The sequence below is a fragment of the Dokdonia sp. Asnod2-E02 genome (genome assembly GCF_045063915.1).
Taxonomy (GTDB): Bacteria; Bacteroidota; Bacteroidia; order Flavobacteriales; family Flavobacteriaceae; genus Dokdonia.
The window spans coordinates 921,746-979,416 of record NZ_JBEFNX010000005.1 but is presented as its reverse complement, the minus strand read 5'-3'; the positions used below and the strand labels follow the sequence as shown (position 1 = coordinate 979,416).

Annotated in this window: 59 protein-coding genes and 1 tRNA gene (2 of these 60 running past the window's edge); 31 read left to right on the top strand and 29 right to left on the bottom strand. The window is 37.9% G+C overall.

The annotated features are described in order from the left end of the window. The 5 genes from rsmG to dnaG form a co-directional block, all read left to right on the top strand. Positions 1 to 480, top strand: the 3' portion of a protein-coding gene (gene rsmG, locus ACJJVM_RS04370) for a 16S rRNA (guanine(527)-N(7))-methyltransferase RsmG (RefSeq protein WP_038599649.1). 150 nt of this gene lie to the left of the window's left edge; only the last 480 of its 630 coding nucleotides appear in the window; its start codon lies beyond the left edge, outside the window; its stop codon occupies positions 478 to 480. 140 nt (positions 481 to 620) lie between these two features. Beyond that, positions 621 to 1,190, top strand: a complete 570-nt coding sequence (locus tag ACJJVM_RS04365) for an RNA polymerase sigma factor (protein WP_405210923.1) — start codon at positions 621 to 623, stop codon at positions 1,188 to 1,190. Next, a complete protein-coding gene (locus tag ACJJVM_RS04360) occupies positions 1,174 to 1,935 on the top strand; it encodes a hypothetical protein (RefSeq protein ID WP_405210922.1) in 762 nt (253 codons plus the stop codon). Before ACJJVM_RS04365 ends, ACJJVM_RS04360 begins: the two co-directional genes overlap by 17 nt. Positions 1,936 to 1,986: 51 nt before the next feature. Beyond that, positions 1,987 to 3,075: a hypothetical protein gene (locus ACJJVM_RS04355; RefSeq protein ID WP_405210921.1), complete on the top strand. Its 1,089-nt coding sequence runs from the start codon at positions 1,987 to 1,989 to the stop codon at positions 3,073 to 3,075. 233 nt (positions 3,076 to 3,308) lie between these two features. Continuing rightward, a complete protein-coding gene (gene dnaG / locus ACJJVM_RS04350) occupies positions 3,309 to 5,291 on the top strand; it encodes a DNA primase (RefSeq protein ID WP_405210920.1) in 1,983 nt (660 codons plus the stop codon). On the opposite strand, the gene ACJJVM_RS04345 is transcribed toward dnaG, so the two are convergent. Further along, on the bottom strand, positions 5,288 to 5,926 hold the full coding sequence (locus ACJJVM_RS04345; RefSeq protein WP_298351862.1) for a response regulator transcription factor: 639 nt from the start codon (positions 5,924 to 5,926) through the stop codon (positions 5,288 to 5,290). The genes dnaG and ACJJVM_RS04345 overlap by 4 nt on opposite strands. Before the next feature lie 125 nt (positions 5,927 to 6,051). Further along, complete coding sequence (gene nadE / locus ACJJVM_RS04340; protein ID WP_405210919.1) at positions 6,052 to 6,840, bottom strand: NAD(+) synthase; 789 nt, start codon at positions 6,838 to 6,840, stop codon at positions 6,052 to 6,054. An 83-nt stretch (positions 6,841 to 6,923) separates the two neighbouring features. Here nadE and gldB point away from each other — a divergent pair, with 83 nt between their 5' ends. From gldB to ACJJVM_RS04325, 3 genes are read left to right on the top strand one after another with little or no spacing between them, the layout of a single operon-like run. Further along, complete coding sequence (gene gldB, locus ACJJVM_RS04335; protein ID WP_405210918.1) at positions 6,924 to 7,901, top strand: gliding motility lipoprotein GldB; 978 nt, start codon at positions 6,924 to 6,926, stop codon at positions 7,899 to 7,901. A 3-nt stretch (positions 7,902 to 7,904) separates the two neighbouring features. Continuing rightward, positions 7,905 to 8,243: a gliding motility protein GldC gene (gldC, locus tag ACJJVM_RS04330; protein ID WP_035327624.1), complete on the top strand. Its 339-nt coding sequence runs from the start codon at positions 7,905 to 7,907 to the stop codon at positions 8,241 to 8,243. Between the two features lie 5 nt (positions 8,244 to 8,248). Further along, positions 8,249 to 8,620 carry a GTPase gene (locus ACJJVM_RS04325; RefSeq protein WP_405210917.1) on the top strand — a complete coding sequence of 124 codons (372 nt, stop codon included), beginning with the start codon at positions 8,249 to 8,251 and terminating at the stop codon, positions 8,618 to 8,620. Here the strand turns inward: ACJJVM_RS04325 and yihA are convergent. Continuing rightward, positions 8,610 to 9,215 carry a ribosome biogenesis GTP-binding protein YihA/YsxC gene (gene yihA, locus ACJJVM_RS04320; protein ID WP_298351878.1) on the bottom strand — a complete coding sequence of 202 codons (606 nt, stop codon included), beginning with the start codon at positions 9,213 to 9,215 and terminating at the stop codon, positions 8,610 to 8,612. The genes ACJJVM_RS04325 and yihA overlap by 11 nt on opposite strands. A gap of 132 nt (positions 9,216 to 9,347) precedes the next feature. Next, positions 9,348 to 10,112, bottom strand: coding sequence for an alpha/beta fold hydrolase (locus ACJJVM_RS04315; protein WP_298351881.1), 765 nt, complete (start codon positions 10,110 to 10,112; stop codon positions 9,348 to 9,350). Between the two features lie 315 nt (positions 10,113 to 10,427). Here ACJJVM_RS04315 and mraZ point away from each other — a divergent pair, with 315 nt between their 5' ends. The 16 genes from mraZ to ACJJVM_RS04235 all read left to right on the top strand — a co-directional run bounded on the left by mraZ (position 10,428) and on the right by ACJJVM_RS04235 (position 29,189). Continuing rightward, positions 10,428 to 10,898: a division/cell wall cluster transcriptional repressor MraZ gene (mraZ, locus tag ACJJVM_RS04310; protein WP_298351884.1), complete on the top strand. Its 471-nt coding sequence runs from the start codon at positions 10,428 to 10,430 to the stop codon at positions 10,896 to 10,898. Next, a complete protein-coding gene (gene rsmH, locus ACJJVM_RS04305) occupies positions 10,885 to 11,781 on the top strand; it encodes a 16S rRNA (cytosine(1402)-N(4))-methyltransferase RsmH (RefSeq protein ID WP_298351886.1) in 897 nt (298 codons plus the stop codon). Before mraZ ends, rsmH begins: the two co-directional genes overlap by 14 nt. A gap of 7 nt (positions 11,782 to 11,788) precedes the next feature. After that, positions 11,789 to 12,109: an FtsL-like putative cell division protein gene (locus ACJJVM_RS04300; RefSeq protein WP_035327633.1), complete on the top strand. Its 321-nt coding sequence runs from the start codon at positions 11,789 to 11,791 to the stop codon at positions 12,107 to 12,109. Between the two features lie 2 nt (positions 12,110 to 12,111). After that, on the top strand, positions 12,112 to 14,103 hold the full coding sequence (locus ACJJVM_RS04295; RefSeq protein WP_298351893.1) for a penicillin-binding protein: 1,992 nt from the start codon (positions 12,112 to 12,114) through the stop codon (positions 14,101 to 14,103). Next, a complete protein-coding gene (locus ACJJVM_RS04290; protein ID WP_405210916.1) occupies positions 14,100 to 15,563 on the top strand; it encodes a UDP-N-acetylmuramoyl-L-alanyl-D-glutamate--2,6-diaminopimelate ligase in 1,464 nt (487 codons plus the stop codon). The genes ACJJVM_RS04295 and ACJJVM_RS04290 overlap by 4 nt, the downstream gene beginning before the upstream one ends. Then, positions 15,563 to 16,801 (top strand): phospho-N-acetylmuramoyl-pentapeptide-transferase, encoded by a 1,239-nt coding sequence (gene mraY, locus ACJJVM_RS04285; protein ID WP_298351899.1) that lies wholly within the window; start codon positions 15,563 to 15,565, stop codon positions 16,799 to 16,801. The genes ACJJVM_RS04290 and mraY overlap by 1 nt, the downstream gene beginning before the upstream one ends. Positions 16,802 to 16,861: 60 nt before the next feature. Continuing rightward, positions 16,862 to 18,199 carry a UDP-N-acetylmuramoyl-L-alanine--D-glutamate ligase gene (gene murD, locus ACJJVM_RS04280; RefSeq protein ID WP_405210915.1) on the top strand — a complete coding sequence of 446 codons (1,338 nt, stop codon included), beginning with the start codon at positions 16,862 to 16,864 and terminating at the stop codon, positions 18,197 to 18,199. Positions 18,200 to 18,318: 119 nt separating this feature from the next. Then, entirely contained in the window at positions 18,319 to 19,527 is a 1,209-nt protein-coding gene (locus tag ACJJVM_RS04275; protein ID WP_035327639.1) for an FtsW/RodA/SpoVE family cell cycle protein, read from the top strand. Beyond that, positions 19,514 to 20,611, top strand: a complete 1,098-nt coding sequence (gene murG / locus ACJJVM_RS04270) for an undecaprenyldiphospho-muramoylpentapeptide beta-N-acetylglucosaminyltransferase (protein WP_405210914.1) — start codon at positions 19,514 to 19,516, stop codon at positions 20,609 to 20,611. The genes ACJJVM_RS04275 and murG overlap by 14 nt, the downstream gene beginning before the upstream one ends. Before the next feature lie 31 nt (positions 20,612 to 20,642). Further along, positions 20,643 to 21,995 (top strand): UDP-N-acetylmuramate--L-alanine ligase, encoded by a 1,353-nt coding sequence (murC, locus tag ACJJVM_RS04265; RefSeq protein WP_405210913.1) that lies wholly within the window; start codon positions 20,643 to 20,645, stop codon positions 21,993 to 21,995. A 61-nt stretch (positions 21,996 to 22,056) separates the two neighbouring features. After that, positions 22,057 to 22,701, top strand: a complete 645-nt coding sequence (locus ACJJVM_RS04260; protein ID WP_405210912.1) for a cell division protein FtsQ/DivIB — start codon at positions 22,057 to 22,059, stop codon at positions 22,699 to 22,701. Positions 22,702 to 22,762: 61 nt separating this feature from the next. After that, positions 22,763 to 24,112 (top strand): cell division protein FtsA, encoded by a 1,350-nt coding sequence (gene ftsA, locus ACJJVM_RS04255; RefSeq protein WP_298351919.1) that lies wholly within the window; start codon positions 22,763 to 22,765, stop codon positions 24,110 to 24,112. A gap of 98 nt (positions 24,113 to 24,210) precedes the next feature. Continuing rightward, positions 24,211 to 26,232: a cell division protein FtsZ gene (gene ftsZ / locus ACJJVM_RS04250; RefSeq protein ID WP_405210911.1), complete on the top strand. Its 2,022-nt coding sequence runs from the start codon at positions 24,211 to 24,213 to the stop codon at positions 26,230 to 26,232. Between the two features lie 136 nt (positions 26,233 to 26,368). Beyond that, positions 26,369 to 26,818, top strand: coding sequence for a GatB/YqeY domain-containing protein (locus ACJJVM_RS04245; protein ID WP_405210910.1), 450 nt, complete (start codon positions 26,369 to 26,371; stop codon positions 26,816 to 26,818). Positions 26,819 to 27,127: 309 nt separating this feature from the next. After that, positions 27,128 to 29,080 (top strand): OmpA family protein, encoded by a 1,953-nt coding sequence (locus ACJJVM_RS04240; RefSeq protein WP_405210909.1) that lies wholly within the window; start codon positions 27,128 to 27,130, stop codon positions 29,078 to 29,080. 35 nt (positions 29,081 to 29,115) lie between these two features. Continuing rightward, positions 29,116 to 29,189 (top strand) — tRNA-Arg (locus ACJJVM_RS04235). Between the two features lie 199 nt (positions 29,190 to 29,388). Here ACJJVM_RS04235 and ACJJVM_RS04230 read toward each other — a convergent pair. The 4 genes from ACJJVM_RS04230 to ACJJVM_RS04215 form a co-directional block, all read right to left on the bottom strand. Next, the gene (locus ACJJVM_RS04230; protein ID WP_405210908.1) at positions 29,389 to 29,802 is read right to left on the bottom strand and encodes a DUF6691 family protein; all 414 of its coding nucleotides are present in this window, start codon (positions 29,800 to 29,802) and stop codon (positions 29,389 to 29,391) included. Beyond that, positions 29,802 to 30,362, bottom strand: a complete 561-nt coding sequence (locus ACJJVM_RS04225; protein ID WP_405210907.1) for a YeeE/YedE family protein — start codon at positions 30,360 to 30,362, stop codon at positions 29,802 to 29,804. The genes ACJJVM_RS04230 and ACJJVM_RS04225 overlap by 1 nt, the downstream gene beginning before the upstream one ends. 135 nt (positions 30,363 to 30,497) lie before the next feature. Then, a complete protein-coding gene (gene cydB, locus ACJJVM_RS04220) occupies positions 30,498 to 31,535 on the bottom strand; it encodes a cytochrome d ubiquinol oxidase subunit II (RefSeq protein ID WP_299148029.1) in 1,038 nt (345 codons plus the stop codon). A gap of 2 nt (positions 31,536 to 31,537) precedes the next feature. Beyond that, entirely contained in the window at positions 31,538 to 32,932 is a 1,395-nt protein-coding gene (locus tag ACJJVM_RS04215; RefSeq protein WP_298351952.1) for a cytochrome ubiquinol oxidase subunit I, read from the bottom strand. 289 nt (positions 32,933 to 33,221) lie between these two features. Here ACJJVM_RS04215 and ACJJVM_RS04210 point away from each other — a divergent pair, with 289 nt between their 5' ends. Further along, positions 33,222 to 33,554 carry a hypothetical protein gene (locus ACJJVM_RS04210; RefSeq protein WP_405210906.1) on the top strand — a complete coding sequence of 111 codons (333 nt, stop codon included), beginning with the start codon at positions 33,222 to 33,224 and terminating at the stop codon, positions 33,552 to 33,554. 50 nt (positions 33,555 to 33,604) lie between these two features. Next, positions 33,605 to 35,710 carry a TonB-dependent receptor domain-containing protein gene (locus ACJJVM_RS04205; RefSeq protein WP_405210905.1) on the top strand — a complete coding sequence of 702 codons (2,106 nt, stop codon included), beginning with the start codon at positions 33,605 to 33,607 and terminating at the stop codon, positions 35,708 to 35,710. Between the two features lie 75 nt (positions 35,711 to 35,785). On the opposite strand, the gene ACJJVM_RS04200 is transcribed toward ACJJVM_RS04205, so the two are convergent. From ACJJVM_RS04200 to ACJJVM_RS04140, 13 genes are all read right to left on the bottom strand, one after another. Then, positions 35,786 to 36,259, bottom strand: coding sequence for a Dps family protein (locus tag ACJJVM_RS04200; protein WP_298351963.1), 474 nt, complete (start codon positions 36,257 to 36,259; stop codon positions 35,786 to 35,788). A gap of 126 nt (positions 36,260 to 36,385) precedes the next feature. Further along, complete coding sequence (locus ACJJVM_RS04195; protein ID WP_405210904.1) at positions 36,386 to 37,051, bottom strand: peroxiredoxin; 666 nt, start codon at positions 37,049 to 37,051, stop codon at positions 36,386 to 36,388. Between the two features lie 203 nt (positions 37,052 to 37,254). After that, positions 37,255 to 38,562, bottom strand: a complete 1,308-nt coding sequence (locus ACJJVM_RS04190; protein ID WP_405210903.1) for an FAD-dependent oxidoreductase — start codon at positions 38,560 to 38,562, stop codon at positions 37,255 to 37,257. Between the two features lie 113 nt (positions 38,563 to 38,675). Next, positions 38,676 to 39,428, bottom strand: a complete 753-nt coding sequence (locus ACJJVM_RS04185; RefSeq protein WP_405210902.1) for a carbonic anhydrase — start codon at positions 39,426 to 39,428, stop codon at positions 38,676 to 38,678. Between the two features lie 2 nt (positions 39,429 to 39,430). Then, positions 39,431 to 40,156 (bottom strand): DUF2490 domain-containing protein, encoded by a 726-nt coding sequence (locus ACJJVM_RS04180; protein WP_405210901.1) that lies wholly within the window; start codon positions 40,154 to 40,156, stop codon positions 39,431 to 39,433. Positions 40,157 to 40,350: 194 nt separating this feature from the next. After that, positions 40,351 to 40,611, bottom strand: a complete 261-nt coding sequence (locus ACJJVM_RS04175) for a YidH family protein (protein WP_038599726.1) — start codon at positions 40,609 to 40,611, stop codon at positions 40,351 to 40,353. A gap of 3 nt (positions 40,612 to 40,614) precedes the next feature. Continuing rightward, the gene (locus ACJJVM_RS04170) at positions 40,615 to 40,881 is read right to left on the bottom strand and encodes a heavy-metal-associated domain-containing protein (RefSeq protein ID WP_298351983.1); all 267 of its coding nucleotides are present in this window, start codon (positions 40,879 to 40,881) and stop codon (positions 40,615 to 40,617) included. A gap of 104 nt (positions 40,882 to 40,985) precedes the next feature. After that, entirely contained in the window at positions 40,986 to 41,351 is a 366-nt protein-coding gene (locus tag ACJJVM_RS04165; protein ID WP_237747115.1) for a rhodanese-like domain-containing protein, read from the bottom strand. Positions 41,352 to 41,512: 161 nt separating this feature from the next. After that, positions 41,513 to 41,827: a rhodanese-like domain-containing protein gene (locus tag ACJJVM_RS04160; protein WP_298351990.1), complete on the bottom strand. Its 315-nt coding sequence runs from the start codon at positions 41,825 to 41,827 to the stop codon at positions 41,513 to 41,515. A gap of 10 nt (positions 41,828 to 41,837) precedes the next feature. Next, positions 41,838 to 43,247, bottom strand: coding sequence for a rhodanese-like domain-containing protein (locus ACJJVM_RS04155; RefSeq protein WP_405210900.1), 1,410 nt, complete (start codon positions 43,245 to 43,247; stop codon positions 41,838 to 41,840). Positions 43,248 to 43,410: 163 nt separating this feature from the next. Continuing rightward, positions 43,411 to 44,823 (bottom strand): rhodanese-like domain-containing protein, encoded by a 1,413-nt coding sequence (locus ACJJVM_RS04150; RefSeq protein ID WP_405210899.1) that lies wholly within the window; start codon positions 44,821 to 44,823, stop codon positions 43,411 to 43,413. Between the two features lie 178 nt (positions 44,824 to 45,001). Continuing rightward, positions 45,002 to 45,811, bottom strand: a complete 810-nt coding sequence (locus ACJJVM_RS04145; protein ID WP_298351999.1) for a sulfite exporter TauE/SafE family protein — start codon at positions 45,809 to 45,811, stop codon at positions 45,002 to 45,004. A 70-nt stretch (positions 45,812 to 45,881) separates the two neighbouring features. Next, positions 45,882 to 46,517: a Crp/Fnr family transcriptional regulator gene (locus ACJJVM_RS04140; protein WP_298352002.1), complete on the bottom strand. Its 636-nt coding sequence runs from the start codon at positions 46,515 to 46,517 to the stop codon at positions 45,882 to 45,884. 273 nt (positions 46,518 to 46,790) lie between these two features. Between ACJJVM_RS04140 and ACJJVM_RS04135 the strand changes: the two genes are divergently transcribed. Next, entirely contained in the window at positions 46,791 to 47,666 is an 876-nt protein-coding gene (locus ACJJVM_RS04135; protein WP_405210898.1) for a sterol desaturase family protein, read from the top strand. Positions 47,667 to 47,727: 61 nt separating this feature from the next. On the opposite strand, the gene cysM is transcribed toward ACJJVM_RS04135, so the two are convergent. From cysM to ACJJVM_RS04120, 3 genes are all read right to left on the bottom strand, one after another. Further along, complete coding sequence (gene cysM / locus ACJJVM_RS04130) at positions 47,728 to 48,606, bottom strand: cysteine synthase CysM (protein WP_405210897.1); 879 nt, start codon at positions 48,604 to 48,606, stop codon at positions 47,728 to 47,730. Then, positions 48,603 to 49,400 (bottom strand): serine O-acetyltransferase EpsC, encoded by a 798-nt coding sequence (gene epsC / locus ACJJVM_RS04125; protein WP_405210896.1) that lies wholly within the window; start codon positions 49,398 to 49,400, stop codon positions 48,603 to 48,605. The genes cysM and epsC overlap by 4 nt, the downstream gene beginning before the upstream one ends. Before the next feature lie 105 nt (positions 49,401 to 49,505). Then, positions 49,506 to 49,904, bottom strand: coding sequence for a DUF983 domain-containing protein (locus ACJJVM_RS04120; RefSeq protein WP_298352014.1), 399 nt, complete (start codon positions 49,902 to 49,904; stop codon positions 49,506 to 49,508). Positions 49,905 to 50,055: 151 nt separating this feature from the next. On the opposite strand from ACJJVM_RS04120, the gene ACJJVM_RS04115 reads away from it, so the two are divergent. Together ACJJVM_RS04115 and ACJJVM_RS04110 are read left to right on the top strand one after the other, a co-directional pair. Beyond that, entirely contained in the window at positions 50,056 to 50,595 is a 540-nt protein-coding gene (locus ACJJVM_RS04115; protein ID WP_298352016.1) for an RNA polymerase sigma factor, read from the top strand. Then, a complete protein-coding gene (locus ACJJVM_RS04110; protein ID WP_298352019.1) occupies positions 50,592 to 51,383 on the top strand; it encodes an anti-sigma factor in 792 nt (263 codons plus the stop codon). Before ACJJVM_RS04115 ends, ACJJVM_RS04110 begins: the two co-directional genes overlap by 4 nt. Before the next feature lie 264 nt (positions 51,384 to 51,647). On the opposite strand, the gene ACJJVM_RS04105 is transcribed toward ACJJVM_RS04110, so the two are convergent. The 3 genes from ACJJVM_RS04105 to ACJJVM_RS04095 all read right to left on the bottom strand — a co-directional run bounded on the left by ACJJVM_RS04105 (position 51,648) and on the right by ACJJVM_RS04095 (position 54,364). Continuing rightward, positions 51,648 to 52,958: a lipopolysaccharide assembly protein LapB gene (locus ACJJVM_RS04105; RefSeq protein WP_298352022.1), complete on the bottom strand. Its 1,311-nt coding sequence runs from the start codon at positions 52,956 to 52,958 to the stop codon at positions 51,648 to 51,650. Positions 52,959 to 53,020: 62 nt separating this feature from the next. Further along, positions 53,021 to 53,644, bottom strand: coding sequence for a hypothetical protein (locus ACJJVM_RS04100; protein WP_298352025.1), 624 nt, complete (start codon positions 53,642 to 53,644; stop codon positions 53,021 to 53,023). Positions 53,645 to 53,662: 18 nt separating this feature from the next. After that, positions 53,663 to 54,364: a DUF4331 family protein gene (locus ACJJVM_RS04095; protein WP_298352026.1), complete on the bottom strand. Its 702-nt coding sequence runs from the start codon at positions 54,362 to 54,364 to the stop codon at positions 53,663 to 53,665. A 194-nt stretch (positions 54,365 to 54,558) separates the two neighbouring features. Here ACJJVM_RS04095 and ACJJVM_RS04090 point away from each other — a divergent pair, with 194 nt between their 5' ends. After that, the gene (locus tag ACJJVM_RS04090; RefSeq protein WP_298352032.1) at positions 54,559 to 55,092 is read left to right on the top strand and encodes a hypothetical protein; all 534 of its coding nucleotides are present in this window, start codon (positions 54,559 to 54,561) and stop codon (positions 55,090 to 55,092) included. 174 nt (positions 55,093 to 55,266) lie between these two features. Further along, on the top strand, positions 55,267 to 55,968 hold the full coding sequence (locus ACJJVM_RS04085; protein WP_298352037.1) for a Bax inhibitor-1 family protein: 702 nt from the start codon (positions 55,267 to 55,269) through the stop codon (positions 55,966 to 55,968). Between the two features lie 71 nt (positions 55,969 to 56,039). Here the strand turns inward: ACJJVM_RS04085 and rpe are convergent, their stop codons facing one another. After that, positions 56,040 to 56,699 (bottom strand): ribulose-phosphate 3-epimerase, encoded by a 660-nt coding sequence (gene rpe / locus ACJJVM_RS04080; protein ID WP_298352039.1) that lies wholly within the window; start codon positions 56,697 to 56,699, stop codon positions 56,040 to 56,042. A gap of 248 nt (positions 56,700 to 56,947) precedes the next feature. Beyond that, positions 56,948 to 57,671: the 3' portion of an RNA polymerase sigma factor RpoD/SigA gene (locus ACJJVM_RS04075; protein WP_298352042.1), read on the bottom strand. Its footprint extends 140 nt past the window's final position; 724 of the gene's 864 nt are visible here — the last part of the coding sequence; the start codon falls outside the window, past its right edge — the gene reads right to left on this strand; it ends in the stop codon at positions 56,948 to 56,950.

Sequence of the window (57,671 nt, the reverse complement as noted above, 5' to 3'; positions counted from 1 at the left end):
CATTCACTAGGTATAGCAAAAGTTCAAACCTTTAATCCTGGTGCCAGTATAATGGATGTAGGTACGGGAGGAGGCTTTCCTGGAGTACCACTTGCCATACTACACCCAGAAGTAAATTTTCACCTTGTAGATAGTATAGGTAAAAAGATAAAAGTAGTAAACGAGGTGGTAGAGGGCCTAGGTATCACAAATGTAAAAACTACAAACGACCGAGTAGAAAATGTACCTGGTCAGTATGATTTTATTGTGTCTAGAGCGGTAGCTCAAATGGAAACATTTGTAAGATGGGTACGCGGGCACATTGCAAAAAAATCTAACCACGAACTCAAAAACGGAATTTTATACCTCAAAGGAGGAGACCTCACAGAAGAACTTAAAAAGTATACCACGACTACTATTTATGATCTTCCCACATTCTTTGAAGAAGATTTCTTTGAAACAAAAAAGGTAGTTCACTTACCTATGAAGTATAAAGGATAAGCTAGAAAACAAAACTTTATGTACAAATCCAAATTTCTAATTACACTACGGTAAGAAGAAATTTGGATTTTTTTTTTTGCCTTGAGGCAACCTTTTTTGAAAACTATGCGTCTTTATAAATAGAAACCCAAACATCAGGTATGAAAGTCATACAATTTAATAACGAGCGACAACTCATAAAAAAAGCCATTAAAGGCAATAGAGATGCACAGCGCAAACTCTATGATGAGCACTCGCCTAAAATGCTGAGCATCTGTCGTTATTATATAAAAGATGTACATCAAGCCGAAGAGGCAATGTGCAACGGTTTCTTAAAAGTATTTACAAAGCTAGACACCTACGGAGGTAACGGGAGTTTTGAAGGGTGGATACGTAAGATTATGGTGCGAGAAAGCATCTCATACCTAAGAGCAATAAAGAAGTTATATTTTTCAGAAGATGGTGTGGTAGAAAATAATGATGCTATAAATAACATACAGACAGATCTTGAAGTGGCACATATACAATCACTCATAGATGATCTGCCAGAAGGATATCGAGTCGTATTTGTAATGTATGCAATAGAGGGTTATAAGCATAGAGAGATAGCAAAAGCACTAGGGGTAAGTGAGAGCACTTCAAAAAGCCAATTGTTCAAAGCGAGAAAGCAGTTACAAGCAGCGGTAAAAAAAGAATTAATAAATAACGGTAGAGATGAACTTAGAGGATAATTTTAAAGATAAGCTAGAGAGACGCCGTCTCGAGCCTACCGCATCTGCCTGGGATCGTATAGAGGGCAAGCTAGATGCTAGTCAGGGCAAGAAAAAAAGTAAAATAGTTTTATGGATGGGTATCGCGGCAAGCTTTATTGCAGGCGTGTTTATCACAGCACTTATTTACAACACGAGTGTGGTAGATGAACAAACACCTTATGTAGAAAATCAACCAGTAGAGGTGATAGATGAGATAGCACCAGAACAAATAAGTGATAAGCCTAGTGAAATCATACTAACAGATGCAACAACAAATAATGTAGAATCACAAAAATCTGTTACGTCACCCAAGAACAATACTGCTGCAAAGAAGAAAAGAACAAATCCTACTAAAAGTAAGTATCGCCCATATAGCAATGCTAATACTATAAACTCACAAGTAGAAGAAGCTGTAGCCACTTCTATTAAGAAAGAGGCAGCGGTTAAATCTACTGTAAATGCTGTTGTAGATGTAAATCCTGATGAAGTAAAAACGAGCGATGAGTTACTAGATGATGAGGTAGAAAACCTACTCAAAGCTGCCCAGCAAAATATCAATAAGCAACCAGTGTATGCACAGCCACAACGAGTGGTAGATGCAAACGAGTTATTACTAGACGCCGAAGCTGAGGTAGATCCAGACTCCTTTAAAGACAGAATGTTCCGCACGCTCAAAAAAGAGTTTAATAGAGCCGTAGAGGCAGTTGCAAATAAAGATAATTAAGAAAATTCATCAATAACGCGCTATCATCCAGCGCACAAAACACAAACTATTATGAACACAATTTATAAAATTGCCCTAGCGGCAACAGTGGTAATCTTTGCCCAAAACGTAAATGCGCAAGAAGCGCAACAAGAGGTCTCTCAAAAAATTGTAGACCAAGTATCAACCCTAGAAGCTCGAAAAGAGAACGTAAAAGAAAACTGGAAAAGCAATCTCAAACAGAGAATACAGTTTATAAATGCTCAAAGAGAAAAACAAAACATTAGTGCCACCCAGGCAGAACAACAAAAAAAGGATGCCGCAGAAGAAGTTGCTCTTAATATAGAAAACGAACTAGCCATTATAGATAATCAAATCGCACTGGTAAAAAGAACCGGACGCATAGATCCTTCAAAACCTACCTCTGTAGAAATAGGTTTTGGTAGTGCAGATGAGAACGGCAACAGAGTATTAGGTATTGCTGTAAATACCAATAAGCCAAAAAAAGTCACCTATGACAGACGTACGTATAGCGAGCTTGTATTTGCCTTTGGTCTCAATAACGGTATTGTAGAAAATGGAGCCGACTTTGGCGATGAGTTCTCCATAGGTAAATCGCGTTTTTTTGAACTAGGTTATGCCTGGAAAACGAGAGTATTTCAAAACTCTGGCGCACTTCACCTCAAGTATGGAGTGTCATTGCAAACTAACAAGCTGTTTACAAAACAAAATGAGCGACTCGTAGTCACAGATGGTGTAGCTGCTTATGAGGAGTTCCCACAAGAGTTAGACAAGTCTCAGTTACGTTTCTCAAACCTAGTGGTACCTGTGCACCTAGAATTTGGCGGGTGGAAAAAGGAGCAAGAAGAAGACTATGTGCGCTACAGGCTGTCAGGTAAATTTAGAATGGGTATAGGAGGTTATGTAGGTGTGCGACTTGGGACACAACAAAAATTGAAGTATAAAGAAAATGGAGACCGCATCAAGACAAAAGAGAAGCAAGACTTTGGTGGTGATAACTTTGTGTATGGGGTGAGTAGCTACATAAGACTATCGCAAGACCTTAGCCTGTACGGTAAGTATGACTTGAGCACCGCTTTCAGCACAAGTGACTTAGGTGATGTAAATAATGTCTCTCTAGGCTTACGTTGGGACTGGTAACATATAATGTATAGCTAGTATTCCGTTTTTGTAAAAGTGTTTTATTACGCTTTCGCGAAAGCGGAATTAAGAAAGAAGGTAGCTCAGATATGTAAAATGTCTGGGCTATTTCTATTTATATGTGATTCTATTTTATAAAAACGCTCTTGTGTATTATATTGAAAACTGTTGTAATTTGAAGTACTTTTGCAGGCTACCAAAAGTTATTGTAACATAATCACACCAAGCTAGATTTGATATCAAAAGAAACCATAGATAAAGTTTTTGAAACCGCCCGTGTAGAGGAGGTGATAGGTGATTTTGTAAATCTTAAAAAATCTGGATCTAATTTTAAAGGCCTCTCTCCATTTTCTGATGAGCGTACCCCTAGTTTTATGGTGAGTCCTGTAAAGCAAATTTGGAAGGATTTTTCTACTGGAAAAGGAGGTTCGGCGGTTTCATTTTTGATGGAACACGAACATTTTAGCTATCCAGAAGCGATAAAATACCTAGCTAAAAAGTACAACATTGAGGTAGAAGAAACAGAGCGCACAGACGAGCAAAAGGAAGCTGCAAATGAGCGTGAGAGTATGTATCTCGTGAGTGAGTATGCTCGTGATTACTTCCATAAAACGATGCTTAACTCTGAGCAGGGTAAGGCTATAGGTCTTTCATATTTTAAAGAACGCGGGTTTACTGCGGCGACTATTGAAAAATTTCAGCTAGGGTATAATCCAGATCAATGGGATGCTTTTACGAGTGAGGCAATACGTCAAGGTTACAAACTAGATTACTTAGAAAAAACCGGACTCTCTATAGTTAAGGAAGAGAAGCAATTTGACCGTTTTAAAGGGCGTGTGATGTTTCCTATACACTCTATGAGTGGTCGTGTACTAGGTTTTGGAGGTAGAATATTAGATAGTAGTAAGAAAGCAGCAAAGTATCTCAACTCGCCAGAGAGTGACATTTACCATAAGAGCAAAGTGCTGTATGGTATTTACTACGCAAAGCAAGCTATTGCAAAGGAGGATAACTGTTACCTAGTAGAAGGGTATACAGATGTGATACAGATGTTTCAGTCGGGTATTGAGAATGTAGTTTCGTCTTCTGGAACGGCACTTACTCCAGAGCAAATACGATTAATAAATAGACTTACTAAAAATATAACGGTTCTCTTTGATGGTGATGCTGCTGGACAGCGTGCTGCACTACGAGGGATTGATTTAATTCTCGAGCAGGGAATGAACGTGAGGGTTTGCTCTTTTCCTGAGGGGGAAGATCCAGACTCATTTTCGCGAAAGCATAGTAAAGAAGAAATCGTTGCTTTTTTTGATGAAAATGCAAAAGACTTTATACAGTACAAAGCAAATCTGCTTGTAGAAGAAGCGGCTGGTGATCCTGTAAAAAAAGCTGATACTGTGCGTGATATGGTAGAGAGTATTTCTAAAATACCTGACGCCATAAAGCAAGAAATTTATGTGCAAGAGTGTGCGCGCATAATGGAGGTCTCTGAGACTGTGTTGTATAATACACTTGCTCAAATACTCAAGAAAGATAAAAAGGAGGCTGTAAAACAAAATAGAGGTAATCAATCTCAATCACCACCACCAGAATATATGTCTGTGGTGCCAGACGAGATTCCTAATGCTGTCGAGAAAGTTAATGTGTTATATGAGCTTGAGCGCAAGCTTATAGAGTCATTGCTTTTATACGGGCAGGTGGAAGAAGATTTTGAAGATCTTGTTCTCAAAGAAAATGAAGATGGCTCACTAGGCCTAGTGCCAGAGGTTCATAAACTTAGGGTTTTTGAAAAAATCTATTTAGACCTTCAAGATGATGAGGTGGAGTTTACAAACGACCTTTTTAAGGTTTTGTATGTGAGAATAGTGGAGCAGATGAATCTAAATGATAATTTTCAAATTCAAAACTTTATCAATGAGCTCGCTCCAGAAGAAGCAAGCGAGATTTCTAACATCATTCTTAATGATGAGAAGTATGAGCTACACCGCTGGGATACAAGAGAGGTGTATGTGCGTAAAAAAGACACCTCAATAGCTCAGTTTGTATCAGAAACTGTGCTTAGTTTACGTAAATACCTTATCACCCAGAAGATAAAAGAGCTTATGGATAAGACACAAGGAAGTTCTAATAATCAGGAGATTATTAAAGACATTCTTGATTACCAATCGCTCAATACCTTGCTAGGTAATAAACTGGGCCGAGTGCTGTCGGTCTAGATATGACTACTCTGCAATAAACGTGCGTGCTTTATGAGCTCTGCCACATTTTGTGCTTCTAGTTTTTTGAGTAATCGCATCTTATAAGTACTTACAGTTTTCTCGTTAATATCTAAGTCTGCAGCAATTTCTTTGTTGCGCTTTCCATTAGATAAGAGGTTGAGAACTTCTATCTCTCTACTTGAGAGTTTTTTATACTTATATGCTAACCCTTGCGTAGCGTTACCGTCATTTACAAGTCGCTCACTGAGAGCCTCATTAAGGTATATGCCACCTTTTTGAACTTGGTTTACGGCGTTTAGTACGCGTTGTATATCTGCTGTTTTTGCAACATATCCAGAGGCTCCATATTTGATAGCGCTTAAAGCGTACATCTCCTCGGGATGACAGCTTAAAACGAGTATCTTAATATGGGGAAACTCTCTTTTTATAGCTTTTAGGGCAGTAATACTGTTTAGATTAGGGATATCGATTTCGAGAATCAGAATATCCACCTCGGTTGTAGTCAAGGTGTTCAGGAGGTTATTTCCATCTTTTACATAGCCTATGATGTCATAATGACCTTCGGCTTGCAGAATAGAGGAAATACCCTTTCGTGTGATCGGGTGATGATCTGCTATTAGTACTTTGTTCATTAGTTATTGTTTAACAAATAATGAAACAAGAAATTGAGGGGTTTACTTGTTTGTTTGCTGCACTAATGTAAGCTATATTGATAAAGTTATTAACGTTTTTGTTAAAAAATTCGCTAAAACACCCTTTATTTAAGACTAACGGGTATTTCACACACCGGTATCGGGTTCATTTTATGAAGATTTGCCGTATTTAAATTTTTGTATAAGGTGTACACTCTATGTTGCTCATCTGTCCAGTTGTCAGATTTGTCGCCATTTTCATCTTGTTCCATTGCCCATTCTAGTTGGTCATAAGATGCGCCTATCTGGTCTTCATCTGTACGGTCATCTCCCCATAGTCCATCTGTAGGAGCGGCTTTTTGTATACTCTCTGGTACACCTACTTGTGCAGCACACGCATACACTTCAGATTTCATTAAATCTGCAATAGGGCTCAAGTCTACACCTCCATCACCATACTTAGTATAAAAACCTACGCCAAAGTCTTCTACCTTGTTACCTGTGCCAGCTACAAGGTATTTGTGTAATCCTGCAAAGTAATACAAAGTACTCATACGCAATCTAGCTCTCGTATTTGCTAGGCTTAGATTAAGCTGCTCGCTCATCTCTACCTCAGGCACAGCCTTTTTCATTTGCTCAAAGGTGTCAGTAAGGTTAACCTCCACGTCTGTGACGTTTGCAAATCGTTCCTTAAGTTGTTTAATGTGTTCTTTTGCACGTGTTACTTGACGCTCATCTTGATGTATAGGCATCTCTACACAAAGTACTCTTAGTCCGGTTTTTGCACATAATGTTGAGGTAAGTGCACTATCTATACCACCACTTATACCTACCACAAAGCCGTTCATTCTCGCATTAGTTGCATATTCTTTTAACCAGTTTACGATGTGATCTACTACTTTTTCGGTTTGCATTTGTGATTATTTTAGAGTGTATAAAATTGGTACTTTTACCTTTGTAAACGCTATACAATACAACTTTTAGTATTACCTGCGTTATGAATTATAAAGATACAAACTCTATGAATAAAATGCTTGTGCTTTTAGTAATGCTGGGTCTAGTAACCGGCTGCACTGAAATTTCAAAAGAAGAGGCCGCTATAGATGCTATTGAGTTAGATATGGAGGTGCGACGCTTTGACCAGTTGTTTGCAAAGTCTACAATAAATGAGCTAGATAATTTAAAAGGGGAGTTTCCTTATTTGTTCTCAAAAAAGTATCCAGATGAGTACTGGGCGCAGCGCTTTAAAGATACCATCCAGATTGAAATTAATGAAGAGCTGGCAAAAGCATATCCAGATTTTAGTCAAGAAGAGGAGCAGTTAGAAAATCTATTTCGTCATATAGTTTATTACTTTCCAGAGACTACTGTTCCTAAGGTAGTAACGCTAGCTTCTGAGGTTGATTATAGAAATAAAGTTGTTCTAGCAGATAGTCTTTTACTTATAGGTCTAGACACTTACCTAGGGACAGACCACCATTTTTATATAGGGATACCTAAATTTCAAAGTAAAAACTTTAGGAAAGAGCAAATAGCGGTAGATGTTGCCGCAGCATTTGCAAATCAAAAAGTAAGTAAGCCCCGCACTCAAGATTTTCTTTCAGAAATGATTTATGAGGGTAAGAAATTGTATTTAATGAAAACCTTATTAGGAGAAACGCCACTTCAAGAGGTGTTTGGGTATACAGAAAGTGAGCTCACTTTTGCACAAGAAAACCAGATAAATATCTGGGAGTTCTTTATTAAAAACGAACTGCTGTATGACACAGATAAAAAATTGCTTAGTCGTTTTATAGATCCCGCTCCTTTCTCAAAGTTTTATCTATCCTTTGATAATGAAACGCCTGGGCGTATAGGGAGATTTATAGGTTATGAGATTGTTGCGTCATATATGTCTAAAAATGATATATCGCTTAAAGCGCTATTGAATCAAGATGCAACTACTATCTTTGCAAACGCAAAATATAAACCCTAAGTAATGGCAAAAAACATAAAATCTGATATAAAAATTTCTATTGAGCTTGATGAAAATCGTGTGCCAGAAAAAATGGCGTGGACAGCTCGTGATGGAGGAGTGGCAAATGAGGAGGCAAAAGCGATGCTACTCTCTCTGTGGGATCCTAACCAGAAAGAAACTGTACGTATAGATTTATGGACCAAGGATATGCCAGTAGATGAGATGCAGCAGTTTTTTCATCAAGTGCTTGTCGGGATGACAGACTCTTTTAAGCGTGCTACAAATGATGAGAAAATGGCAGATACGATGAAAGACTTTACAGATTACTTTGCAGAGCACCTTAACTTAAAGGAGAAGTAAAAATTATGGGTTTGCTATTTGTGTATAATGCAAACTCTGGCACCTTAAATGGTCTTTTAGATACGGCTCATAAGCTGGTGAGTCCAGAAACTTACCAGTGTGAGCTTTGTGATCTTACCCACGGGGCTTTTACAGAAAAAAAAGAGTGGTTACGCTTTCGCGAAAGCGTAAAAACCCCAATGCAGTTTTTGCATAAAGATGAGTTCTTAAAGCGCTACAAGTCTAAGTGGTTGCCGCAATATGATTTTCCTGTGGTACTAGCTGCTACAGATAGCGGTCTGGAGGTAGCTATCTCAAAAGAGCGACTTACTGCGTTGAAAACGCCCGAGGCTTTAATAGAAGAAGTGCAAGAAGTGTTGCGTCTTTTTAATTTTTAAGATTACTGTTAATCTCCTCTATATAGTTTAAGATATCGTCCTGACCTCTACCGTTAGTTGAGCTGCTTACAAAGTAGTTAGGAAACTCCCACCATACACCCTCAAGCATAATACGTTTATATTCTTCTATATTGCGCTCTAGTACTTGTGGTCGCAGCTTATCTGCCTTAGTAAATATGATTGAAAAAGGGATTTCCTTCTCACCCATATACTCCATAAACTCCATATCTATTTTTTGAGGCTCGTGGCGGCAATCTACCAGCACAAATGCAGATATCATTTGCTCGCGTTGCTCAAAATAGTCTGTAATAAATTTTTGAAAATACTTTTTATCCTTTTTTGATACGCGAGCATAACCATAACCAGGTAAATCTACTAGGTGCCAGTTTTCGTTTATTAAAAAGTGATTAATAAGCTGGGTTTTACCAGGTCTTCCAGAAGTTTTGGCAAGACTCTTACGGTTAGTAAGCATATTTATAAGTGAAGACTTACCTACATTAGAGCGGCCTATAAAGGCATATTCTGGTATGCGCGTGTTAGGGCATTTTGATACCTCAGAATTACTTACTACAAATGTGGCAGACTTTATTTTCATAATGCAAAAGTAACAATGTAATCCCTCATTAAAGAATTACAATACAATAAAGTGCAAAGCGATTACCGTGTGGAGGTAATTGCAAATAGCTGAGAGTATAAATTTAAACTGTTTAGACTGTAGAGTAGGTTATTAAAAGCCTCTTTCTTTGAGCCACTTAAGTAGTATGTCGTTAAACTCGTTAGGCTTTTCCATCATTGCTGCGTGACCACACTCATCTATCCAAAAAAGATCTGAGTCTGGAAGGAGTTTATTAAAATCCTCTGCAACTTCTGGTGGTGTTACACCATCTTGCTTACCCCAGATAATACACGTAGGAGTGTTCATTTCTGGTAAGTCTTGTGCCATATTGTGACGTATAGCACTTTTTGCAATCGCAAGTGTTTTAAGTAATTTGTTACGATCATTTACGGTGTCATAAACTTCATCTACAATCTCTTTTGTAGCACACTCTGGGTTATAAAAAACACCTTGAGCTTTCTGTTTAATGTACTCATAGTCGCCACGCTTAGGGTAGCTTTCTCCCATTGCGCTTTCATAAAGTCCAGAGCTTCCGGTAATTACTAGCGCTTTTACTGTGTCCGGAGCCATCTTTGTATGATAAAGACCCACGTGACCACCCATAGAGTTACCTAAGAGAATTACTTCTTTATACCCTTTCATCTTTATAAAATCATTAAGGTATGAAGCAAAAGACTTTACGCCCGTTTTAAGAAGCGGCATTGTATATACAGGTAATTCTGGTATTACCACTTTATACCCATTTTCTGAAAAATGAGAAGTCACCGCATCAAAGTTGCTCAAGCCGCCCATTAATCCGTGTAAGATAATAATCGGTGTGCCTTCGCCTTTCTCTAAATAGGTAAAATCTCCTTCAGTAATTAAGTCGTGTGTCATAAATGTGGTTAGTCTTCAATCAAAGCAAATATAGCTATTTCGGTTTTGATTAGTAACCATTTTTTGAGTTTGCTTTATTGCTTTTATATGAGGTTATATCATATTCATTATGAGGGTTTTTGGTGCGCTTTCGCGAAAGCGGACTCACATTATCTTAAGATTTTTTTATCTGTAAGAATTCATTTTAAAGTAATCAACCATTGTTAACAAGTGTAGGGCGGTGGTACAACTTATCAACAAAGTGGTAGAAAGTGGTAAAAAGTGGTAATATTTGCGCTATATTTGAGTTAATAGATAAAAACTAACCCATTTCGAGTGCTTAATCTCATAGGAACATACGAATGTAAAATAGACGCCAAGGGCCGCCTTATGCTGCCTCAAGCGTTTAAAAAGCAGCTGGCACCTATCCTTCAGGATGGTTTTGTGCTTAAGCGTGCTGTGTTTCAAAAGTGTCTTGAGTTGTACCCTATCGCAGAGTGGAATGTGCTGAGTGCAAAGGTGAATAAGCTTAATCGTTTTAATAAAAAGAACGATGAGTTTATACGTCGTTTTAATGCAGGTGTAAAGCCTGTAGAGGTAGATGGCACGGGGAGAATTCTTGTGTCTAAGGATTTGGGAAGTTTTGCAAAGCTTGAGAAGTCTATCGTGGTAAATGCCGCGTTTAATATTCTTGAGATTTGGGATAAAGATTTATATGAAAAAGCCATTGACGAGGCGGCAGTAGACTTTGCAGATCTAGCCGAGGAGGTAATGGGAGATAGCGATATACCAGATGGATTATCATAACCCAGTTTTATTAAATGAGACCGTAGATGGTCTTGACATAAAGCCAGATGGTGTTTATGTAGATGTCACATTTGGCGGTGGAGGTCACTCTAGGGAGATTTTGAGCAGGCTAGGTGAGAATGGTAAGTTGTATGGTTTTGATCAAGATCCAGATGCAGCGCAAAATGTGCCAGATGATAGCAGATTTGTGCTTATACCAGAGAACTTTAGGTTTATAAAGCGCTTCTTGCGTTTTCACGGTCATAAAAAGGTAGATGGTATTCTGGGAGATTTTGGTGTGAGTTCACATCAGTTTGATGTTGCAGAGCGAGGTTTTTCTACCCGTTTTGAAAGTGATCTTGATATGCGTATGAACCAGAAGGATGATCTATCTGCTTATAACGTAGTAAATGATTATGCAGAGGAGGACCTAAGGCAAGTGTTCTGGCAGTATGGAGAGTTGCGCAATGCGCCTAAGCTTGCTAGTGCAATTGTTGCGGCAAGAAGTAATGCGCCTATAAAAACAAGCGAGCAACTTAAAAAAGTGCTTGCGGCCTTTTTACCAAAACATAGAGAGCATAAAATACTCGCACAGATTTATCAAGCCATACGTATTGAGGTAAATCAAGAGATAGAGGTTCTTAAGGAGTTTTTGCTTCAGACAGAGCAGCTGCTTGAGCCGGGTGGGAGAATAAGTCTTATAAGTTATCACTCTCTTGAAGATAGACTGGTAAAGCGTTACATACGCAATGGTCTTTTTGAAGGGGAGCCAGAAAAAGATATGTACGGCAATTTTGACGTGCCGTTTAAAAAAGTAGGACGATTAATTGTGCCTAGCAAAGAAGAAATAAAGAGTAATAATAGAGCTCGTAGTGCAAAGCTTAGAATAGCTGCAAAAGTGTAGTGCGTTTATGGGTAAAGTAAATAACATACTCAAGGGTAAGTTTCTAGTAGATGAAGATGCTTTTAAAAACTGGAGAATGATCATTTTTCTCTCGGCACTGGCGCTCATTATGATTGCTAGTTCGCATAGGGCAGATGAGAAGGTTCACGAGATAGCAGATCTTAAAGATGAGGTTGCAGAGTTGCGCAGTGAGTCTGTAGACTCTAGAGTAAATCTCTGGAAATTAAAAACAAGTAGTAGTGTCGCAAAGGCGCTTGAGGCAAGAGGAGTCAAGCCTTCAAATATTCCTCCAAAAAAAATTAAAGTAAAAACAGCAGAAAGAGATTAAGAGTGGCTACATCAGAAAAAAACATATTAAACCGCCTTTATTTCGTCGCTGGATGTATGTTTCTTCTAGCGCTTATTATTGCATATAAACTTGTAGCGATACAGGTTTTTCAAGGTGCGGCATATCGAGAGCTTGCTGTTACTAGTACCGAGAAGATGGTTACCATACCAGCTACGCGTGGTAATCTTTATGCAGAGGATGGTAGTCTACTTGCTACGTCTCAAATTAAGTATGATATACGCTGGGATGCTATCGCACCGTCTAAGGATAACTTTAATGAAAATATAGTAGAACTTTCTAAGGGCCTTTCTGAAGTGCTCGGTAAGCCTCAATCATATTATGAGAATAGACTGCGCAAAGCACGTAGTACAAAAAACCGCTACTTATTTATAGCTCGTAAACTAGGTTATGCAGATTATGTAAAAATCAAGTCGTTGCCATTGTTTAATAAAGGCCAGTTTAGAGGAGGGATCATTGTAGAAGAGCATACAGAGCGTGAGCATCCATTAGAAAAAATGGCAGAGCGTACGGTAGGATATGAACGTCAAGATGATAGTGGGTATTATACCCGAGTAGGTCTAGAAGGAGCATATGGTTATTATCTAAGAGGTAAAGAAGGGCGCCGTCTTAAGCAAAAGATTGCAAAAGGCGAGTGGAAACCTTTAGGGATAGGTAATGTCGTAGAGCCTCGCGATGGGTATGATGTAATATCTACCATAGATGTAAACATTCAAGACGTTGCACACAACGCCTTACTTACGAGTCTCGAAAAATACCAGGCAGATCACGGTTGTGTGGTTGTTATGGAAACTAAGACTGGCGAGATTAAAGCCATCTCAAATTTAGGTCGTACTAAAGAAGGAAAATATTACGAACGTCTCAATTATGCGGTAGGAGAGGCACACGAGCCTGGGTCTACTTTTAAATTGATGTCTATGGTGGCTGCACTAGAAGACAAGGTGATTGACTCAAGTACAGTGTTTGATACAGAAAATGGACGAGTAAAATTTTATGACCGTACAGCTATAGATTCTAAGCGTGGTGGTTATGGTAAAATCACTGCGGCAAAAGCGTTTGAGTTGAGTAGTAATACCGCTTTCGCGAAAATGATAAACGATAACTATGCTTCAGATCCAGAAAAGTTTGTAAAACGACTTTTTAATATGGGTCTCAACGATCAGTTAGGTCTAGAGATAAAAGGAGAAGGAAAACCTAATTTTCCGTACCCAGGAGATAAAAACTGGTATGGAACTACGTTGCCTTGGATGGCCTTTGGTTATGGTGTAGAGCTCACTCCATTACAAACACTCACATTTTATAACGCCATTGCAAATGATGGTGAGATGGTAAAACCTCGTTTTATAAAAGAGGTAAAGGAGTGGGATCAAACTATAGAGACTTTTGATAAAGAGGTGATAAACTCACGCATCGCATCTCAAGAAACAATTAATGTTGTTAAGGAGATGATGAAGAAAACAGTAGAGCGTGGTACAGCAAGAAATATTTATAGCAAGGAATTCTCTATGGCTGGAAAGACGGGTACTTGTCAAACAGAATACTGGATAGAAGCGGGCAGGTACATATCCTCTTTTGCAGGATACTTTCCTGCAGATGAGCCTAAGTACTCGTGCATTGTAGTAGTTAATAAGCCTAAAAAATCTATAGGGTTTTATGGTAACGTCGTTGCAGCTCCAGTTTTTAAAGAAATTGCTCAAAAAATCTACTCAGACACTCCAGTGATAGATGAGATAGCATTACCGGCAGATAATGCTTCTAGCATTACAAATGATTTTCAGAAGTATTATGCAAACGTAAATAAGAGCCATAAGACTATCCCAAATGTAAAAGGTATGCCAGGTATGGATGCTGTGGCATTGCTAGAAAACTTAGGGTTGAAAGTAAATTTTCGCGGAAGCGGAAAAGTAAAAAGCCAGTCTATTAAGGCTGGTGATAAAATAGAAAAGAATAAAACCATTACGCTACAATTATCGTGATTTTACTTAAAGACATATTATATAGAGTAACCTTGGAGTCTGTCGTGGGTAATACTGCTATTGCTATCACAGATGTGCATTTTGACTCGCGTAAAGCGTCTCTTAATGATGTATTTGTGGCGATACGTGGTACCCAGAGTGACGGCCACGACTATATAGAAAAAGCGGTGGCGCAAGGAGCACTAGCTATTATTTGTGAGGAGATGCCGCAGCAAATTATAAATGGTATCACTTACGTGAAAGTAGCAGACACCTCTAGTGCGCTCGCTACAATAGCAAGTAATTACTACGGAAACCCATCTGCAAATCTAAAACTTATTGGGATTACTGGTACTAATGGTAAGACTACTATCGCCAGCCTGTTATATCAACTTTTTAAGAAGGCTGGGTATAAGACTGGGTTGTTATCTACTGTGAAGATTATGGTAGATGCAACAGAGCATAAGGCAACGCATACTACACCAGATAGTCTTACTATTAATAAGTATCTCGCAGAGATGAGTGCCGCTGGGGTTGAGTATTGTTTTATGGAGGTGAGCTCTCACGGTATTCATCAAAAGCGCACAGAAGGTTTACATTTTGAGGGGGGGATTTTTACAAATTTATCTCACGACCATCTGGACTACCACGAGACATTTGCAGAGTACAGAGATGTTAAGAAAAAGTTTTTTGACGAGTTGCCTAAAACGGCTTTTGCGCTTGTAAATAACGATGATAAAAATGGACCTGTTATGGTTCAAAATACAAAAGCAAAGAAAGTAACCTACGCTTTAAAATCATATGCAGATTATAGAGCGCAAATTCTAGAAAATCAATTATCTGGATTATTGCTCAAGGTGCAAGATCAAGAAGTTTGGGTAAAGCTTATTGGTTCTTTTAACGCATATAACCTCTTAGCCATTTTTGCAACAGCAGAACTTTTGGGACTGGATCAAATGGAAGCATTACAGCTTTTAAGTGAGCTAGAGAGTGTGTCTGGACGTTTTCAATATTTTATTTCTGAAGGTAATGTGACTGCAATAGTAGATTATGCACATACGCCAGATGCCCTTAAAAATGTGCTAGAAACCATAAATGATATTCGTACTAAAAATGAAGAGCTTATTACGGTTGTAGGAGCTGGAGGTGATCGTGATACTACAAAGCGACCTAAAATGGGCAACATCGCTAGCGCACTTAGTACAAAGGCCATTATCACAAGTGATAACCCAAGATCAGAAAATCCAGAGGCTATTATTGAGCAAATAGAAGCAGGGGTAGAGCCTATACATTATAAAAGAATTCTGTCTATTACAGATAGAAAACAAGCTATCAAAACTGCTTGCCAACTGGCAAATGCCGGAGACATAATATTAATAGCAGGTAAAGGTCACGAGACCTATCAAGAGATAAATGGAGAGCGTTTTGATTTTGATGATTATAAAATAGTACAAGAAACTCTTAAACAACTTAACAAGTAATGCTGTATCATCTTTTTCAATGGTTAGACGAAGCTTATAACTTGCCAGGTGCAGGCTTGTTTCAGTTCAGTACGTTTAGAGCTGCGCTTGCTGTGTTGCTTTCATTAATACTATCTACGGTATATGGAGAGCGCGTGATCAAGTTTTTGCAACGCAAGCAGATGGGTGAGCAAATAAGAGATCTAGGTCTAGAAGGACAAGCAGAAAAAGCAGGTACACCTACTATGGGAGGACTCATAATTATAGGTGCTACGCTAATACCTGTGCTGCTTCTAGGTGACTTGCAAAATATCTATATCATTCTTTTAATAGTAACCACTGTGTGGATGGGAATCATAGGTTTCTTAGATGACTATAAAAAGAAAATGCAAAAAAATAAAGACGGTCTAGCTGGTAAGTATAAAGTTATTGGCCAGGTAGGGCTGGGTATCATTGTAGGGGCAACAATGTTCTTTCATAGTGACATTACCATACGTGAAGAAATCAAGCAAACAGCAGGAACAGAGCAAGTAGAAATCACTACGCTTAGAGGTAATGATAAATTTGACGTAGCTCATAAGAGTCTTAAGACTACTATTCCTTTTGTAAAGTATAACGAGATAGATTATAGCACGATACTTACTAGTATAAATGAAGACTGGAAAGACTATGCGTGGATCATATTTATCCCTATCGTGATTTTTATAATCACTGCAGTGTCTAACGGAGCAAATCTTACAGATGGTATAGATGGCCTCGCGGCGGGTACGAGTGCAATTGTTGTGCTTACGCTAGGGATTTTTGCCTTTATATCTGGTAACATCATCTTTAGTGATTATCTCAATGTGATGTATATCCCAGGTACGGGAGAGATGCTCATTTTTATAGCAGCCTTTGTGGGTTCTCTCATTGGTTTCTTATGGTATAACGCTTACCCAGCACAAGTGTTTATGGGTGATACTGGTAGTCTTACTATAGGTGGTATTATAGCTGTACTTGCTATTGCTACTAGAAAAGAATGGCTTATTCCTATTTTATGCGGGATTTTCTTAATGGAGAATCTCTCTGTGGTAATGCAAGTAGGATATTTTAAATACACAAAAAAGAAATTTGGAGAAGGTAAGCGCATCTTCTTGATGTCACCGTTACACCATCATTATCAAAAGAAAGGCATACACGAGAGTAAGATAGTTTCTCGCTTTTGGATTGTGGGGATATTGCTTGCGGTACTTTCTATCATAACATTAAAAATTAGATAATCACGCTTTCGCGAAAGCGAAGTCAACACTAAACCTGCCAAAGTTAGGGGGTATAAAATAATGAAGAAACGATTAGTCATATTAGGAGCTGGAGAGTCTGGCGTAGGCACTGCTATTTTAGGCAAGGCCAAAGGCTATGACGTGTTCTTATCTGATTTTGGAAAGATAAAGAATCACTACAAAGAGATACTCATTGCTGAGGATTTTGCTTGGGAAGAAGAAGGGCATACAGAAGCACTTATTCTCAATGCAGATGTAGTGATGAAGAGTCCTGGAATACCAGATAAAGCACCTATTGTGCAAAAGCTAATAGAAAAAGGAGTCTCTGTAATATCCGAGATAGAATTTGCTTCTCAATATACAGATGCCACAATTGTGGGGATTACCGGAAGTAATGGGAAAACCACAACCACGATGCTTGCTGGGTTTATTCTAGAACAAGCAGGTATTAATCTAGGTGTTGCAGGAAACATAGGAGACAGCTATGCAAAGATGGTGGCACAAAAGGAGATTGATACCTATGTGCTTGAAATAAGCAGTTTCCAGTTAGACGGAATCGCAGATTTTGCACCTCATATCGCGGTGGTGCTCAATGTGACACCAGATCACTTAGATAGATACGATTATAAGTTTGAAAATTACATCGCATCAAAGTTTAGAATAGCGATGAACCAAAAAGAAACAGATTATCTCATCTATGATGCAGATGATCCCGTGAGTGTAGACTGGCTTAATAAACACCCAGTGCGCTCAAAACTATTGCCTTTTTCACTTACACAAGAATTTGAAAATGGCGCTTTTATAAAAGACAATAACCTAGTAGTACAAATAGATAATAACACCTTTACAATGACCACAAACAATCTCGCTCTTAAAGGGCAACACAACAAGAAAAACGCAATGGCTGCCTCTACGGTAGCAAATTTATTAAACATCCGTAAGGCAACGATACGTGAGAGTTTAGAAGGTTTTCAAGGGGTAGAGCATAGGTTAGAGCAGGTGCTTAAGATTAACAATGTGCAGTACATAAATGACAGTAAGGCGACTAATGTAAACGCTACATTTTATGCGCTAGATAGTATGAACGACCCTACGGTATGGATAGTAGGTGGAGTAGATAAGGGTAATGATTATCGTGACTTATATCCTCTTATTAATGAGAAGGTAAAAGCAATTATCTGTCTAGGTGTAGATAATCAAAAGCTTATGAGTCATTTTGAAAATATGGTGGATATTATTGTGGAAACACCATCTATGACAGAGGCTGTAAAGATTGCTTACAAGGTCGCAGAGCGTGGTGATAATGTATTGCTTTCTCCAGCGTGCGCAAGCTTTGATTTATTTGAAAACTATGAGGATAGAGGTCGCCAGTTTAAGGCTGCCGTACGTAACCTTTAATTCTGATTATACAACCGGTTGCAAGCTGCAATCCCCCGTGAGTAGCCGGTGTATCAGAGTTTAAAAAAAAAAGGAAAATTACGCTTTCGCGAAAGCGCAACAAAAACAATTAATAGTAAGTGAGTACTAGTTTTAAAGACATATTTGCAGGTTTACAAGGCGACAAAGCTATATGGGCAATTGTTGCTCTACTGGCATTGTTTTCATTTTTGCCAGTATATAGTGCTGCGAGTAACCTTGCTTATATAAAGGGTGACGGTAATACGGTGCGTTTTTTAATTAAGCACGGGATGCATTTAGTACTCGGTTTTGCGATGCTATATGGCGTGCATAAAATACCACATCATTATTTTAAAGGACTCTCATTTATAGCATTGCCCTTTGTGATTATACTACTTATAGTAACGCTAGCCCAAGGTACCACGATGGGAGGTGCAAATGCAAGTAGATGGATTAAGATACCTATACTGGGTGTTGGTTTTCAGACATCAACCTTTGCAGGAGTTGTGCTTATGGTATATGTAGCGCGTTATCTAGCAAAAATTAAGGATAAAGCAGTGACTTTTAAAGAAACGCTTGTTCCTCTATGGTTGCCTGTGGCGGTAGTGCTGGGACTCATATTGCCAGCCAATTTTTCGACCACGGCAATCATTGCCGCTATGGTGGTGGCATTAGTGTTTTTAGGTGGGTACCCGCTTAAGTATTTGGGTATTGTAATAGCAACAGGTATTGTGGCGCTGTTATTTTTTGTGCTTATGGCAAAAGCTTTTCCGGGGATGTTCCCAAACAGGGTAGACACCTGGATAAGTCGTGTAGAAAACTTTGCAAATGATGAGGTAGATGCAGATGCAGATTACCAAATTGAAAAAGCAAAAATCGCAATTGCCTCAGGTGGTTTATTGGGTCAAGGTCCTGGTAAAAGTGTTCAAAAAAACTTCTTGCCACAGTCATCTTCAGATTTTATATACGCCATCATTGTAGAAGAGTTTGGTCTTGCTGGAGCAGGTTTTCTATTGTTTTTATATATGTTATTGCTATTTAGAATAACAGTGATAGCCCATAAAGCCGAAACTATTTTTGCAAAGCTGGTGGTAGTGGGGGTAGGATTACCTATAGTTTTTCAGGCGCTTATTAATATGGCAGTTGCTGTAGAGTTGTTTCCTGTAACTGGGCAAACATTACCACTAGTGAGTAGTGGAGGTACATCTATATGGATGACCTGTCTCGCTGTAGGAATTGTGTTAAGTGTAAGTGCAAAGCGTAAACCTACACCGGTAAAAGAAGAGAGTGAGTTAAACCCATTAGATGTTTTAAGTGAAGCCTTATAAAGTCATAGTATCTGGAGGAGGAACAGGTGGTCACATCTATCCTGCTATAGCCATCGCAAACGAGATAAAGCGCCGTAATCCTGACGCACAATTTCTCTTTGTAGGTGCGAGCGACCGTATGGAGATGGATAAGGTACCACAAGCAGGTTTTGATATAGAGGGATTATGGATAGCAGGTATACAGCGAAAGCTCACAGTAGATAATCTTATGTTTCCATTTAAGCTCATAAGTAGTTTGTGGAAATCTCGTAAGATCATAAAAAAGTTTCAGCCAGACGTGGTAATAGGTACGGGTGGTTTTGCTAGTGGCCCTTTGCTTAAAATGGCAACTGTAGCTGGCATACCAGCGTTAATACAAGAGCAAAACAGCTATGCGGGCATCACAAATAAACTATTAGGAAAACACGTAAGTAAAGTATGTGTAGCATATGATGAGATGCATCGATTTTTTCCTAAAGAAAAAATTGTAAAAACAGGTAATCCAGTGCGCTCAGATTTACTTGATATATCAGGTAAAAGCGAGCAAGCAATGGCAAAATATGAGCTAGATGCGAGTAAAAAAGTGGTGCTTGTGATAGGAGGGAGTCTTGGTGCAAAAGCTGTTAATGAGCTTATGTATGAGAAGTTACCTTTCCTTAAAGAACAAGGGGCACAGGTTTTATGGCAAACAGGTAAATTATATTATGACACCTATAAGCATCTAGATAGTGAAGATGTTAAAGTGATGGCATACATAGAACAGATGGATATGGCTTATGCTGCTGCAGATATTATTGTATCACGCGCTGGAGCAAGCTCTGTATCTGAGTTATGTATCGTGGGGAAGGCAACCATTTTTATACCGTCGCCTAATGTAGCAGAAGATCACCAAACCAAAAATGCAAAAGCCATAGAGAAAGAAGGTGGTGCTATACTCATTGCTCAAAAAGACCTTGACAAGAAGTTTGAACTTATGTTTAAGGCATTAATAGATGATGAGCCATCTAGGCTTGCTCTGGGTAATAAAATTAATGCACTCGCTTTACCTAATGCGACTAGTGATATAGTAGATGAGGTAGAAAAATTATTAAAAGATAAAAAGTAGAAACTTTACAGCATATTGTGAAGAGTAATATATGAAAGCACTTAAGGACATACAGAACTTTTACTTTATCGGCATAGGCGGTATAGGGATGAGTGCGCTTGCTTTTTATTTTCAAAGTGAAGGTAAAAACGTAGCAGGTTATGATAAGACGCCTTCAGATGTAACCACAAAGTTGCAAGAGGCCGGCGTTGCTGTTCATTTTCAAGATAAGGGAGATGCGATAGATGAGACCTTTGCAGATAAGGAAAACACGCTCGTTATATATACACCTGCAGTGCCAAATACAATGGGAGAGTTAGTACGCTTTCGCGAAAGCGGGCATATCCTCAAAAAACGCGCAGAAGTGTTAGGGCTTATTGCAAACCAGTCGTTCTCGCTTGCCGTTGCTGGCACCCACGGAAAAACAACTACCTCCAGTATATTAGGTCACTTACTCGCTGCTACGGGAGCACCAGTAACGGCTTTTGTAGGAGGAATAACAAATAACTACAACGGTAACCTTATTCAGAACGGAAGTGATATTACTGTTGTAGAAGCAGATGAGTTTGATAGGTCATTCTTACAGCTCACTCCAGATATATTGTGCATCACCTCTATGGATGCAGATCATCTCGATATTTATGAAGACGAGGCAGATCTTGTGGCGACTTTTCAAGAGTTTGGATCTCTTGTAGCTCCAGAAAAGAGATTTGTAAAAAATGGTTTGCCACTTGCGGGTAATACCGTGGGTATAGAAGATGATGCAACATACTCGGCACAAAATGTGCGCATTGTGGATGGTGCTTATCATTTTGATTTTAAGTATCCAGAAGGTGTGCTTAAAGATTTGAAATTTACATTACCAGGGAGGCACAATCTATTTAATGCTACCACGGCACTTAGTATGGCGGTGGCTTATGGTACTCCAGTAGCAAAGTTGCCAGAAGCGTTAGCTAGTTATGCGGGTGTAAATCGCAGGTTTACCTATCGCTACCAGTCTCAGGAGAAGGTGCTCATAGATGATTATGCACATCACCCTACAGAGATTGCGGCGGTGTATCAAAGTATAAAAGAGATGTATCCGGGCGAGGAAGTGCTGGCTATTTTTCAGCCACATTTGTTTAGTAGAACAAAGGATTTTATGGCAGATTTTGCTACAGAGTTATCTCGTTTTGATGAGGTGGCACTGCTAGATATTTATCCAGCTAGAGAGTTGCCCATAGATGGTGTTACAAGTCAAGCATTGCTAGATAAAATGACGCTTTCAAATAAAGAAATTCTCACAAAAAATCGCTTGCCTGAGATTGTGACAGCTTCAAATAAGAAAATTATAGTAATGATGGGCGCCGGAGATATAGGTGTAGAAATATTAAAAGTTACAAAAATATTGCAGAGTGAAGGTTAATTGGTTTTACATAAAGATGCTGGTTTTACTGGGGTTCACAGTGTTCCTGTTTGGGTTTTCTGTGCAGAGAAACGATGCTCGTCTTGTAGAAGAAATTGCTATTTCTTTTGATGATGAGAGCGCTCCTTTTGTCACTCGTGAAGCCGTTAATAAATTGTTGATAGTAAGTGGAAAAAAGGTGACGGAAACGTCTAAAGAAAATTTAGCTTTGAGTATAATGGAAAAGCGTGTCAAGGCGCATCCAATTATCAAGAACGCAGATGTTTATGTATCGATGAGTGGTGAGATAGGTGTTGCAATAGAGCAACGGAAGCCTATTGCACGACTTAACGGTGCTACGTCTTTTTATATAGACCAGAGTGGTGAGGTAATGCCACTCTCAGAAAATCACGCTGCACACGTCCCTCTCGTAACTGGAGCGACAGATAAGAATATAGACGAAGTATTTGAACTGGTAGATTTTATCAATAAAGATACATTTCTCTCAAAGCACATCATAGGTATATCACGCACCCGCAGTGGTGAGTATATACTCAAAGCAAGAAAACTAGCGTACACAATCTCGCTAGGTAAAGTAGAACAGCTTAATAAACGTTTCAGCAATTATAAAGCGTTTTATCAAAAGGCACAAAAAGATAAAAGCTTAGGCAATTATAAAACGATAGTGCTTAAGTATGACGGGCAAGTAGTTTGTGAGAAAAAGTAATAGAAGGTAAGATGAGTACGCTTTCGCGAAAGCGTAAACATAAACTTTCAAAATTAGAAGTATGGAAAATCAAAATATCGCAGTAGGACTGGACATAGGGACCACGAAGATCGTGGCAATGATAGGGCGGTACAATGAGTACAACAAGGTAGAGATTCTTGGTATAGGGAAGTCTAAAAGTCTTGGTGTGCATCGTGGTGTAGTTAATAATATTACCCAGACCATACAGTCTGTACAACAAGCAGTACAAGAGGCCGAAGATGTCTCAGGGATTAAAATAAAAGATGTTGTAGTAGGGATAGCTGGACAGCACATACGCTCATTACAACACAGCGATTACATCACTAGAAATAACTCTGAAGAGGTTATAGACGCGCAAGATATAGAAGCGTTATGTGATCAAGTACATAAACTAGTAATGCTACCTGGTGAGGAGATTATACACGTCTTGCCACAAGAGTATAAGGTAGATGGGCAGAGTGAGATAAAAGAACCTATAGGGATGTATGGTGGTCGCGTTGAAGCAAATTTTCACGTGGTTGTAGGTCAAGTAGCATCTATAAGAAACATAGGTCGTTGTGTAAAAAGTGCTGGTCTTAAACTAGATCGCATCACACTAGAGCCACTAGCCTCTGCAAATGCAGTGCTAAGTCAAGAAGAAAAAGAAGCGGGTGTCGCTCTTATTGATATAGGTGGCGGTACAACAGATCTTGCCATTTTTAAAGATGGGATAATTAGGCATACGGCTGTAATACCCTTTGGCGGTAACATCATCACAGATGATATTAAAGAAGGTTGCTCAATTATTGAGAAACAAGCAGAGCTGCTTAAAATAAAATTTGGATCTGCGTGGCCAGGTGAAAATAAAGATAATGAGATTGTTTCCATTCCTGGATTGCGTGGTCGTGAGCCTAAGGAGATAACATTAAAAAACTTATCAAAAATCATTCACGCAAGAGTAGTCGAGATTGTAGAACAAGTGTATCTAGAAATTAAGAATTACGGACACGAGGAGCAGAAGAAAAAACTTATAGCAGGTATAGTGCTCACAGGTGGTGGTAGCCAACTTAAACACTTAAAACAGCTAGTAGAATATATCACTGGTATGGATACTCGTATAGGATATCCTAATGAGCATCTTGCCGGAGATAGCGATGCAGAGACCACAAGCCCGCTTTATGCAACGGCAGTGGGACTTGTGATGAACAGTCTTGAGCACGGGCTATACAACTCTCATCTAGAGGCAGAAGAAGAGGTGATTGCAAAGGAAGAAGAGGTGTTTACAGATACCATAAATGAAGTACAAGAAACAGACATAGAAGCTAGGCAAACTAAGCCTCAAGCGCCTAAGCGCAGCATCTTTGATAGATGGGCAGATAAGTTTAAAGACTTTCTTGATAATGCAGAGTAGTGCAATAGCATTGCAGTAATTAAAGAATTAGAATAAGAATCAAATCGGCGTATGGGCGTCGATCTAGTAGAATACAACGGGGCAAAAAAATAAATCATATGAGTACGACACAATTTAATAACATCACATTTGATCTACCTAAAAACCAAAGCAATGTCATAAAAGTGATAGGTGTAGGTGGAGGAGGTAGCAATGCTATTAACCATATGTTCCAGCAGGGCATAAAAGGTGTAGATTTTGTAATCTGTAATACAGATGCACAGGCACTTGAGAATAGTACAGTGCCTATTAAGATACAACTAGGTGTAGGTCTTACAGAAGGTCTTGGTGCAGGAGCAAATCCAGAAGTGGGTGAGCAAGCTGCCATAGAGAGTGAGATGGATATTAAACAAATGTTAGGTACTAACACAAAGATGATCTTTATTACTGCCGGGATGGGTGGTGGTACAGGTACTGGTGCCGCTCCTGTAATTGCAAAGATGGCTCGTGAGCTTGATATCCTAGTCGTAGGGATTGTCACGATTCCTTTCCAGTTTGAAGGAAAAATGCGTAACGAACAAGCCCAAAAAGGAGTAGATAGACTACGTGCTCAGGTAGACTCACTCATTGTAATAAATAATAATAAGCTACGTGAGGTTTATGGAAACTTAGGCTTCAAAGCTGGTTTTAGTAAAGCAGATGAGGTTCTTGCCACAGCCTCAAGAGGTATAGCAGAGGTAATAACACACCACTACACACAAAACATTGACTTGCGTGATGCAAAGACAGTGTTGAGTAAATCTGGTACAGCTATAATGGGTAGCGCTACTGCTAGTGGTACAAGTCGTGCAAACGAGGCAATATCAAAAGCGCTAGACTCGCCATTACTTAATGATAACAAGATTACAGGTGCAAAGAATGTGCTACTCCTTATTGTTTCTGGTGGTGATGAGATTACTATAGATGAGATAGGTGAGATAAATGATCACATACAAGCAGAGGCTGGTCACAGTGCAAACATCATTATGGGTGTAGGTGAAGATGACTCTCTAGGAGATGCGATTTCTGTGACAATAATAGCAACAGGTTTTAATGCAGAGCAGCAAAACGATATTGTAAACGTTGAGACAAAAAAAATCATACACACGCTAGAGGAGGAGCAAAAAGCACAACAAGACCTTATGCCAGAGGCTACAGTAGAGATACCACCTGCAGCACTGGTTGAGCCTCAAAAACCAGTAGCACCTACTAAGATTGTACACACTTTAGACCTAGATGAACTAGAAGATACTACAAACGCTTTCGCGAAAGCGCCTGTAAAAGAAGTTCCACAAGAAAAAGCTCCAGAAGCACCAAAGGCTCAGGCAAGCCCAGAAGCTCCAGCAAGCCAGCAATATAAAATGGACATTGTGCCTACAACAGATATTATAAAAAACATCAATGTAGTGTATGATGAAATTCTAGCCGAAAATGATGCAGACTTTGAAATCATAGACACAACTGTACGTCAAGAAAGTCCAGTAGTCGAAAATAAAGAGCCGGAAGGAAATGGAATGCTCTTTTTTGATATGCCGCTCAATGCAGAAACTGCAGTAGAAGAAGAGAAAGAATCTCCAGTACTTTTTGATCTAGATGAAAGCACAGCATCAATAGAAGTAAACGAGCCTATAGAAATTATTCCTGTAACAGAGCATACTAATGAGGGAGAGACTCGCTATAGCCTTGAAGACTATATGGAACTTGAAGAAACACTCTCAAGTGCATCTATAGTAAAGGAAGAAGCAGATCAGGAAGAGGAAGAAACTATAGTTTTTGAAACAAAAACTGTAGTTCCAGAAGAAAAGGAAGAAGAAGTTCCAGAGGCAGAAGTAGACCCTATGAATAGCCCTATTTCAAAATTACTTATAGATAGAGCATCAGAGCGTAAACGTAAGATGAAGGAGTTTAACTATAAGTTTAGAAATAACCAGTCACGCATAGAGGAGATAGAAAAGCAGCCTGCTTACAAGCGTATGGGAATAGATCTAGAAGAGACTCCTAAAAAAGATGGTAATCTATCTAGAACATCACTCTCTACAGATGATAATGACGAAGTACAACTACGTAAGAACAACTCATTTCTACACGATAATGTAGATTAGAACAATTATTATTAGTGCTTTGTAGCCCAATAATCTTACCCAAGATTGTTGGGCTACTTTTTTATGCAGTGTTATCTATAAGAAACGTTCATACGGCTCAAACTCCGTATCTTTGATACTCTAAAATTATAAAACTATGAGTTTATCTAAAGATGTGATGACGGCTATGAAAGAGGCAATGAAGGCCAAAGATCAAAATGCCCTTACATCACTACGAGCTATAAAATCTGCTATATTACTTGCACAAACAGAGAGTGGTGCAAAAGAAGAAATAACAGAAGAGCAAGAGCTAAAATTACTCCAGAAGCTAGTAAAACAACGTAAAGACAGCGCTGCTATTTTTAATGAGCAAGGTCGTGCAGATCTAGCAGATCCAGAGATTGCTCAAGCAGAGGTGATTGCTCAGTTTTTACCAGAACAACTAGGAAAAGATGATATAGCAAAGGTTGTAGATGAGGTTATCGCTGCAACAGGTGCTCAAGGAATGAAAGATATGGGTAAAGTTATGGGGCAGGTAAATGGTAAGCTAGCTGGTAAAGCAGATGGTAAGACTATAAGTACGATCGTAAAATCAAGACTGAGCTAGTATATATTCATATATAGTACAACTATGAGAGACACAGTAATGTGTCTCTTTTTTTATGAATAAAAGAAAGCAATAGCCGTAAAGTTATTTTTCTGCATATAATTAACTTAAAATGGCTTTCATTTCTTAATGATTAATAGTGGCGGTTAATTGGTTTTGCTATTTAAGAGCCTAGTTTTCAGTAGTTAGAGTTAGTGTCTTTCATAATTTTTAGTATGTTTGCGCTCTCCCCTTTTTTGTAGTAAAATTCTATCCTCAACTTATCTTTTTTTTGAATTAGATAATACAATACTTAATAGTAAAAGTTAAATGAAGAAGTTTTTACGTGTTATCACGTTATCAGTATGTGTCTTATGTTATGTCACGGGAGCGGCTCAAGATGCAAAACTTGCCAGGGCAAATAAAAAATTTAATCAACTTGCATATATAGATGCAATAGAAATCTACAAAGACCTCGTAGCAGAGGGTTTTAAGTCTTATGATGTTTTCAAAAAAATAGCAGAAGCTTATTACTATAACGGTAAGTACTCACAAGCTCAAGAATGGTATAAAAAGATTACAGAAAATTATGCAGACTCGGTAAGTGCAGAGCATTATTTTAGGTATGCACAAACTTTACGTGCAACAAAGGAGTATGACGAGTCTGATGATATGATGCAGATTTTCACCTCCTTGAGCGGTAATGATTTTAGAGCAAGGCTATTTAAAGAAAATCCAGATTATGTAGCTGTAGAGGGCTATAAGGAAAGTCTTTATGAAATCAATATGCTACGCACGCTTAACTCTAGGTACTCAGATTTTGGACCAGCATACTATAATGGTCAACTAGTTTTTGCTTCGGCGAGAGATACAGGTATTGTAAGCAGGCGTATACATAAATGGACTAATCAACCTTTTTTAGATTTGTATAAATCTACAATTAAAGAAGGTGGTACAATGTCACCACCTTCACGATTTAGTAATAAACTCAATACAAAATACCACGAGAGCTCTCCTACATTTTCCAAGGATGGTAAAACGATTTATTTTACCCGTAACAATTATACCAAAGACAAGTATAAAGCCTCAAAAGATGGGATTAATAAGCTAAAGATTTATAAATCTACTTATATCCCTTCTTCAAAAAACTGGACCATTGCAGAAGAAGTTCCCTTTAATAGTGATGATTTTTCAAATGCGCATCCGGCATTAAGTAGTGATGGTAAGTATCTCTACTTCTCTTCAGATAGGCCTGGAGGCGTGGGACGTTCAGACATCTGGAGGGTCGCTATAAATGAAGATGGAACGTATGGAGAACCGGAGAATATGGGGCAACCTATAAATACCGAAGGTAGAGAGGCGTTTCCTTTTATGAGTGATACAGGTAATTTATATTATGCTTCAGACGGTTACCCAGGCCTAGGTGGTCTAGATATTTATGTTACAAACCCCTCTTCAGAAGAGATTGCTGTTGTGGGTGTGGGGGCGCCTATTAATAGCTCTAGCGATGATTTTGGTTTTATAGTTAATGACGGTGAAAAGACAGGATTTTTCTCATCTAGCCGTAAACGAGGTATGGGTAGTGATGACATATATCGTTTTAAACAGACCGAAAAACCACCTCGCAAATGTGATATTCCTATAAGTGGTTATGTAACAGATAAAAACACAAAAACACCTATTACAGATGCAAAGGTGCAACTTCTAGATCCAGATAATAAGGTTTTACAAGAAGTACAAGTCTCGCCTAAGGGTAAGTATACATTTGATCTTGTTTGCTCTCAGAATTATATCATACGCGCTTCCTCAAAAACGTATTACTCAAACGAAGTTTTTGTGATGACACCAGCAACAGAGCAAAGCTTAGAAAGAGATATAGAGTTAGAACTTAGACTTACAGAAGTAGGCGTAGGAGACGATCTTGCAAAGCTTCTCAATTTGAACCCTATATATTTTGACTACAACAAGTCAGATATAAGACCAGATGCAGCCCTTGAACTTACTAAAGTCATCTCTGCTATGAAGCAAGTGCCCGAGATGGTAATTAACGTGCGCTCACATACAGATAGTAGAGGTAAAGATTCTTATAACTTGTCATTATCAGATAGACGAGCAAAGTCTACAGTGGCATATATCATTTCAAGAGGTATAAATGCAGAGCGTATAAGTGGTAATGGTTATGGAGAGACACAACTTGTAAATGGCTGTGGTAATAATAGTGATTGTACCGAGGAGCAGCACCAGTTAAACAGACGCTCAGAGTTTATTGTTGTTAATCAGTAATGGAGTAAATTTGCGCTTTCGCGAAAGCGTAAAAAGGCTGCGTAGTTCAACTGGATAGAATATCAGATTTCGGCTCTGAGGGTTGGAGGTTCGAATCCTCTCGCGGTCACGAATAAATAGAAAAGGAGGAAATAATTTGAGCTTGCTCAGAAATTATTTTTCTCCTTTTCTATTTTCAAAGCGGAGCTTTGTGGAATCACCGAAGCGCAGCGGAGGTAATCCTCTCGCGGTCACAGATAAATTTAAAAATCCCCCATTAAGGTATAAACTTACTGGGGGATTTTAATTATAAGCTCTTTGTCTTTCAATTAATGAGGCAACTTATCTTTAAGTATACCATATAAAAAAGTACCTAGTATTGCCGCAGCAATAACTACTAGTATAGGTACAAAACCTGCTCCTATAAGAGTAAACATAGGTCCCGGACACGCACCTGCAAGCGCCCACCCTAAGCCAAAAATAATACCACCTATAAGGTAGCGGCTTACACTCCTAGTTTTTGGATAAAAGTGTATGGTCTCCCCATAAAAAGATTTTATATTAAATTTCTTAATGAGCTGTATAGTGATAACACCTATCATTAGTGCAGAGCCTATAATCCCATACATATGAAATGCGTCAAATTTGAACATCTCATAAATACGAAACCAAGAGGCAGCCTCACTCTTAAACATTGTAATCCCAAAGAGGATTCCTATAAATAAATAAACTATTGTTCTCATTAGGCAAAAATTAAGGGGTATAATAAATGTATCATCACAAGACCTCCTATAAAGAACCCTACTACGGCTATGAGTGATGGGAGTTGTAAATTACTAAGACCAGAGATTGCGTGGCCAGATGTACAACCACCAGCATAACGGGCCCCAAAGCCCACGAGGAGCCCACCTATAATGAGTATAGCTAAGGTTTTAAAATCTAACAGCGCCGAGGTTTCAAAAAGCTCTGTGGGAAGGTATGCTTGACCAGCACTATTAAAGCCTAGATCTTGTAAATCACTTATAGTTTCTGGTGTGATGGCAACGGCGGCATCTGGAGTCAAAAAATTTGTAGCTATAAAGCCACCTATAATGGCACCTATAACCACGGTGAGATTCCATTTTTGTGCACGCCAGTCTAGTTTAAAAAAGTCTGCTTTTGTACCTGCTCCACAAATGGTGCACATCGTTCTAAGGTTAGAAGACATACCAAAGTTTTTACCCACCATAAGTAGTAAAAACATCACAAAAGCAATCATTGGGCCCGATACATACCAAGGCCAGGGGGAATATATCCAATTCATTACTTGATTTTTGACAAAGAAAGCGCAAAAGTAACCCCTCTTCAGTAACATTTGTTACCTAGGAGGGGTCTTTATTAATCAAGTGTTTTAATGTATTGTAAATGTGTTTGTTACGCTTTCGCGAAAGCGTAAAACTTAATAACTATGATCATCTAGTTGTACTTTTCCAGCGAAAGTCTTGTATACGAAAAATGTATACCCAAGCACCAGAGGCGTACCTATAGCCACCATTGTTAAACTTATTCCTAGTGATTTATCTGATGAAGCTGCATTGTAAATCGTAATACTATTTGCCGGATCTATCGTAGAATACAGTAAGGTAGGATACAGCTCTATAGCCACAAGCGCCATCATTAATGCAATAGTGAGAGCAGAGAAAAAGAAGGCAATTTTAAAGCGCTTTTTATGCGCTAGTCTAGGGATGTTTGCGATACTCAAAAATGTGAGAATTGGGAATATAAATAGTATAGGGTTAGACTTAAAATCATCAGATAGATGAGGGATATAAATAAGCGTGTATAATGTGGTAATCACAAAAAATACTATAAACAGTATGATGCCCTTTTTAAGTAAGCCCTCCAGTTTATCAAAGAGCCTTCCTTCTGTTTTAAGAAGTAGATAGATAGCCCCGTGAGACATAAAAAGGAATAAGGTAGTAAAGCCTGTTATGATAGCATAGGGATTTAAGAAACCTAAAAATGGACTTCCATCATACTCAAGATCTGGGCCTATAGGGATACCTTGCAAAACATTACCTAGCACTACACCTAGTAAAAATGCGAGCATAATACTGCTCACGCTATAGCATATGTCCCACATCTTGCGCCACCATAACCACTCTTCCTTACTTCTAAACTCTATGGCAATTGCCCTAAAAATGATAAACATTAAGAACAACATAAATGGAATGTATAAACCAGAAAAGAAGGTAGCATACATTACTGGGAAGCCAGCAAAAAGTGCACCACCACCTATTACAAGCCACACCTCATTACCATCCCATACAGGTCCCACGGCATTAAGTGCTATCCTGCGGCTCAACTCTTTTCTAAAAAACAGATGCCAGGCACCGGCCCCAAAATCAAATCCATCTAGTATTGCATAACCAGAAAAAACACCACCCACAACGAGAAACCAAAGTGTAGGGTAATCTATACCAAATAAAGTTTCCATATCTAAGCGTTTAAAGTGTTTGCAACTTGGTTTGTAATCTCTTTTGTAAATCTTCTTTCTTCCATATCGTTGTCGTCTTCATCATATGGCCCGTGTTTTATTTTTTTAGTCAAGAGGTATAAGAATAAAAATAGAAGCAAGGCATACACCACAAAAAATAGTATTAATGAGAATACAATTTGATTTGCCGTGACGGCTTGAGAAAATGCTTCTGAGGTTCTAAGATGTCCATATACAACCCACGGTTGTCTTCCCATCTCTGCCGCAAACCATCCTACTTGATTACCTATTTGGGCTAGAATTACAGAAAATACAAATGTTTTTAATACCCACTTGTTTGTAAATAAAGTGCCACGCCACCATAAGAAACAAGCATAAAGCGTGAGAGCTATAAAAAACATACCTATGGCAATCATTATATGATAAAACTGGAATACAGCATTTACCTGTCCTGGTCTATCTTCTTCTGGAAAAGCATTAAGACCTGTGACTGGTGCCTCAAAATCTTGATCAATTAAAAATGAGAGTCCTCCAGGTATTTTAATACCAGTAACCTCTTGCGATTCATTATCTACCCAGCCAAAAAGGTATAAATCTGCAGGACCACTTTTATCATAGTGACCTTCCATCGCAGCTAGTTTTGCAGGTTGATTTTCTGCCACACCATCTGCAGAGCTATGTCCCGTTACGAGTTGCATTAATGAGAATACTGTAGCGACTCCTAGTGCAATTTTAAAAGCCATTTTTGAGATTTCTACATATCTACCTTTAAGCAAGTAATAGGCGTGCACACTTAAGACTAAAAACGCACCTGCAAGAAATGCAGCAAACCACGTATGCGTTAATCTATCTACACTAGAAGGGTTAAAAACCATCGCCCAGAAGTCTGTAATCTCTGCACGAGCATTCATTCCTTCTCCTACAATGTGATACCCCGCCGGTGTTTGTTGCCAGCTATTTGCTACTACAATCCACACTGCAGAAAACATAGAGCCCAAAAACACCCCTATGGTTGCTACAAGGTGTACCCACGGCTTAACACGGTTCCACCCAAAAAGTAAGATGCCTAAAAAACCACTCTCAAGTGCAAAGGCAAATATTCCCTCTGCCGCTAGTGCACTCCCAAAAATGTCACCCACGTACCTAGAGTAAGTCGCCCAGTTAGTCCCAAACTCAAACTCCATCACGATACCGGTCACAACACCTATACCAAAGGTGAGTGCAAAAATCTTGGTCCAGAATTTTGCAAGAATGTGATATTTTTCATTTTTAGTGCGTATCCATAGGCTTTCCATTATGACCATAATAAGTCCCAGGCCTATGCTTAGGGGTGGGTATATGTAGTGAAAGGAAATAGTGAAGGCAAACTGGATTCTAGCGAGAATTTCTGTATCCATAGTGATAGTGTTTTAGCTATAACAAAGTTACTTCTAGAGAGAATTTCTCAAAGTAACTTTGGTTACATAATGTACGTTTTTTTTTGAGTTCTGTAACATAAGTAACGTATCAATCTGGTTGCGTACAGTAATTTTGAAAGTTGAATAGTTATGCTGGATTTGTGTTTTAATTACGCTTTCGCGAAAGCGTAAAAAGTCACTCATAAAAAGTAAAAAAATCTATTTTTATTTACACCTAGTGAAAGCAATTACCGTTATCATATTATCAATTGTACTATTAACTAATAGTTTGAAAACTTCATTCATATATGGGTGGTATACCCTTGAGATAGAAAGTTTTATTGAAACGTTATGTGAGAATACAGATAAACCAGAAATGCAATGTAACGGGAAATGCTTTCTCACTAAGGTGACCGCTAGTGATAGTTCTGAAAATCAACCAGAGGCTATCACAATAAATTGGGATCAACTTATATTTTGCGAGCTTGACGTAGTTGTAACCTCATATATACTTATAAAGTTAGATCGCGGTAATGATATTGTATACAAGCAATTTTTACAATCTTCTTTTACAAACCTGATTTTTCATCCTCCTCGTTGTACGGAGTATTATCTCATATAATAACGTATAACAATATTATCATCACTTAATGATGATTAACAATTTAAGAAATGAAAAAGATGTTTCTCGCGCTCTTATGCGCAATACCTACTATGGTCTGTTATGGACAAATAGTAGAAAAAAAGATAGATAGTTCTAAAGGAAAGGTAATAGAACTTAATACCGTAATGGTCACCGGAAAGGCCAGTACAGACCCCGTACTTTCTAAAGTTAAAACAGATCTTGTAAAGAAGGTAGTTCAACCTAAAAATGTTGCAGATCTCTTTAGTAATATTAATGCTTTTACTCTTATAAAGAGAGGAAATTATGCTATAGATCCTTCGTTTAGAGCGTCACAATATGAGCAATTAAATATTCAATTTGATGGAGGTACTAAGGCAATGCACGCCTGTCCTAATAGAATGGACCCTATTACAACACACGTAGTGCCAGAGGATATTGAAAAAATTGAAATTATAAAGGGGCCCTACACGATGAGATATGGTTCCACCTTTGCAGGGATTGTAAACCTTGTAACTCAAACACCTCAATCTATGCAAATGGGCTTGCACGGGAGTGTAAGCTCTGGTTATGAGTCTAATGGTGGTGCATCTGTGTCGTCTATAAAGTTACAACAGGTTACAGATGCATATGATATCACAGCAAATGCTGGTTATCGAGATTTTGGTAATTACAAAGATGGTGCTGGTACGGTTATCCCTTCATCATTTAGAAGCCTAGATTATGGTCTTAAGGTAGGGTATAATATAAGCGATACACAACGTGTTCAAGCTCACTGGAGACAGTCTTACGGTAGAGATGTGTTACACGCGGGATTGCCTATGGATACAGAAGAGGATAACAGTTCTATACTATCACTAGATTATAAAATAAACGGACTTAAGGGGCTTATAAAAGAGGTAAATGCAAAAGCCTATTACTCTTATGTAGACCATATAATGTCTAATAATAACAGACCTTCATTTGCAATGACCGAAGCGTTATCTACTATAGATGCTACAACTGCTGGAGGAAAAGTTGAGTTTAAACTTAAGCCAGCTGAAGAATGGACCGTTTACTCTGGACTTGATGCCTTACTAGTGGCACGTGATGGAGGAAGGTCACGACTTGTAAAACGTAATATGATGGGAGAGGAGCTCGCAGAGCCGTTGTATTTTCAAGATAAAGTATGGCAAGATTCTTATATAAATGATTTTGGGATTTTTACAGAACATAAATACAAGTTTTCAAATAGTACACTCCTTACTGCTGGGGTACGCTTAGATCTTGTAACATCAGACATACGAGATCCCGAAGAAGATTTTAGGGAATTATATCCAGACCTAAAAAATAGAACCGAGTCTAACTTTTCTGGAACAGTATCTGTGAAGCAAAAGCTCTCTGAGGTACATACGCTTGAGGTCGCCTTTGGTAGAGGAACGCGCAGTGCAAATATGATAGAGAGGTACATTAATCACTTTCAAGTGGGGCAAGATCCCTTTGAGTATGTAGGTAACCCTTATCTTGATGCAGAGGTTAATAATCAGTTTGAAATAGGACTTAGCGGGAAAAAGAGCTTTACAAGAGGAGTAGATGCATTACAATACAATGTGTCTGGATATTATTCTATTTATGAAAATTATATTGTTCCCGTAGTAGACCCTATGCTAGATAGAAAGTTTAACCCCACCGCACAACCTCAAGAGGTAAAGCGCTTTATTAATGTAGACAAGGCGTTCAAGACGGGTGTTGAAGCAGATGTCTCTATTGACTTTATGGAGTACTATAACTTTTATACCGCTCTCGCATACGTATATACCAGAAATGAAGATCTAGACGAATCTTTGCCATTAACTCCACCTCTTACAACTCGCTTTGGAATACGTTATGAAAGAGGAAACTTATGGTCGAGCCTAGATTATAATCTTACTTCTCAACAAGAAGAAATTTCTACTAGTTTTAGAGAGCAAGAGACAGAGGGATACCAAACATTAGATTTTAAAATAGGCGTAGAGCCTATAACAAATGTACATATAGGTCTTGCTGTTCTCAATCTATTTGATGAGACATATAACAATCACTTAAATTTTTCCTTTGTAAACCAGGAGGGGTTTGATAGAGTTCCTATCAATGATCCAGGGAGAAACTTTTCAGTATTTGCAAAGTATTTGTTTTAACTATCCTAATTAAAAAAGCCCTTTTGAGTTCATCAAAAGGGCTTTTTTTTACGCTTTCGCGAAAGCGTACCTATACTAGTTTTGATAAGCAGAAAGCATCCAGACTAGTTTTTCCTGCTGTACAATATAATCACTCATAAGTGCTACTGTACCTTCATCATTTGCATCTCCAGCGATAGAAAGGATTGCTCTTTCTTTTTTTAGGAGTACTGTTAAGGCTTCTAGAATACTTGATATTGCAGTTTCTCCATCTGTAATATCTTCAGTACCCTTTATTTCTGACACTTCAAGATATTTTGTAAACGTATGAAGTGGAGTCGCACTTAGCGTGAGTACACGTTCTGCAATCTCATCTACTTTTATAAGTGCGTCGTTGTATAATTCTTCAAACTTAAGGTGTAATTCAAAAAATCGTTTTCCTCTTATGTTCCAGTGAAAGCCTCTTAGGTTCATATAAAACACCTGGTAGTTAGATAGTAAATCGTTAAGCTCATCTGCCGTTTGTTGTGATGAGGTTACGTCTAGGCCTATGTTATTTAGTTTTTTCATAATTGTTATTTTTTAAGGTTGTTAATAGCTATACTAAGACTTACGCCTTAGTGTCTTAAGGTATTTTTTATAGGTTGACCAAAAGGTAAGGACTTTTACTTATCTAGAGTAAAAGCCCTTTGATTTTTAAATATCTTTTTTTGCTAGATACCAAGTGACTTTTTCTACACTGTCATCTTGTAATCGCTTATTAAGAGCATCAAGTGATTTTGGTGGAGGGCAGATAGCTTTATCACCTCTTTTCCAGTCTAGAGGCATTGCAACCTTATGCTTGTCAGACATTTGAAGTGCATCTAAAGCTCTTAAAATCTCGTCCATATTTCTCCCTACATTGAGCGGGTAGTACATTACGAGTCTTATCTTTTTTGAAGGGTCTATAAAGAATACGGCTCTTACGGCTGCAGTCTCACTCTCGTTAGGTTGTAACATTCCATAAAGCTTAGATACTTTCATATCTATATCTGCAATTATAGGGAAGTCAAAGTAAACACCCGTATTTTCTCTCACGTTTTGAACCCACCCTAAGTGTGCGTGTATGCTGTCTATACTTAAACCTAGTAGTTCTGTGTTAAGTGCATCAAACTCTGGTTTGCGTTGTGCAAAACCACTCATCTCTGTTGTACAGACTGGTGTAAAATCTGCAGGGTGAGAAAACATTACAACCCACTTGTCTTTTGCAAAATCAGACATCTGGATAGTTCCTTTTGTAGTTACTGCTGTAAAATCTGGAGCTGTATCTCCAATTCTAGGCATTGCTATAGGTTGCTCTGGTAATAGGTTTTCGTTATTCATAATATAGTTTTTTGTTATTGTTTTTAATTATAATATAAATATACGCTATAGCCAGAGTATCTATAGTAACCTTTGTTACACAGCCTTTCTTTTATAAAAGATTTAACAAGCTGAGTTTCTTGTTGAAAGATAGAGCTTGCTATAAATTACAAGAGGCAAGATCTTAGATCTTGCCTCTATACAATATGGGGGTACTGTATTCATTATACATTTTGCCCTTTTAGCATTTTATTCCAGTATAAGTAGGGTAGCATAAATTTTTTGAGCATCCACAATCTCCAGTGTTCTTTTGAGCTATCTTTTATGAGTAGTTGCTTGAGTTTTGGATCTGGGGTAAAATTGTTGTGATAATCAAACTCTGCAAGGACCATTTTACCATAATCTGTTACAAGTGGGCACGATGAGTACCCGTTATATGATTGAGTACCTATTTTATTATGTTGTATAAGAAGGCCTAAGTTATCTACCACAATAGGTACTTGCTTGCGTATCGCAGCCCCAGTTTTTGCTGTAGGTAAGGCAGCTACATCTCCAAGCCCAAAAATATTTGGGTACGTGTTATGTTGCATTGTATGGTGATCTACATCAAGCCAGCCTGCTTTATTTACTAGTGTAGATTCTCTTACAAACTTAGGTGCGACAGATGGGGGAGCTGTGTGCATCATATCATAGTGTATACCATACCTATCTCCCTTTACAGTTACCTTTACATTTTTGTAGTTGTATTGAAATTTTTCATCTAGATATTTATCCTCGTCCTCGCCAGACATAACCACACAGCCACCAGCCGAGATATCTTTTGTGAGTTCATACCAAGCAATTTTATTTGGCCCATCTACAGCTACGAGTTTATGATTAAAACGAAGGTTGATATCCTTTCGGTTTACAACTTCCATAAGTGTTTTTGCAATTTTTTTGACTCCAAAAATTATGGTACCTGCTGTCGCAAAGACAATATCTGTTTTTGTAGTAATATTATTTTTACGCCAGTGATTTTCGGCTAGATACATAATCTTTTGAGGAGCTCCACCGCATTTTATTGGAGTGGCTGGTTGTGTAAAGAGTGCGACACCTCCTTTAAAGTTTTTTATGACATTCCAAGTATGTTTTGGATCTGTATAGTTGCTACACACTACACCGTTATCTATTGCCTCGCCTAGACCGGGTACAAGACTAAAGTCATAAGCAAGACCTGGAGCAACAACTAGATAATCATAGGTGATACTACCATTAGATTCGGTGAGTACGCTATTTTTTTCTGGATTAAACCCCGTAGCTTTATCTTTTATCCATATTGCGCCATCTGGAATGACAGAAGCCATAGGTTTTGCAGTTTTGTCAAAATCATAAGTACCTGCACCCACTAGTGTCCAGGCTGGTTGATAATAATGTGTATCTGCCGGCTCTATGATTGCAACGCTGCTTGATTTTTTATTTTTAAGAAGTTGTGCAGCAGTCATTATACCTGCTGTTCCTCCGCCTATGATGAGTACTTGATAATGTGATGTCATTTTCTGTGTTTGTTTGTTAACTCGTTAAAAATAAAGCAACTATATTGCGATTACTGTAACTTGTGTTACACACAGTAGGTATTTTTAATAAATTAACAAGCAAGGTGTCTATTTTATTTAGACAGCTTAATCTCTCTATCATTAAGTGACTGTTCATCTCTATAGTTATTGAGTGGCATTAGGGCCTTTAGTTTTTCTACTTGACTTAGCGAGACGGTAATTGGGTTTTTAAAAATGAACCATTGTACGTTTTCTGTACAAGGAGGAGTGGTGAGAGAACCACTATATGTGAAGTAAGCTTTATTATCAGGCAGGTTGAGGTTCATATCAAAAGCGTTATCTACAATACGGTTTTCACCCACTGGGATGGGTAAGAAGCTTTCAAGAAAATCAAAAGGTTTGCTACTTTTCCCTTCCTTTGCCATAACAGCTAGTACGGCATACGTGCCATTTTTACTTTTGTGCACGAGATGAATCACCATAGGGTAACGTATACCATCTATTAGATGCTCTGCTGGTTCGTGAAAATGAAATTGCTTTAGCTCATAATTCATCCCCTCTATCGTAATATAATCTCCACTGTCAAAATTGTACTGTATCGTGTGTTCATTATTTATAATGTCGTGTATATGTGTGCTATCAGAATAGGTGATGTTAAGTGGAGTTAATAAGCTATCTACCTTATAGTTTACAATATTAATAGGTGATTGAAACAACCCTCCACAATCAGAATTTTTTTCAATTTCTCCCCAGTGTATTGGTCCAGTCTCACCTTCATAGCTCCAGTGTGCATCCTTATGCAAATCTGTTTTTTGTGCACAGCTTATTATCAGAATAGCGATTAATAATATTAAAGAGTGTTTCATTGTTAAAATGTATAAGTAAGCGTAGTTTCCCACACTCGGTTGTTTATAAATAGATCTTCTCTCTTTGCATATATGTCGTGATATCCAGAGCGCACTTTAACTTGTTTGCTTACGCGAAAAATTAAACCCACAAACATCCAGTTTTGATCGAGCTTTTTTGGCCTCAGACCAGTTTCTAGGTTCAAAAAGGCTTCATCATATAGTACAGCGCTTAAGGCGCGATTATCACTATATATTCTTAAAGGTATTCTTACTTGAAATTTATAACGAAAACGGTTTCTTATTCTCGAGCCGTCCACATCATAGACTCCATTAAAAAGTTCTGTAATGTTGTCTATATGTCTTACTTCAAAACGCAATCTGTGATCTAAAATAAAATTTGAAAACCTATGCGTAAGAGTAAGTTGTTGAAAAACATTATGCTCTATGATATCAAGAGGTAGGCTATTACCATCGTGTTTATAATTGCGTATGTAGCTATAACCAAATGCTATATCTAGATCATTCTCAAATTTATAATGGACAAAAGGACGTATTACAAGTTGTTCCCAATCTTTTAAGAACTGTGTGCGTCTCAGGTTAAATTCAGTATTTATAGACCAATTTTGATTGATTTTTTTTGAAACATCAAAAGTGTTCCAGCTACTATATCTTGTGCTAGTATTTTGACCAGCAGCATTAGTGATACCAAAACAGAGTAAACTAAAAAGTATAAAAAATCTCATCATAAAATACGAGCATTGTTCCATAAGCTTCGTGAAGCAAACGGATGCGTAATTCATTAAAATCTAAAAGTGAGTACGGCTATTATGTTTACAAAATCAAATTATTGATTGTGCATCGTAAAGCCTTTTTTGGAAGATGTAAATAGTTATATGTTGCGGGTAATAAGGAAGAGAAAGCAAGAGGCTTTCATAATACATTACTCTTTATAGTAGTTTTTGATACTCTTCTTTACATATAAAAAGCGAAACAAACCTATAATTAATAAGGCAGGTCCTATAACAATGAGCATAATACCTATCCAGCGTATTTCGTTTAACAGGTCTAATTTTATAATAGCAAAACCAGAACTTAAAAAAACAATAAACGTTCTAAAATAAGCAAGAAAGGTCCTCTCGTTTGCCAGTCTCGTTCTATCTATCGCCAGTTTATCTCTTAGTGATTGCTCTAGTGTGCTCATAGGTTAGGTTATTTTTCCCGTAGCACAACTTACAAAAGATTTTGCCTTTAACAATACACCATTATCATCTTCTATAGATGGATAGCCTAATTTTTTTAGAGTTTCCTTTACAGATAGCGCATCTAGAGCATCTTCGGCAGTAAAGGAGATTGTAGATGATTCTAGATCTACACTAACATTATGTACATTTTCTAATGCATTAATTTTTGTAGTGATTGTATTAACACAGCCACCACATCTTAGATTTTGAACAATTATAGCCGTTTTCATAGTGTAAAATTTTGATGAAGAGATTAAGTAAATTGATATAATTAATTACGCTTTCGCGAAAGCGTGATTGCATACATTATAATCATTATGATTTATAGACTAAGCTATTTCCAGTTGTTATAACCATCTTCTAGATCAAAGATGATTTTGAAACCTAGGCTATCTAATTTTGCCGCAGCGCGCTGACTTCTATTACCAGATCTACAATAGAGGTACACCGGTTTATCTTTATCAAGTTTATTTACCTTAGTTGTAAACTCTGATGTTTTAAAGTAATCTATATTTTGTGCTTTTGCTATATGACCCGAGCTGTACTCATTTGCAGTACGTACATCTATGAGCTGCACACCAGGGGTTGCTATTGCGCTTTTAAAAGCGTCTCTGTCTAGTATTGTGATAGCATCGCTCTGTTGCAATTTATCACCGAAAAGTAAGGATAGAAATGACATAAGTATGAGTGTAAGTTTCATTATTATTTTTACTCAAAGATAAGCGCTTAGTATACGTTTGTCAGTGACTTAGGTTACATAGCAATGCTTTTAAAACAAAAAAAAGTGACTGTTTGTACAGTCACTTTTTTCTTCACTAATTTAAAATAATAAGCCTTAATTATAATGAGGCAAATTATGTGTTATGGTGCTACCGTTTCTCCTGTCCAGGCCATCATTCCACCCGTAAGATTGTATGTGCTTTGTACACCCATATTATCAAGTATTTGACAAGCTTGCCCACTACGATTACCGCTCCTGCAATAGATGTAGTAATTTTTTGAGGTGTCAAGCTCTTTTATAGAAGCCATAAACGAGGGCTGGTCTAAAAAATCAATCATTTGAGCATTAGCCTGTATACCCTCTGCACACTCTCCAGGAGTTCTTACATCTAGAATTACAGCCTGACTGTCATTTGCAATGAGTTCTTGCCATTCGGCTTGATTTATATTTTTCATTTTAAAATTTTTATAATGTTGTAGGACACACAAAATCTGTAACAGGTACACCAGCTTCTTTTATGGCTTTAAAACCACCTTTTACATCTATAAGATTGTGTACGCCTCTGCTTTTTAAAATAGATGCAGCAATCATACTTCTATATCCTCCAGCACAGTGTACATAAAAAGTGTCGTTTTCTGGAAACTCTGCAAGGTGATTATTTAAGAAACCTAGAGGAGTATGGTGAGCGTCTTTTACACGCTCAGATAAATACTCACTCTCTTTACGTACATCGTATACCGGTTTTTTAGATTTTTCAAGATCAGACTTAAACTGTGCAGCCGTTATAGAGCTTACCGTATCATACTCTAGTGCTTCCTTTTTCCAGGCATCAAAACCACCCTTGAGATATCCCAGTGTGTTGTCAAAACCTACACGTGATAATCGTGTCACTGTCTCTTCTTCCTTGCCAGGTTCTGTTACTAGTAATATAGGTTGCTTTACATCTGCAATAAGGGCTCCTACCCACGGAGCAAATCCTCCCTTGAGACCTATAAAAATAGACCTAGGTATGTGACCCTTTGCAAACTCATCTTGATGACGTACATCTAGTACAATAGCACCCGTCTCATTTGCAGCAGCCTCAAAAGCCTGTGGTGATAAGGCTTGTGTACCTCTTTTTAAAACATCTTGTATGTCTTCATAGCCTTCCTTGTTCATTTTTACATTGAGCGGAAAATATTGAGGTGGCGGTAATAGTCCATCAATAACCTCATTTATAAACTCTTCCTTAGTCATATCTGCTCTCAAGGCATAGTTCATTTGCTTTTGGTTCCCTAGAGTGTCTACGGTTTCCTTCATCATATTTTTACCACAGGCAGATCCCGCACCGTGCGCTGGATATACTGTAACATCATCTGCAAGGGGCATTATTTTAGTGCGTAAGCTGTCATATAAGAAACCTGCAAGGTCACGCTCTGTGAGTTCTCCCATTTTTTGAGCAAGATCGGGCCTTCCTACATCTCCTAGAAATAAAGTGTCACCACTAAAAATCGCGTGGTCTTTACCATCTTTGTCTTTAAGAAGGTAAGTTGTACTTTCCATCGTGTGTCCTGGTGTGTGTAATGCTATAATAGTTACATCACCAAGCTTGAACTCTTGGCCATCTTTTGCAATTATTGCGTCAAAAGAAGGGTTTGCATTTGGACCGTATATGATAGGAGCGCCTGTTTCTTTGGCTAGTGTTACGTGCCCACTCACAAAATCTGCGTGAAAGTGAGTTTCAAAAATATACTTGATTTTTGCATCATCAAGTTTTGCTCTATCAAGATAAGGTTTTACCTCTCTTAAAGGGTCAATTATAGCAACTTCACCTTTGCTTTCTATATAATAGGCACCTTGTGCTAAGCATCCTGTGTAGATTTGTTCAACGTTCATAAGTATATTTTTGGATACGCTTTCGCGAAAGCGTACTAATAATTAATAGTGTAAAATTATAACACAAGTAGTGTCTTTACAGTAACCTAAGTTACATAGGGTAAAATTAATAAAAACTCCTATTACCAAGTGTTAATAGGAGTTTATCATAATACGTGCTACTTTATAGTAACGTAGTAGGGCAAATATAGTCAGTTTTTGGGATGCTTGTCTCAGCAATCTCTTTAAAACCGCCAGTAACATCTACAAAGTTGTCCCAGCCACGCTGTTTTAAAATTGAAGCGGCTATCATACTTCTATAACCACCAGCACAATGTACTATAAATGGAGTCTCTTTTGGAAACTGAGCAAGGTGCTTATTGATCTCATTAAGTGGTATGTTTATAGCATCAACAATATGCTCAGAGTCATATTCACTCTTTTTACGCACATCTATTATAAGTGGTTGCTCACTTTTGTAACGTGCAGCTAGCTCTGTTGCGTTTATGCGTGCTGTGGTCTCAATGTCTTTACCGCTTTCTCTCCAAGCGCCGAAACCTTTTTTGAGATAGCCTATTGCATAATCATACCCTACGCGAGATAATCTAGTGATTGCTTCTTCTTCCTTACCTGGGTAGGTTATGAGTAAAATTTCTTGTTTTACATCTGGAATCATCTCACCAACCCATTGTGCAAAATTGCCATCTAGTCCTATGTTAATACTGTTAGGTATAAATCCAGAAGCAAAGTCTGAGGCATCACGAGTATCAAGCATAAGAGCGCCAGTTTCATTTGCGACAAGCTCAAACTCTTCTGGAGTGAGGGCTTTTGTAGCTCTACTCATCACGGTATCTAGACTTTCATATCCTTTAATATTCATAAGAACATTTTGCGGGAAATATCCTGGAGGAGCAGTGAGTCCATCTAGTAGCACTTTTATAAACTCTTCTTTACTCATACCTTGAAGAGCGTAGTTATACTTCTTTTGATTTCCTAGTGTGTCTGTAGTCTCCTTGCTCATCATTTTTCCGCAGGCAGATCCAGCACCGTGATTAGGGTAGACGATGAGCTTATCATCTAGAGGTAGTATCTTATCTCTAAGAGAATCATAGAGGTGGCCTGCAAGTTTTTCTTCTGTGAGGTCTGACACTACGTGTTGAGCAAGGTCTGGACGACCCACATCTCCTATAAAGAGGGTGTCACCAGTTATGATGCCGTGTTCAGAATTATTTTCATCTATGAGTAGGTAGGTGGTGCTCTCCATAGTATGACCAGGGGTGTGTATTACTTTTACTTTATAATCACCTATAGAAAAGATTTGCCCATCTGTTGCTATTGTAGCTTCATAAGCTGGCTTGGCTCCAGGACCAAATACAATCTCTGCACCGGTTTTTTTTCTTAAATCAAGATGACCGCTCACAAAATCTGCGTGAAAGTGAGTTTCAAAAACATACTTGATTTTTGCATTGTCACTTTGTGCACGATCTATATATGGTTGTACCTCCCTTAATGGATCAAACACTGCTGCCTCGCCATTACTTTCTATATAGTATGCAGCGTGTGCGATACATCCGGTATAAATTTGTTCTACTTTCATTGTGAATAGATTTAAATGTTAAACACTATAAAAGTAATAGGCTTTTATGAGTAGTTTGGTCACTTATGTTACAGAAAGGGAGGTAATTATAAAACTATGACATTTGTCATATTATATAGCTGTAAATAAAAAAAAGACCTCGTGAGAAGGTCTTTTGTATAATTTGTTAAGGCTTGAGTTATTTAACAAAGAACTCCATATAGAAAATAAATACCGCCATCACGAGGATAAAGTAACCAAAACCTTTTTTGAGCTTTTGTCCATCTATAAAATTACTTAAATAACTGCCTATAAAAATTCCCACAAGAGAGATTAGTGTAAAAATGGAGAGAAATACCCAGTCTACATCCATCGTTAAAGCGTCACCTAAAAAGAAGCCCATAAGAGATTTAAATGCTATGATTATGAGTGATGTCCCTACGGCTACTTTCATTTTTATGTTTGCAAGTATTACTAGGGCGGGTATGATTAAAAAACCACCACCGGCACCTATCATACCAGTAATCGCACCTACTAGCAATCCTTCTATTAAGATAAGAGGATAGTTATACGATACCTTACCATCATTTTTTTCTGGGCATTCTTTACGCTTTTTGAGCATTGAGAAAGCCGCTGGTATCATTAGTATTGCAAAGAGGCCAAACATTGCCATCCTGCGTGTAAAATCAAAATCACCTATGGTAAATAAAACGTCTGGTAAAGCTGGCACTACATAATGCCTTACCACTGTAACTCCTACAATAGCAGGAATACCAAATACTACTGCAGTACGCCAGTCTACATATCCTTTAAGATGCTGTTTAAGCCCGCCTACGAGCGCACTAGCACCTACAATGAATAAAGAGTATGCAGTTGCTACTTTTTCGTTTACAGAAAACAAATATGCAAGAACAGGTACCGCAAGTATGGAGCCACCACCACCTATGAGACCTAAAGAAATGCCTATAATGAGAGCACTTATATATCCTAATACTTCTAAAACTTCCATAATGAAACTTTGTATTTTACAGCAAATGTATTCTGATATAAAACTACTGGCAGTAACAAAGGTTACATAGCTAGTCTAAATCTATGATTTCTATATAATTTCTATGTAATTCTATTTTACCTAGTTTTTCTAATTTCTTGAGGAGCCTGGATATAACTACTCTCGAGCTGTGTAGTTCTCCTGCAATCTCTTGGTGTGTATTGCGTATGCTGTTGTCTTCATTAATTCTAGACTTATTTTTAAGGTATTCTAGAAGACGCTGGTCCATATTATTAAAAGCAATACTATCTATGGTATGGAGCATCTCATTAAGACGGGTGTGATAGCTTTCAAAAACAAAATTTCTCCAAGATTTATATTTTGAAGTCCACATCTCCATTTTTTGAATAGGTACCATTATAAGAACGGTGTCAGTCTCTGCGATGGCTCTAATCTCGCTCTTTGTTTGCCCTAGGCAGCAACTCATAGTCATAGAGCAGGTATCACCTTTTTCTAGGTAGTAGAGTAGGAGTTCATCCCCTTCTTTATCGTCTCGCAATATTTTTATAGCACCAGAGATAAGTAAGGGCATACCTTTTATGTAAGAGCCTATCTCCATAAGTTTAAAGCCAGCGGGAACTTCTTTATAAGTCCCTACTTGCGCAATCTCGTTTATTAAGTCGTCTTCAAAAAGGTGACCGTAATTTTGCTTAAGTTCTTGAATCATTTATATATAAATAAGTCAGTTTGTAAATTGCAATTAAGATGATAGATGCTTCAGTTTTTATGAAGCATTACATTACTACTGTATTTTTAGTATTGTAAAGTTAACCTAATTCTAATGTCCTTTAAGTAACAAAAGTTACAGTAAGAAAGATATAGAATTCATTAATTTTACAAAATGTAGTTGTGCGTTTTAAAAGGTAGCAAAGTTTGTAAGATTACTAGCAAATTACGTCTACTTATATGTGTAAAAGTCTAGCACTCTAGTTAAGAACATATGGAAAAATATATGATAGGTTTTAAAGATGCAATTCTAGGTACCATAGATTGGACCTGGAAATCTATCATTTTTGAAGTCCCTTGGTATACTAATTACTTCTGGGGGCTTATCATTTTGTCGCTACTTGTCTGGTCTATGGAAATACTTTTTCCCTGGAGGAAGGAGCAATCTGTTTTTAGAAAAGACTTCTGGCTAGATGGCTTTTATATGTTTTTTAATTTCTTCTTGTTTACAATAGCAATAAGTGGTTTTTATAAGTTATTACAACTTGGTTTTGAAGATATAGGGATAAGCGAAGATTCTCTAGCGCTTTTTGATCCATCTTCTTGGCCTATGTGGAGCCAGTTACTCGTCTTTTTTATTGTGCTGGACTTTGTGCAATGGTTTACACACAGCTTATTGCATAAATATCCTTTTTTCTGGAAGTACCACAAGGTGCATCATAGTGTAAAAGAAATGGGGTTTGCAGCACACTTGCGCTATCACTGGATGGAGAATATTCTCTATAAACCACTTAAGACATTTGGCGTAATGATTCTTTTTGGTTTTGAACCTACACAGGCATACATAGTGCACTTTATTGCAATAGCAATAGGTCACATAAATCACGCAAACATTAAGATTACCTGGGGACCTTTAAAGTATATTTTTAATAACCCCGTAATGCACTTGTATCATCACGCATATACCATTCCCGAAGGGACTTATGGCGTAAACTTTGGAATATCGCTAAGTGTATGGGACTATATTTTTAAGACAGATTATATACCTGAGGATAGCGGTACTATAGAGCTAGGTTTTCCTGGAGATGAGGTTTTTCCAAAAGACTTTGTGAGTCAAAACACCTACGGTTTTAAAAAAGGACAACAATAGAGGAGTAGTACGCTTTCGCGAAAGCGTAATTATAAAGAATACAATCTATAATCGCGGCTATCTATTCAAAAAGCTCAGATGATAGGTATCTATCACCACGATCACATATAATACTTACAATTATACCACTCTCAAGTGTGCTTGCCAGTTTAAGTGCTGCTGCTGTAGCACCACCGCTGCTCATACCCGCAAGAATACCTTCTTCTTTTGCAAGACGTCTAGACATTGCAATTGCCTCTTCTGTACTTACTTCAAGAACACGATCTACCTTTGAAGCGTCAAATATAGCTGGGAGATAAGCCTCTGGCCATTTACGTATACCGGGTATTCTAGAACCATCTGTGGGTTGTACGCCCACTATCTCAACATTTTTATTTTGTTCTTTGAGGTAGGTTGAGGTACCCATAATGGTGCCGGTTGTGCCCATAGATGATACAAAGTGAGTTACTTCTCCATCTGTATCTCTCCAGATTTCTGGACCTGTAGACTTGTAGTGTGCTTTCCAGTTATTATCATTAGAAAACTGGTTAAAGCTGTAATAGCCTTCATTTTTTACTTTATCGATAGCATAATCTCGAGCACCTTCTATACCATCTGGGTGTAGTGTTACTTTTGCACCATAAGCACGCATAGTTTGCACTCTCTCTTTGGTAGCCTTTTCTGGCATTACAAGCTCTATATCTAGACCATAAATGGCTGCAATCATAGCTAGCGCGATACCCGTATTACCACTAGTAGCCTCAATGAGTTTTGACGTTTTATCAATCTCGCCAGCATCTAGTGCAGTCTTAATCATATTAAGAGCAGCACGATCTTTTACACTCCCTCCAGGGTTATTTCCCTCAAGTTTAAAATATAGATCTACGTTTGGGTTTGTATTAAGTGTAGTAGACTTTACAAGTGGTGTATTACCTATTCTATCTATGAGTGTTTTATTCATTTTTTCTTATTTGTTTTTGTAGATACTTGTAGCTCTGGTCTATGTACGACAAATGTATGGGGTTCTATAGATGAGGTTATCCAGGTGTTACCACCTATAACGCTGTGCTCACCTATTACTGTATCACCACCTAGTATAGTAGCATTTGCATAGATGGTTACGTTGTCTAGTATAGTGGGGTGGCGTTTTGTGTTTTGTAATTCTTTAGTAACAATAAGAGCTCCTAGTGTTACTCCTTGATACAGTTTTACGTGATCGCGTATTTCTACCGTTTCTCCTATAACTACACCGGTCCCGTGATCTATAAAGAACGAGCTACCTATGGTAGCGCCGGGGTGTATGTCTATACCTGTAAGCTGGTGAGCATACTCTGTCATTAATCTTGGTATGAGTGGTAGGCCCAGGTTGTAAAATTCTTTTGCCATTCTAAAGATAGATATGGCAAAAAAGCCAGGGTAGGCAAGGTAGACTTCTTCTAGGGTTTGTGCGGCAGGATCATTTGCAAGTATGGCCTGTGCGTCTTTTTTGAGATTAGTACAAATAGTGGGTATCACTTGCATAAAATCTACCCACGTCTTACAAGGCTTTCCCTTTATCTCTGGACAAGCTAGGTCTCTTATGGTGGTAAATAAAACTTCTAGTTCTATAAGTGATGTCTGTACATCTGTCTCTATATCAAAAAGAGTGTCAAAAAGAAGTTGAGTAAATCTTTGTGATTCCTTCTTTAATCGCACGGTAATGTGCACTTCTCTTTTTTGAGCATTTATTGCATCTACAAGGTGCGATACCTCCATAAATTATAATTTCTAAAGGGTTTGTCTAATTATTACAGACATAATAAGTACTACAAAAATAAGGTAATTATCGCCTATATTATAGTGAGGTAAAAATGAGTGCCTTTAAGCGCTTGTTACCGTAGATTTTTTACTAGCAGTACTATCATAATTAAAGAAAAATTGCGCCCAAATAATTTTAGATAGCGCATATAGTAATGGAAACAGTGCTATAAGTGATACTACAAATGAGATCATAAGTGATGTAGGTGTAAGTTCTTCTCTTAATAAATAATTAAGCACTACTACAGCCATAAATAAAGCAACTCCTAAACCATAAGAAACATAATAAGAACCCTGATAAAAACCAGTTTCTAGCTCAAACTTTGTATCGCAGCAAGAGCAACGCTTGTGCACTTTGCCCATTGTACTAAATTTATAAGGATGTCCTTTAAAAAAATCACCTTCTTGACACACTGGGCACTTCATCTGTATCACACTATATAATTTAGTTCCTTTGAGCATAATCTTAAGTTTTAAGTAAAAGTAATTTGCAATACTCAGGTTGTACGTAACCATTGTTACATAAGAGATAAAATTCTATGATAAAAGAGTTTTAAGAAACTTACTATTTAACATATTTGTTACTGCATAATTATTACCTTTCCCTTTCCCTATGATGACACAACCAGATGCTTTAATTGCTAGATTTCTTCAAAAAGATGCTATGTCTTTTGAGAAGATATATGAGCTATATAGTGAGAGCCTCTTTGGAGTTATTAATAGTATACTGCACGACAAAGAATTATCTGAAGAGGTACTACAAGACACTTTTGTAAAAATCTGGAATAACTCAGATCGTTATAACCCAAAGAAAGGTAGATTCTTTACCTGGATGCTCAACATAGCACGCAACAGTGCAATAGATAAAACAAGATCTAAGGCATTTAAGAATCAACGTAAAAACCATACAGCCGAATATTTCGTAGATATTCTTGAAGCGAGAGGGAGTTTTAATACCTCTGTAGACGCCATAGGGATTCAAAAATTTGTAGACGTTTTAGAACCGCTTTGTAAAAAGATAATTCACTTCTTGTTTTTTAAAGGGTATACCCAAAAGGAAACAGCCGAAGAGCTAGAAATTCCTCTCGGAACTGTAAAAACAAGAAATAGAATCTGCATAAAAAAATTAAGAGATATCGTAGGAGTAGAATGAAAGACCCACAAACATATATAGACTCAGGAGTGCTTGAACTCTTTGTATATGGGACCCTTCCTGAGGAAGAGATGGTCGAAGTTGCTCACATCGTAGCTCAAAATCCTGTACTCTTACAAGAAGTAGTTTCTATAGAAAATAGCTTGTTGAAACTTGCCAGCGCAGCCGCTCCGGCTCAGGTGGCAGACTTTAGTAACCTTAGAAAGTATATAGATGTAGATGGTAAAGTAATACCGCTTTCGCGAAAGCGAACTCCTATACCTACCATAATATTATGGGCAGCAGCCATTCTTTTACTTGCTGGAGTAGGTTATTTATACACTGAAAACAGTAAGCTAGAAAACCAGCTTGTAGATACAGAGCGAGAGTTACTATTGCAAGAGTCTAAAACCCAAGTAGCCGAATCTGATTTACAGCAAACAAAAGATATCCTTAACGTTATAAGACAGCAAGATCTTATCGCTGTACCGCTAGGTGCCCAAGCTGTTGCACCAGAAGCATATGCATCTGTGTACTGGGATCAAGAAAACGGAAAGGCTTATATAGACGTAAAGGGGCTGCCAGAACCGCCAGAAGGAAAGGTGTACCAAGTATGGTCGCTTACTTTAGAACCACTCACGCCTACCAGCTTAGGGATACTAGACCAGTACGATGTTACGGGTAATCAAATTTTTGAACTTGATAATCCTAACCAGTCAGAAGCATTTGGTATCACGCTAGAACCTGCCGGAGGAAGTGAATCTCCTACTCTTGAGCAACTTTATACCTTAGGCGTAGTAACCTCTTAATTCCCTTCTTAAATTTTATACATAAGACACTTAATGCAATTGTGTGTCTTGTCATTTACCTTATATATAATTAAGTAACTCTGCTCTACTATATGTTTGATAATGCGGAGTGTAATTTTTACTATGGGGTGGGTTAGAAACAAAAAAAAACGACCTACTTAAAAAAGTAGATCGTTTACAAATAAACTCAAAAAAAAACTACCCAACCTTATAGTTTTCCTCTTATGTAGACACTTACGTAAAAGTTTGTGTCTTGGTTTCCTTTTATAGATTTTTTATTTCTGAGTAGGTTACTGGTCCTAACTCATAACTTGTTTCTAATAGTTCTTCTTTAATTGGGGTGAGATCTTTTTGCATACCTAGTGCTTTATAGATTTGTGCAGTGTGAAACTGTGCCGCTGGCTCATATGTTTTACCTATTACGTGGTCTTGTGCAATTTTAAGTGCTTGCTTGTACTCACCTTTTCCATAATGTGCGTGGGCTAGTAAATCATAAGACATAGGGGTGGGGCGGTTGCTCACTTCCTTTTTTGCTAGAGTAATTGCTTTATCTGCTGTTTCTGGTTGAGATGCATAAAGTTCTACAAGGTAAGCGCCGTACATATCGCCGTAGTTTATTGCAGTGGCACTATTTGTAAATTGTTTCTTTAAATTTTCGGCAGTTTTGTTATCGCCCGTGTACTCATAGATTTCAGATTTTAGTAATGCATAATCTGGGCTTTTTGCGTCTTTTTCAATTCCTTCAATAATACGTAATGCCTCCTGTGGGTTATTTTCATATGAATATGTTATCCAGGCAATTCCTTTTTTCGCGTAAGCGTTAGTAGGGTCTAGGGATAAAGTTTTGAGATAGTGATTGTAAGAATCTTTTATGCGTCCAGCGTGCCCATAATAATCTGCTAGGTTTGTGTATACCCATATTTTGAGATCTGCAACATTGCTGCGCTCTGCGATGTGCATTGCGTTTTCCATATGCTGTATAGTGGCATCTAGATTACCACTGTAGTCCTCCCATTTTGCAAGTCTTATTAAGTAATTGTAGTTAGAAAAATCTGCTTCTTTATCTAGTAAAGTTTTTGCTTCTTTATAATTACCTAGCTCCATTGCCACATCAAATAATACAAAGTTGCTAGCGCTTATCTCACCGCCTACTTGTGCAGCAGAGTCTATCATTGTTTTTGCTTCTTTAAAACGGTGCTGTGTGATATAGTTTTGAGCGAGAGCGCGTAGGTAGTTGTCTTTCCCTATCGCTGCTTTTTGTGCAGCTTTATGTAAATTTTGCTCAGCCTTTTTTAGCATCTCGATATCTGCATTTTGATTAAAAAGGGCGGTGTAAGTTCCTGCGCTTTTGCTTAGGTCTATTATTTGTGAGCTGTCTTTTTTAATACGACTGTTCCAGAATACTACTTGGTCATTAAGCTCAGTAAGTTTTGTGATGTTACTTGAGGTAAGATATGCGTTATAGTCATTTTGGTTTGTGATTGTCTCGTCTTTATGGCTATGGCACGATGCGAGGAATAATAACGTAGATAACGCTATTAAATATCTTGTATGGTATAGTTGGTAGGTTTTCATAGTTTGTTTTATTAAAAAAGGGACTGAAAAATTTCAGCCCCTTTGTAATTATTAGTTTGGGACTAGTGAGGTCCTTCTAGGTATGGGAATGTGGTGCTTGGGTTTTCGCCAGTGTTAGGTACATTATCTGTAACAAGTATTGGTAAATCTGCCACGCCATCATTATCAAGATCTTGACCATTAAAGCGATCACCGTTAGTACCTCCAAAAAGAAGTATAAGTGATACATCTACAACGTCATCTGTAAGACTACGACCTGTAAGTACATTACCATCACCATCTATATATGTTGTAGGAGCATCTGGTGCAACTTGTAATACATCTGCCGCAAGTACGGTAGTAAGTGTAGTTGCATCTAGACCAAGAACGTTATTTTCATATTCTACACCAAAAGCAGCGTGTAATGCAACAGCTCTATCTAGAAACCCTTGCTGAAAGTTTGCCACCATCTCAGATGGTATGGTAAGGTTAAAGCTATTTTTTGTAGCACTATCACCATTAAGAACAGTGTTAATGGCTGCTCTACCCATCTGGTCTTCTTGAGCAAAAGTTCCTTCAAAGTTAAGCTCCTCTATTTCCATTTGCTCTTCTGGAGCAGGTATAAATAAGTCGTCATCATCGTTGCACGATACAAACCCTGCTAGAACGGCACCTACTACGAGGTATTTTATGTTTTGTAATTTCATCTTTATAAGTCTTTAATGTTATTGTTGTCTTTTTGCTTCTACCCAAGTGTTCCATACTTGTACATCAAACCCTGCTGGGTGAGCTACTGTAGGTCCAATTAAAGCATTAGGGAGTTCTACCACGATAGATAATACATTTGTACCGTCAAAGGTGTCTACTGCATTTTCTGCAGTTTGAAAACCTCCATTAGGGCCATTGTTTTCTGCATCACCGCCTATAACAGCATTAAAAGTCCCAAAGTCAAAAAAGAAAGGATCTTCTCTAGGTCCTGCAAACATTTTAATACCACCCTCTGTAGTTTCTGTAATAGCATTACCATCTGTAGTAATCGCTACAGAACCTATCATTTGTGAGGCGTCTATAGTACTATTTAATCCAGTGGTAGCAGGTGCATATGGTCCAAAAAAGTACATTCTCCCGTCTCTAGCTATAGCCTGTATCACGCGATCTTCTACTAGATCTCCCGTGTTATCTATATTAAATTCAATAAGTACATTCTCGTCAAATGTTGCGTCATTACCTGCAGGTGCTAGTGAGCTCTGCACGTTTGCTACAAATACGGTGTTGTCTCCATTTTCTGCACTTTCAAAGGCAAAATAGTCTGTGATGTCTGCGGTGGTTCCTCCCACAGCTGGTGCGTCTAGGTGATCTGCCGCAATGAGGGCACCCACGCCAGCAACAAGTGCGCCGGCAATTAAAATTTTTGATACTGTTTTCATTGTTGTATGTTATTTATTTCAGATACCTACGCAGCTTATGTGCTATGGGTTTTGTAGCATACGTTAAACTCTTGTTAACATAATTCTCAAAAAAAATAATCCCTCAACAATTCAATACAAGTGATTTTTGCAATGAGTATGTGTAATTTTCAAAAGAGAATAATATCTTAGACCTTATACAAACACAATAGTAAATGAACACATTATTAGGAATAGGGAGTAGAATAGATCACCATAAACTAGGTAAGGGAGTGATTACAAACGTAACCGCAGAGTTATACTGGGTTACTTTTATAGATGGTGGGCTTGAGACCATCACGCTAGATGATCATTTTGACGTTATAGAAGCTATAGAAGATGAGGTTGATACGGTAAGTTTTTATGAAGTGGAGAAGTCTTTAAGAGACTTGTTAAAAAAGTACAGCGACATCTCTGAGGTCGTGCCACTAGCAGATAAGTGGAGAGGTGGTACAATTACCTTTAACCCAAAAGATAGTAACCTAGCCTCAAAAGAAATCCCTGTAGATAGTTTTTTCCATAAAATCGTAATGGTGCGCGACCGCATACGTGTGATGGAGCAAAAGATAAACGCAAGTAAAAACCTTGATGATCAAGATAAGATAGACTTGCAGCAGTACATTACCCGTATCTATGGAAGCCTTACTACTTTTAATGTACTATTTAAAAACACTTCACAAAACTTTAAAGGAGCATCCTCAAAAAAGTAATTTTAAAAACGGAGTAAGAGGCATAAGCTTTGATAATAATAATGTATACGCTTTCGCGAAAGCGTAATTTTGTATAATTAGGCAGAGCTCTATAAAGGTTATAGAAACTGTATTATAGTCTAAGCTGTCATTTGTTACTTTTAAAATTAGAAATCATCAATCAAATATATTTTTATGGAATCACCACAGCCGCAATTTTTACCCGTAAGTGCACTCTCAGACGAGCAGCGCGTAGACTTCTACCGAAAGACATATACCTATGTTGCGCTAGCAGTATTACTATTTATAGTTACTGAATACTTGTTTTTTCAATCTCCTGCTATTTTAAATTTTGCAATGTCACTCACTGGAGGGTGGAGCTGGTTATTGTTACTAGGAGCATTTATGTTTATTACAAACTATGCCGAAGGTCTAGCACTTAACTCCCGTGATAAGACCAAGCATTATCTTGCCCTAGGCATCTATGTAGTAGCCGAAGCTTTTATCTTTATACCCTTATTGCTCATTGCTTTCTCAATGATAGATGGAGTTGAGATGCTTCAAAAAGCAGCTGTAATGACCATTGCACTTTTTGCAGGACTATCTGGAGTAGTTATTGTTACAAAAAAGGATTTTTCCTTTTTAAGATCAATACTTACCATTGGTTTCTTTCTCGCAATAGGCCTAATGGTTGCAGGTTTGTTATTTGGATTTGACTTAGGACTTTGGTTTAGCGTTGGGATGGTAGCACTAGCTGCGGGATCTATACTTTATACAACCTCAAATATGGTTCATAAATATGATGAGGAGCAGTATGTAGCTGCTGCCTTGGGATTATTTGCATCACTTATGCTATTATTTTGGTACATACTTAGAATATTTATGTCAAGAGACTAACCAAAAAGAATTTATAAAAAAAGCCATCGCAGTATACTGCGATGGCTTTTTTTGTTTTGTTAAGAGACTAATTAAGAGATTTGAGTCTTTAAATTTTTTATTGTGCTTACGGGGTCCTCGGCCTTAAAGACATAGCTACCAGCTACGAGCACATCTGCTCCTTTCTCTATAAGTTGTGATGCATTTTTTGAAGTAACACCTCCATCAATTTCTATAAGAGTTGCAGCATCTTTTTTTGTAATAAGCCTTTTAAGAGCTGCTACTTTATCATAGGTGTTTTCTATAAACTTTTGCCCACCAAACCCAGGGTTTACACTCATTACACATACAAGATCGATATCTCTTATTACATCTTCTAGTAATGCGATAGGTGTATGTGGGTTGAGGGCTACACCGGCTTTCATACCAGCATTTTTTATAGCTTGTAGTGTTCTATGTAAATGTGTGCAAGCCTCATAATGAACCGTAAGAATGTTTGCTCCCAGATCTGCAAAGGTTTGTATATATCTGTCTGGATCTACAATCATTAAGTGTACATCTATAGGTTTGCTTGCGTGCTTAGTGATATCTCTAAGTACTGGCATACCAAAAGATATGTTAGGTACAAAAACACCATCCATTATATCAATATGAAACCAGTCTGCATCACTCGTATTTATCATTTCTATATCACGTTGCAAGTTTGCAAAGTCTGCTGCTAGTACAGAAGGCGCTATAAGTTTTGAAGACATAAAGTATTGTTTAGGGTAAAGATAAGATTATCTAAATATTGGAAATGAAAAATCCCCGGTAATCAGCCGGGGATTCATTCATCAATCAAAAAACGAACAGTTATGATAAACTGTTGTTACTTTTATTAGGTCGCCAGTGGCGTTAATTACTTACATTAAGTATGGTAAAGATACCAAAACTTTCTTTCTACTAAAAGTTAAACACTAATTTTAAGACAATAAACATCTTATCGATACTTCTACTACGTTTATCCAAGATAAGTCTTAAGAATTTTACTTCTTGAGGTATGCTTGAGTCTACGTATTGCCTTTTCCTTTATTTGTCTAACTCGTTCACGAGTGAGGTCAAAGGTTTCACCTATTTCTTCTAGAGACATAGGTCTTTGATCTGCAAGGCCAAAATAAAGTCGCACTACATCTGCCTCACGAGGCGTAAGTGTTTCAAGTGCTCTTTCTATTTCTGTTTTAAGAGATTCGTGCAATAAAGCACGGTCAGGGTTAGGCGACTCTCCAGAGTTAAGTACGTCATAAAGGTTAGAATTCTCTCCTTCTATAAGAGGGGCATCCATACTTACGTGTCGGCCAGAATTTTTAAGAGACTCCTTAACATCCTTAATTGTCATATCAAGTTCTTTTGCAATCTCTTCTGGGCTAGGAGGTCGCTCATTTGCTTGTTCTAGAAAAGCAAAAGTCTTGTTGATCTTATTTATAGATCCTATTTTGTTAAGAGGCAATCTTACTATACGAGATTGCTCTGCTAGCGCCTGTAATATAGATTGTCTTATCCACCACACGGCATATGATATAAACTTAAAGCCACGCGTCTCATCAAAGCGTTGTGCTGCTTTTATGAGTCCTAGATTACCCTCATTAATAAGATCTGGAAGCGTTAACCCTTGATTTTGGTATTGCTTAGATACAGATACTACAAAACGCAGGTTTGCCTTTGTGAGCTGCTCAAGTGCACGGTGG

Coding starts and splice junctions, on each gene's coding strand:
- ACJJVM_RS04365 (WP_405210923.1), top strand. CDS start 621: ATGAAAGTCATACAATTTAATAACGAGCGACAACTCATAAAAAAAGCC.
- ACJJVM_RS04360 (WP_405210922.1), top strand. CDS start 1,174: ATGAACTTAGAGGATAATTTTAAAGATAAGCTAGAGAGACGCCGTCTC.
- ACJJVM_RS04355 (WP_405210921.1), top strand. CDS start 1,987: ATGAACACAATTTATAAAATTGCCCTAGCGGCAACAGTGGTAATCTTT.
- ACJJVM_RS04345 (WP_298351862.1), bottom strand. CDS start 5,926: ATGAACAAAGTACTAATAGCAGATCATCACCCGATCACACGAAAGGGT.
- nadE (WP_405210919.1), bottom strand. CDS start 6,840: ATGCAAACCGAAAAAGTAGTAGATCACATCGTAAACTGGTTAAAAGAA.
- gldB (WP_405210918.1), top strand. CDS start 6,924: ATGAATTATAAAGATACAAACTCTATGAATAAAATGCTTGTGCTTTTA.
- gldC (WP_035327624.1), top strand. CDS start 7,905: ATGGCAAAAAACATAAAATCTGATATAAAAATTTCTATTGAGCTTGAT.
- ACJJVM_RS04325 (WP_405210917.1), top strand. CDS start 8,249: ATGGGTTTGCTATTTGTGTATAATGCAAACTCTGGCACCTTAAATGGT.
- yihA (WP_298351878.1), bottom strand. CDS start 9,215: ATGAAAATAAAGTCTGCCACATTTGTAGTAAGTAATTCTGAGGTATCA.
- ACJJVM_RS04315 (WP_298351881.1), bottom strand. CDS start 10,112: ATGACACACGACTTAATTACTGAAGGAGATTTTACCTATTTAGAGAAA.
- rsmH (WP_298351886.1), top strand. CDS start 10,885: ATGGATTATCATAACCCAGTTTTATTAAATGAGACCGTAGATGGTCTT.
- ACJJVM_RS04300 (WP_035327633.1), top strand. CDS start 11,789: ATGGGTAAAGTAAATAACATACTCAAGGGTAAGTTTCTAGTAGATGAA.
- mraY (WP_298351899.1), top strand. CDS start 15,563: ATGCTGTATCATCTTTTTCAATGGTTAGACGAAGCTTATAACTTGCCA.
- murD (WP_405210915.1), top strand. CDS start 16,862: ATGAAGAAACGATTAGTCATATTAGGAGCTGGAGAGTCTGGCGTAGGC.
- murC (WP_405210913.1), top strand. CDS start 20,643: ATGAAAGCACTTAAGGACATACAGAACTTTTACTTTATCGGCATAGGC.
- ftsA (WP_298351919.1), top strand. CDS start 22,763: ATGGAAAATCAAAATATCGCAGTAGGACTGGACATAGGGACCACGAAG.
- ftsZ (WP_405210911.1), top strand. CDS start 24,211: ATGAGTACGACACAATTTAATAACATCACATTTGATCTACCTAAAAAC.
- ACJJVM_RS04245 (WP_405210910.1), top strand. CDS start 26,369: ATGAGTTTATCTAAAGATGTGATGACGGCTATGAAAGAGGCAATGAAG.
- ACJJVM_RS04240 (WP_405210909.1), top strand. CDS start 27,128: ATGAAGAAGTTTTTACGTGTTATCACGTTATCAGTATGTGTCTTATGT.
- ACJJVM_RS04230 (WP_405210908.1), bottom strand. CDS start 29,802: ATGAGAACAATAGTTTATTTATTTATAGGAATCCTCTTTGGGATTACA.
- ACJJVM_RS04225 (WP_405210907.1), bottom strand. CDS start 30,362: ATGAATTGGATATATTCCCCCTGGCCTTGGTATGTATCGGGCCCAATG.
- cydB (WP_299148029.1), bottom strand. CDS start 31,535: ATGGAAACTTTATTTGGTATAGATTACCCTACACTTTGGTTTCTCGTT.
- ACJJVM_RS04215 (WP_298351952.1), bottom strand. CDS start 32,932: ATGGATACAGAAATTCTCGCTAGAATCCAGTTTGCCTTCACTATTTCC.
- ACJJVM_RS04205 (WP_405210905.1), top strand. CDS start 33,605: ATGAAAAAGATGTTTCTCGCGCTCTTATGCGCAATACCTACTATGGTC.
- ACJJVM_RS04200 (WP_298351963.1), bottom strand. CDS start 36,259: ATGAAAAAACTAAATAACATAGGCCTAGACGTAACCTCATCACAACAA.
- ACJJVM_RS04195 (WP_405210904.1), bottom strand. CDS start 37,051: ATGAATAACGAAAACCTATTACCAGAGCAACCTATAGCAATGCCTAGA.
- ACJJVM_RS04190 (WP_405210903.1), bottom strand. CDS start 38,562: ATGACATCACATTATCAAGTACTCATCATAGGCGGAGGAACAGCAGGT.
- ACJJVM_RS04185 (WP_405210902.1), bottom strand. CDS start 39,428: ATGAAACACTCTTTAATATTATTAATCGCTATTCTGATAATAAGCTGT.
- ACJJVM_RS04180 (WP_405210901.1), bottom strand. CDS start 40,156: ATGATGAGATTTTTTATACTTTTTAGTTTACTCTGTTTTGGTATCACT.
- ACJJVM_RS04175 (WP_038599726.1), bottom strand. CDS start 40,611: ATGAGCACACTAGAGCAATCACTAAGAGATAAACTGGCGATAGATAGA.
- ACJJVM_RS04170 (WP_298351983.1), bottom strand. CDS start 40,881: ATGAAAACGGCTATAATTGTTCAAAATCTAAGATGTGGTGGCTGTGTT.
- ACJJVM_RS04165 (WP_237747115.1), bottom strand. CDS start 41,351: ATGAAACTTACACTCATACTTATGTCATTTCTATCCTTACTTTTCGGT.
- ACJJVM_RS04160 (WP_298351990.1), bottom strand. CDS start 41,827: ATGAAAAATATAAATCAAGCCGAATGGCAAGAACTCATTGCAAATGAC.
- ACJJVM_RS04155 (WP_405210900.1), bottom strand. CDS start 43,247: ATGAACGTTGAACAAATCTACACAGGATGCTTAGCACAAGGTGCCTAT.
- ACJJVM_RS04150 (WP_405210899.1), bottom strand. CDS start 44,823: ATGAAAGTAGAACAAATTTATACCGGATGTATCGCACACGCTGCATAC.
- ACJJVM_RS04145 (WP_298351999.1), bottom strand. CDS start 45,811: ATGGAAGTTTTAGAAGTATTAGGATATATAAGTGCTCTCATTATAGGC.
- ACJJVM_RS04140 (WP_298352002.1), bottom strand. CDS start 46,517: ATGATTCAAGAACTTAAGCAAAATTACGGTCACCTTTTTGAAGACGAC.
- ACJJVM_RS04135 (WP_405210898.1), top strand. CDS start 46,791: ATGGAAAAATATATGATAGGTTTTAAAGATGCAATTCTAGGTACCATA.
- cysM (WP_405210897.1), bottom strand. CDS start 48,606: ATGAATAAAACACTCATAGATAGAATAGGTAATACACCACTTGTAAAG.
- epsC (WP_405210896.1), bottom strand. CDS start 49,400: ATGGAGGTATCGCACCTTGTAGATGCAATAAATGCTCAAAAAAGAGAA.
- ACJJVM_RS04120 (WP_298352014.1), bottom strand. CDS start 49,904: ATGCTCAAAGGAACTAAATTATATAGTGTGATACAGATGAAGTGCCCA.
- ACJJVM_RS04115 (WP_298352016.1), top strand. CDS start 50,056: ATGATGACACAACCAGATGCTTTAATTGCTAGATTTCTTCAAAAAGAT.
- ACJJVM_RS04110 (WP_298352019.1), top strand. CDS start 50,592: ATGAAAGACCCACAAACATATATAGACTCAGGAGTGCTTGAACTCTTT.
- ACJJVM_RS04105 (WP_298352022.1), bottom strand. CDS start 52,958: ATGAAAACCTACCAACTATACCATACAAGATATTTAATAGCGTTATCT.
- ACJJVM_RS04100 (WP_298352025.1), bottom strand. CDS start 53,644: ATGAAATTACAAAACATAAAATACCTCGTAGTAGGTGCCGTTCTAGCA.
- ACJJVM_RS04095 (WP_298352026.1), bottom strand. CDS start 54,364: ATGAAAACAGTATCAAAAATTTTAATTGCCGGCGCACTTGTTGCTGGC.
- ACJJVM_RS04090 (WP_298352032.1), top strand. CDS start 54,559: ATGAACACATTATTAGGAATAGGGAGTAGAATAGATCACCATAAACTA.
- ACJJVM_RS04085 (WP_298352037.1), top strand. CDS start 55,267: ATGGAATCACCACAGCCGCAATTTTTACCCGTAAGTGCACTCTCAGAC.
- rpe (WP_298352039.1), bottom strand. CDS start 56,699: ATGTCTTCAAAACTTATAGCGCCTTCTGTACTAGCAGCAGACTTTGCA.